Origin of the sequence: Azospirillum sp. TSH100 (assembly GCF_004923295.1) — a bacterium.
In the GTDB taxonomy this organism is placed as follows: Bacteria; Pseudomonadota; Alphaproteobacteria; order Azospirillales; family Azospirillaceae; genus Azospirillum.
The window spans coordinates 228,896-286,566 of record NZ_CP039639.1 but is presented as its reverse complement, the minus strand read 5'-3'; the positions used below and the strand labels follow the sequence as shown (position 1 = coordinate 286,566).

Annotated in this window: 48 protein-coding genes (1 of these 48 cut by a window edge); 22 read left to right on the top strand and 26 right to left on the bottom strand. The window is 66.9% G+C overall.

The annotated features are described in order from the left end of the window. Positions 1-189: 189 nt before the first annotated feature. From E6C72_RS29255 to E6C72_RS31915, 4 genes are all read left to right on the top strand, one after another. Complete coding sequence (locus tag E6C72_RS29255; protein ID WP_109865074.1) at positions 190-615, top strand: YqaA family protein; 426 nt, start codon at positions 190-192, stop codon at positions 613-615. A gap of 241 nt (positions 616-856) precedes the next feature. Further along, on the top strand, positions 857-2,332 hold the full coding sequence (gene ccoG, locus E6C72_RS29250) for a cytochrome c oxidase accessory protein CcoG (protein WP_247876118.1): 1,476 nt from the start codon (positions 857-859) through the stop codon (positions 2,330-2,332). A 195-nt stretch (positions 2,333-2,527) separates the two neighbouring features. Beyond that, on the top strand, positions 2,528-3,085 hold the full coding sequence (locus E6C72_RS29245) for a hypothetical protein (protein ID WP_109865072.1): 558 nt from the start codon (positions 2,528-2,530) through the stop codon (positions 3,083-3,085). 185 nt (positions 3,086-3,270) lie between these two features. Continuing rightward, positions 3,271-3,441 (top strand): hypothetical protein, encoded by a 171-nt coding sequence (locus E6C72_RS31915; protein ID WP_169055323.1) that lies wholly within the window; start codon positions 3,271-3,273, stop codon positions 3,439-3,441. A gap of 54 nt (positions 3,442-3,495) precedes the next feature. On the opposite strand, the gene E6C72_RS29240 is transcribed toward E6C72_RS31915, so the two are convergent. Both E6C72_RS29240 and E6C72_RS29235 read right to left on the bottom strand, forming a co-directional pair. Further along, positions 3,496-4,341 (bottom strand): uroporphyrinogen-III synthase, encoded by an 846-nt coding sequence (locus E6C72_RS29240; protein ID WP_109865071.1) that lies wholly within the window; start codon positions 4,339-4,341, stop codon positions 3,496-3,498. 84 nt (positions 4,342-4,425) lie between these two features. Further along, positions 4,426-5,046 carry a class I SAM-dependent methyltransferase gene (locus tag E6C72_RS29235; RefSeq protein ID WP_109865070.1) on the bottom strand — a complete coding sequence of 207 codons (621 nt, stop codon included), beginning with the start codon at positions 5,044-5,046 and terminating at the stop codon, positions 4,426-4,428. A gap of 304 nt (positions 5,047-5,350) precedes the next feature. On the opposite strand from E6C72_RS29235, the gene E6C72_RS29230 reads away from it, so the two are divergent. After that, on the top strand, positions 5,351-7,138 hold the full coding sequence (locus E6C72_RS29230) for an ATP-binding protein (protein ID WP_109865069.1): 1,788 nt from the start codon (positions 5,351-5,353) through the stop codon (positions 7,136-7,138). Positions 7,139-7,151: 13 nt separating this feature from the next. Continuing rightward, a complete protein-coding gene (locus E6C72_RS29225; protein ID WP_109865068.1) occupies positions 7,152-8,546 on the top strand; it encodes a sigma-54 dependent transcriptional regulator in 1,395 nt (464 codons plus the stop codon). 7 nt (positions 8,547-8,553) lie between these two features. On the opposite strand, the gene E6C72_RS29220 is transcribed toward E6C72_RS29225, so the two are convergent. Further along, positions 8,554-10,254: a glycosyltransferase family 39 protein gene (locus E6C72_RS29220; protein ID WP_158280246.1), complete on the bottom strand. Its 1,701-nt coding sequence runs from the start codon at positions 10,252-10,254 to the stop codon at positions 8,554-8,556. 356 nt (positions 10,255-10,610) lie between these two features. Between E6C72_RS29220 and E6C72_RS29215 the strand changes: the two genes are divergently transcribed. The 3 genes from E6C72_RS29215 (at position 10,611) to E6C72_RS29205 (ending at position 14,436) form a co-directional block, all read left to right on the top strand. Then, the gene (locus E6C72_RS29215; protein ID WP_247876117.1) at positions 10,611-12,260 is read left to right on the top strand and encodes a methyl-accepting chemotaxis protein; all 1,650 of its coding nucleotides are present in this window, start codon (positions 10,611-10,613) and stop codon (positions 12,258-12,260) included. Positions 12,261-12,349: 89 nt separating this feature from the next. Further along, complete coding sequence (locus E6C72_RS29210; RefSeq protein WP_109865065.1) at positions 12,350-12,826, top strand: MerR family DNA-binding transcriptional regulator; 477 nt, start codon at positions 12,350-12,352, stop codon at positions 12,824-12,826. Next, a complete protein-coding gene (locus tag E6C72_RS29205) occupies positions 12,811-14,436 on the top strand; it encodes a 3-(methylthio)propionyl-CoA ligase (protein WP_109865064.1) in 1,626 nt (541 codons plus the stop codon). Before E6C72_RS29210 ends, E6C72_RS29205 begins: the two co-directional genes overlap by 16 nt. Before the next feature lie 176 nt (positions 14,437-14,612). Here the strand turns inward: E6C72_RS29205 and glpK are convergent, their stop codons facing one another. The 10 genes from glpK to E6C72_RS29155 all read right to left on the bottom strand — a co-directional run bounded on the left by glpK (position 14,613) and on the right by E6C72_RS29155 (position 28,529). Next, positions 14,613-16,106: a glycerol kinase GlpK gene (gene glpK / locus E6C72_RS29200; protein WP_109865063.1), complete on the bottom strand. Its 1,494-nt coding sequence runs from the start codon at positions 16,104-16,106 to the stop codon at positions 14,613-14,615. Positions 16,107-16,382: 276 nt separating this feature from the next. Next, on the bottom strand, positions 16,383-18,146 hold the full coding sequence (locus E6C72_RS29195) for an ABC transporter substrate-binding protein (protein WP_199228987.1): 1,764 nt from the start codon (positions 18,144-18,146) through the stop codon (positions 16,383-16,385). 128 nt (positions 18,147-18,274) lie between these two features. Next, the gene (locus E6C72_RS29190; protein WP_247876116.1) at positions 18,275-18,553 is read right to left on the bottom strand and encodes a DUF2160 domain-containing protein; all 279 of its coding nucleotides are present in this window, start codon (positions 18,551-18,553) and stop codon (positions 18,275-18,277) included. Between the two features lie 13 nt (positions 18,554-18,566). After that, entirely contained in the window at positions 18,567-19,319 is a 753-nt protein-coding gene (locus tag E6C72_RS29185; RefSeq protein ID WP_109865089.1) for a carbohydrate ABC transporter permease, read from the bottom strand. A 113-nt stretch (positions 19,320-19,432) separates the two neighbouring features. Next, on the bottom strand, positions 19,433-20,308 hold the full coding sequence (locus tag E6C72_RS29180; protein WP_109865061.1) for a carbohydrate ABC transporter permease: 876 nt from the start codon (positions 20,306-20,308) through the stop codon (positions 19,433-19,435). Between the two features lie 13 nt (positions 20,309-20,321). After that, the gene (locus E6C72_RS29175; RefSeq protein WP_109865060.1) at positions 20,322-21,398 is read right to left on the bottom strand and encodes an ABC transporter ATP-binding protein; all 1,077 of its coding nucleotides are present in this window, start codon (positions 21,396-21,398) and stop codon (positions 20,322-20,324) included. Positions 21,399-21,411: 13 nt separating this feature from the next. Next, positions 21,412-22,515 (bottom strand): ABC transporter ATP-binding protein, encoded by a 1,104-nt coding sequence (locus E6C72_RS29170; RefSeq protein WP_109865059.1) that lies wholly within the window; start codon positions 22,513-22,515, stop codon positions 21,412-21,414. After that, entirely contained in the window at positions 22,512-24,122 is a 1,611-nt protein-coding gene (glpD, locus tag E6C72_RS29165; RefSeq protein ID WP_109865058.1) for a glycerol-3-phosphate dehydrogenase, read from the bottom strand. Before glpD ends, E6C72_RS29170 begins: the two co-directional genes overlap by 4 nt. A gap of 352 nt (positions 24,123-24,474) precedes the next feature. After that, positions 24,475-26,220, bottom strand: coding sequence for a glycosyltransferase family 61 protein (locus tag E6C72_RS29160; protein WP_158280245.1), 1,746 nt, complete (start codon positions 26,218-26,220; stop codon positions 24,475-24,477). Between the two features lie 131 nt (positions 26,221-26,351). After that, positions 26,352-28,529, bottom strand: a complete 2,178-nt coding sequence (locus E6C72_RS29155; RefSeq protein WP_109865056.1) for a methyl-accepting chemotaxis protein — start codon at positions 28,527-28,529, stop codon at positions 26,352-26,354. Between the two features lie 375 nt (positions 28,530-28,904). Here E6C72_RS29155 and E6C72_RS29150 point away from each other — a divergent pair, with 375 nt between their 5' ends. The 4 genes from E6C72_RS29150 to E6C72_RS29135 all read left to right on the top strand — a co-directional run bounded on the left by E6C72_RS29150 (position 28,905) and on the right by E6C72_RS29135 (position 34,888). Beyond that, positions 28,905-29,720: a DeoR family transcriptional regulator gene (locus E6C72_RS29150; RefSeq protein ID WP_109865055.1), complete on the top strand. Its 816-nt coding sequence runs from the start codon at positions 28,905-28,907 to the stop codon at positions 29,718-29,720. 154 nt (positions 29,721-29,874) lie between these two features. Beyond that, positions 29,875-30,930, top strand: a complete 1,056-nt coding sequence (locus E6C72_RS29145; RefSeq protein WP_109865054.1) for a GMP reductase — start codon at positions 29,875-29,877, stop codon at positions 30,928-30,930. Between the two features lie 124 nt (positions 30,931-31,054). Beyond that, positions 31,055-32,929 (top strand): excinuclease ABC subunit UvrC, encoded by a 1,875-nt coding sequence (gene uvrC, locus E6C72_RS29140; RefSeq protein WP_109865053.1) that lies wholly within the window; start codon positions 31,055-31,057, stop codon positions 32,927-32,929. 267 nt (positions 32,930-33,196) lie between these two features. Beyond that, the gene (locus tag E6C72_RS29135) at positions 33,197-34,888 is read left to right on the top strand and encodes a methyl-accepting chemotaxis protein (RefSeq protein ID WP_109865052.1); all 1,692 of its coding nucleotides are present in this window, start codon (positions 33,197-33,199) and stop codon (positions 34,886-34,888) included. Positions 34,889-34,910: 22 nt separating this feature from the next. On the opposite strand, the gene E6C72_RS29130 is transcribed toward E6C72_RS29135, so the two are convergent. The 5 genes from E6C72_RS29130 to E6C72_RS29110 form a co-directional block, all read right to left on the bottom strand. Then, the gene (locus tag E6C72_RS29130; protein ID WP_247882182.1) at positions 34,911-36,101 is read right to left on the bottom strand and encodes a hypothetical protein; all 1,191 of its coding nucleotides are present in this window, start codon (positions 36,099-36,101) and stop codon (positions 34,911-34,913) included. 187 nt (positions 36,102-36,288) lie between these two features. Beyond that, positions 36,289-36,759 (bottom strand): hemerythrin domain-containing protein, encoded by a 471-nt coding sequence (locus tag E6C72_RS29125; protein ID WP_109865051.1) that lies wholly within the window; start codon positions 36,757-36,759, stop codon positions 36,289-36,291. A 107-nt stretch (positions 36,760-36,866) separates the two neighbouring features. Then, positions 36,867-37,127, bottom strand: a complete 261-nt coding sequence (locus E6C72_RS29120) for a hypothetical protein (protein ID WP_109865050.1) — start codon at positions 37,125-37,127, stop codon at positions 36,867-36,869. Positions 37,128-37,278: 151 nt separating this feature from the next. Beyond that, positions 37,279-38,145, bottom strand: a complete 867-nt coding sequence (locus E6C72_RS29115; RefSeq protein WP_109865087.1) for a universal stress protein — start codon at positions 38,143-38,145, stop codon at positions 37,279-37,281. A 175-nt stretch (positions 38,146-38,320) separates the two neighbouring features. Then, positions 38,321-39,898, bottom strand: coding sequence for an AAA family ATPase (locus E6C72_RS29110; protein WP_348981195.1), 1,578 nt, complete (start codon positions 39,896-39,898; stop codon positions 38,321-38,323). A gap of 169 nt (positions 39,899-40,067) precedes the next feature. On the opposite strand from E6C72_RS29110, the gene E6C72_RS29105 reads away from it, so the two are divergent. From E6C72_RS29105 to E6C72_RS29085, 5 genes are all read left to right on the top strand, one after another. Next, positions 40,068-40,679, top strand: coding sequence for a hypothetical protein (locus E6C72_RS29105; protein ID WP_109865048.1), 612 nt, complete (start codon positions 40,068-40,070; stop codon positions 40,677-40,679). 135 nt (positions 40,680-40,814) lie between these two features. Further along, complete coding sequence (locus E6C72_RS29100) at positions 40,815-41,366, top strand: DUF2934 domain-containing protein (protein WP_109865047.1); 552 nt, start codon at positions 40,815-40,817, stop codon at positions 41,364-41,366. A gap of 144 nt (positions 41,367-41,510) precedes the next feature. Next, complete coding sequence (locus tag E6C72_RS29095) at positions 41,511-42,419, top strand: DMT family transporter (protein WP_109865046.1); 909 nt, start codon at positions 41,511-41,513, stop codon at positions 42,417-42,419. Between the two features lie 270 nt (positions 42,420-42,689). Beyond that, entirely contained in the window at positions 42,690-45,338 is a 2,649-nt protein-coding gene (locus tag E6C72_RS29090; protein WP_247876115.1) for a TIGR02302 family protein, read from the top strand. 108 nt (positions 45,339-45,446) lie between these two features. Beyond that, positions 45,447-45,782, top strand: a complete 336-nt coding sequence (locus tag E6C72_RS29085; protein WP_136700869.1) for a hypothetical protein — start codon at positions 45,447-45,449, stop codon at positions 45,780-45,782. 57 nt (positions 45,783-45,839) lie between these two features. Here E6C72_RS29085 and E6C72_RS29080 read toward each other — a convergent pair whose 3' ends face one another. Then, on the bottom strand, positions 45,840-46,058 hold the full coding sequence (locus E6C72_RS29080) for a hypothetical protein (protein WP_109865043.1): 219 nt from the start codon (positions 46,056-46,058) through the stop codon (positions 45,840-45,842). Between the two features lie 84 nt (positions 46,059-46,142). Beyond that, positions 46,143-47,138 carry a DUF4142 domain-containing protein gene (locus E6C72_RS29075; RefSeq protein ID WP_109865042.1) on the bottom strand — a complete coding sequence of 332 codons (996 nt, stop codon included), beginning with the start codon at positions 47,136-47,138 and terminating at the stop codon, positions 46,143-46,145. A gap of 294 nt (positions 47,139-47,432) precedes the next feature. Here E6C72_RS29075 and E6C72_RS29070 point away from each other — a divergent pair, with 294 nt between their 5' ends. Continuing rightward, positions 47,433-49,154: a GMC oxidoreductase gene (locus tag E6C72_RS29070; RefSeq protein ID WP_109865041.1), complete on the top strand. Its 1,722-nt coding sequence runs from the start codon at positions 47,433-47,435 to the stop codon at positions 49,152-49,154. 53 nt (positions 49,155-49,207) lie between these two features. Then, positions 49,208-49,774: a mismatch-specific DNA-glycosylase gene (locus E6C72_RS29065; RefSeq protein WP_109865040.1), complete on the top strand. Its 567-nt coding sequence runs from the start codon at positions 49,208-49,210 to the stop codon at positions 49,772-49,774. A gap of 47 nt (positions 49,775-49,821) precedes the next feature. Here E6C72_RS29065 and E6C72_RS29060 read toward each other — a convergent pair whose 3' ends face one another. Next, positions 49,822-52,086 (bottom strand): xanthine dehydrogenase family protein molybdopterin-binding subunit, encoded by a 2,265-nt coding sequence (locus E6C72_RS29060; protein ID WP_109865039.1) that lies wholly within the window; start codon positions 52,084-52,086, stop codon positions 49,822-49,824. Positions 52,087-52,089: 3 nt separating this feature from the next. Further along, entirely contained in the window at positions 52,090-52,551 is a 462-nt protein-coding gene (locus E6C72_RS29055) for a (2Fe-2S)-binding protein (protein WP_109865038.1), read from the bottom strand. A gap of 187 nt (positions 52,552-52,738) precedes the next feature. On the opposite strand from E6C72_RS29055, the gene E6C72_RS29050 reads away from it, so the two are divergent. Further along, positions 52,739-53,653 (top strand): LysR family transcriptional regulator, encoded by a 915-nt coding sequence (locus E6C72_RS29050; protein ID WP_109865086.1) that lies wholly within the window; start codon positions 52,739-52,741, stop codon positions 53,651-53,653. A 58-nt stretch (positions 53,654-53,711) separates the two neighbouring features. Here the strand turns inward: E6C72_RS29050 and E6C72_RS29045 are convergent, their stop codons facing one another. From E6C72_RS29045 to E6C72_RS29035, 3 genes are read right to left on the bottom strand one after another with little or no spacing between them, the layout of a single operon-like run. After that, positions 53,712-54,548, bottom strand: a complete 837-nt coding sequence (locus E6C72_RS29045) for an ABC transporter ATP-binding protein (protein WP_109865085.1) — start codon at positions 54,546-54,548, stop codon at positions 53,712-53,714. A 25-nt stretch (positions 54,549-54,573) separates the two neighbouring features. Then, complete coding sequence (locus E6C72_RS29040; protein WP_109865037.1) at positions 54,574-55,407, bottom strand: ABC transporter permease; 834 nt, start codon at positions 55,405-55,407, stop codon at positions 54,574-54,576. Between the two features lie 28 nt (positions 55,408-55,435). Next, positions 55,436-56,446 carry an ABC transporter substrate-binding protein gene (locus E6C72_RS29035; RefSeq protein WP_109865036.1) on the bottom strand — a complete coding sequence of 337 codons (1,011 nt, stop codon included), beginning with the start codon at positions 56,444-56,446 and terminating at the stop codon, positions 55,436-55,438. Between the two features lie 328 nt (positions 56,447-56,774). Between E6C72_RS29035 and E6C72_RS29030 the strand changes: the two genes are divergently transcribed. Then, positions 56,775-57,641: a 3-hydroxybutyryl-CoA dehydrogenase gene (locus E6C72_RS29030; RefSeq protein ID WP_199228984.1), complete on the top strand. Its 867-nt coding sequence runs from the start codon at positions 56,775-56,777 to the stop codon at positions 57,639-57,641. 19 nt (positions 57,642-57,660) lie between these two features. Here the strand turns inward: E6C72_RS29030 and E6C72_RS29025 are convergent, their stop codons facing one another. Next, positions 57,661-57,671, bottom strand: the 3' end of a protein-coding gene (locus tag E6C72_RS29025) for a glycosyltransferase (RefSeq protein WP_109865035.1). 1,066 nt of this gene lie beyond the right edge of the window; 11 of the gene's 1,077 nt are visible here — the last part of the coding sequence; the start codon falls outside the window, past its right edge — the gene reads right to left on this strand; its stop codon occupies positions 57,661-57,663.

Here is a 57,671-nt window from a genome sequence, read left to right as displayed (position 1 = left end):
AGATCAGCGCGCCACTTGCGGCAATGCCCGCATTCTTGTCTCTCCTCAGTTGCCCGGCAAGTGGCATTCCGCAACATGTCCCGGGAAACGCGGTGGGGCGGCCTCTTGATTTTATACGCCGACGAAGCCTAATCCAGCGCCTGTCGAAGGGGCTGGCGGTCAAGCCGTTGCGGGGAAAGGATTTGCACAATGGCGGATATCGCGGCCTATGGCAGCCTGTTCCTGGTGGCGCTGGTGGCCGCAACGATTTTTCCCGCCCAGTCCGAGCTTCTGCTCGCCGGGTTGCATGCGTCCGGCAACTATCATGACGGGCTGCTGATTCTGGTGGCGACCATCGGCAATGTCGCAGGATCCACGATCAATTGGGCGCTCGGCCGTTATCTGATGCATTTCCAGGATCGGCGCTGGTTCCCGGTTTCCCGCCCGCTGGTGGAACGGGCAACCGGATGGTACCAGCGTTTCGGTGTCTGGTCGCTGTTGCTGGCCTGGGTGCCGGTGATAGGCGACCCGCTGACGCTCGTCGCCGGCATCCTGCGCGTCGACCTGCGGCTGTTCCTGCTGCTGGTGACCATCGGCAAGCTTGGACGGTACGTGGCGCTGATTGTTGCGCTATGACACAGAATAGTATCAGTATTGTGAGCAATACTGTCAAATACGGGCAACAATGAGCTTGTGGATAGGCCTGCCGTCACAGTATTAACGGACCCCGAAACGCGGATCCCTCGAACCGGTGAAGAGCCTCAGGTCTCAAGGGGCTTTTCGGATTATCGACGTTGTTTGACAGAGGTCAAACGCGCCGCATCGGCGGTCGACTATGCTCCGCGCCAACGTGGAACCGGATATCAGGCGCATCGACATGCCAGACGGAAGCATCGTTCAGCAGGGCTCAGCCCAACCCGCCAAGGTCCCGCTGTACGAAAGCCATAAGACGATTCATCCGAAGGCGGTCAAGGGCCTCTATCGCCGCCTGAAGACGGTCACCTTCTCCGTTCTTCTGGCGCTGTTCTTCATCGCCCCCTGGATCCGGTGGGAGCGCGGTCCCGAGGCACCGGCCCAGGCGGTGCTGTTCGATCTGACGACACCGCGCTTCTTCCTGTTCTGGATCGAGATCTGGCCGCAGGAGATCTATTACCTCACCGGCATTCTGATCGTCGCGGCGCTGGGCCTGTTCCTGGCGACGGCGCTGGCGGGACGTGTCTGGTGCGGTTTCGCCTGCCCGCACACGGTGTGGACCGACCTGTTCGTCTGGATCGAGCGAGTCTTTGAAGGTGACCGGGCGGAGCGCATCCGCATGGAAAAGCAGCCCTGGACCATGCGCAAGTTCCTGCGCAAGACCGGCAAGCATGCCGGTTGGCTGGCGCTGAGCCTCGTCACCGGTTTCGGTTTCCTCGCTTATTTCACCGACGCCCCCGCCCTGCTGCACGATCTGGCCACCTTCCAGGCCAGCTACGAGGCGACATCCTTCTTCGGCATCTTCGTCGGCATGACCTATGTGATGGCCGGCTGGACCCGCGAGCAGATGTGCATGTACATGTGCCCGTGGCCGCGCATCCAGTCCGCCATGCTGGATGAACATTCGCTGGTCGTCACCTATCAGGCCGACCGCGGCGACAACCGCGGCCCGAAGCGCAAGTCGCAGAGTTGGGACGAACGGCGCGCCCAGGGCTTCGGCGACTGCATCGACTGCGGCCAGTGCGTGCAGGTCTGCCCGATGGGCATCGACGTCCGCACCGGCGAGCAATCGGACTGCATCAATTGCGGCCTGTGCGTCGACGCCTGCGACAGCATCATGATCCAGCAGGGGCTGCCCACCCGCCTGATCGCGTTCGACAGCCTTGCCGCCCAGGACACCCGGGCGTCCGGCAAGTCCTATCAGTGGCGTCTGGTCCGTCCGCGCGTCATCGTTTATGCCCTGCTGATGCTGGTCATCGGCGGCGCGATGGCCTGGAGCTTCGCCCTGCGCCCCAGCCTGAACATCACCGTCCTGCGTGATCGCGCCCCGCTGTTCGTCACGTTGTCGGACGGGTCGATCCGCAACGCCTACACCTTCAAGGTCGCCAACAAGACCCGGCAGAACCGCTCCTACACCCTCAGCGTCGCCGGCCTGCCCACCGCCGACATCAAGGTGATCGGCGAGGCCGAGGAGGAGACCGCAGCCCACACCGCCACCATTTCGGCGGAACCGGACAGCGTCGCCACCTACCGCGTCTATGTGACGGCGCCGCGCAGTGCGGTAACCGCCGCCTCGCTGCCGCTGACCTTCCAGCTGTCCGACACCGGCACGGCCGAGAAGAACAGCCGTGACAGCGTGTTCCTGGGGCCGGCGAACTGACGGTCTGGCCCACCTTGGCACCAGCGCGAAAGGCGGTAGCCGGCGGATCGGCCTACCGCCTTTCGTTTTTCTGCGCAAAGGAGGGGCACCCGCATGGGCAGTTTGCGCAAGTCCCCAAACCACTCACCTGACTCGGGCGAACGACGGCTGGGCAACGGAAGTTGCGGGCCGGCCGGCTGACGAGGTGAAGACCCCATGCTTTTCGATTTTGAACCATCGGGCATCAACGATACCTACCTGCGCCTGACGCGGAGCGGTTTGTCCTGCATCGTCGCGCCGGCAGGGGGATGGAACGGGCTTCTGCGGGTGAACTACATTGTCGCCGGCGCCCCCGGCAGCAGCGAACCGCACATGGTCTTCCGCAGCCTGGACGTCGGCTGGGATGATGGCCGTTTCTGCTGGAAGGGCCGCGCGGCACCGGTGCTGACCAACTCCGCCATGGTCGACGTCCTGCTGGACCGCGGCATGGTGACCGAAACGGAGGCCGAACGGCTGTTGTTCGGCATCAACACCCCGGCGGCCGGCGCCAGTTCGGACGAGTCGCTGATGATCCGCGGGCTGCTCGCCGGCTGCAGCTTCACGCCCATCTACGACCAGCAGCCGCTCAGCACCGAACCGCCGGTGGTTGCCGGATTCGCCATGCGCACGCTGTCCGATCCCGGCGCCTATATGCTGGAGGCCCGCAACGGCCTGCCTGTCCTGGATTCCGAAGCGCGCGACGCCCTGCGCCGGCTGGTCGGCATGGTGACGTGACGGCCTTGCCCTCCTTCTTTGGTCGCAGACGGTGCCGGACCGGACCGAATCCCTGCCCTATGGCGTAGCGATTAGACCTTCGGGCGATAGAAACTGTCACAGTGCCAGGACATTCTTATTGCAACTGCTCACGGGAGCCACGCTTGCCGCCGACCTGATCCTCTTGCGAGAGAGCCCGACCAGCCATGAATGCCAGACTGTCCCACCGCTGCACCGCCCTGTTCGACCGCGCCCGCACCGCATGGCTCAGCCAGCCGCTGGCCCGCAAGTTGGCCTCCCGCAAATCCGCCGGACGTCCCCGGATGTCGATGGAGCTGCTGGACCTGGAACTCTTCCGCATCGACATCGGTCATTGAGGGCAGGCACTGCCGGTGGTCGCTGAAGGCGCCCACCGATCACGGCCCGCATATTCACAGCGAAGTCCGCTCCTCCCCCTCCGTCAGCAGGCGGCGGATGGCGTTGACCAGCGGCTTCATGTGAAAGGTCGATTCCGGCGCGACGGCCACCGTCCCTCCAGCCGCTTCCACCGCTTCCGCCACCACCGGCCCGACGGCGGCGATGCGCGTCCTGGCGAAACCCTGGCGGAAGGCGTCGCCAAGGCCGCAGGCCTCCGCCACCTCATGCAGGCGGCGCACCTGGGGCGAGGCGGTGAAGGCCACGAAGTCGATGCGGCCGTCCGCCATGTCGCGGATAGCCTCCTGCACCGCACCGGTCTCGGAATCGTTGGCGTAGCGGTACGGGGTCACCGCCACCGGATCGCCGCCGCGCGCCCGTACCGCTTCCAGCAACGGCTCGTTCGGATTGTCGGGGTAGAGCTGGATGCCGACGCGGCGGCCGGTCAAATCCTCCTCACCCAGCATGGCGATGACGCCGTCGGTTGTCGGGGCGGGAGCGGATTTGTATGGGGTACAGCCGATCTCGCGCAGCGCCTTCACCGGCTTCGGGCCGCGCACGAAGACGCGTGCGCGACCGATGGCGGCAACCACATCGGCATCGCGGTCCATGGCCCGGGCGACGGTCATCAGGCGCCGCAGCCCCTCGCCGGTCAGCAGAACGATGTCGTCGAACCCCTCGGTCAGGAGCCGCTCCAGCCACGCCCGTGCCGGCGCCGGATCGTCGAGATCGAGGATCTTCACCATCGGGCAACGGATCGTTTCGGCCCCATGCTGCTCCATCATCCCGGCGAACAGGTCGAGGTCCCGGCTTTCCGGCACCAGAATCCGCTTTCCCGCCAGATCGCCGCTCAGTCCGGCCATGGTCCCGCTCCCGTGTGTCGCGTATGGTGATGGCCAGACTAGCAGGCAGATGCGCGTGCGGTCACGCGGGATGGGCGAGGCACCCTACCCGCGCCGGCAATGCAACAGACTGAACAGGCCGAAGGGCGGCAGGGTGCGGATGCTCTCCACCGCCAGCCGCGACCCGGTCATCATCGCGGCGAGCGTGAAGTCCGGCCGCCAGCCGAGCTTCTTCGACAAGGGCGACAACCAGCCCTCCACCGCGCGGCGGACGCCGGGTTCGGGTGCCGCGAAGTGGTTGACGATCACGATGTCGCCGCCGGGTTTGCAGACGCGCTCCAGCTCCGCCATCGTACCCTGGGGATCGGGGACGACGGTCATCACATACATGGCGACCACCACGTCGAAGCTGCCGTCGGCGAAGGCCAGCTTGCCGGCATCCATCTCCAGCAGCCCTTCGACATGGTCGAGCTTCTCGCGCTCCACCCGCTCCTGCGCCACCTTCAGCATGTCGGTGGACAGGTCGATGCCGACGACGCGGTTGTCCTTGCGGTAGTCGGACAGCGACAGGCCGGTGCCGACACCGACCTCCAGGATGCGCAGGCCGCCGCGGCGGTTCAGCCACTCGACCGCCGCATGCCGTCCGGAGGCCAGAAGCACCCCGAACACCCGGTCGTAGAATCCGGCATAGCGGCGATATGCGGCGCGAATGGATTCGGCGTCCATGTTCCTGTCTCCCCCGTTTCGATCCCGTTGCCGGCTGGTGCCGAAAGGTCAAGGTCAAGCCGGCCACGGCGCACCATAGCCGGCTTCGGCATGACATGAAAGTCAAGCAAACAACAAACCCCTCTCAATGTCACGCCATGACCCTTCATTCATTTTATTCTGCGCCCGATTGGATTTTCAGAGCCATTTCCCTTAATCTTTTTTGATTGAACGTTCATTCAAATCATCGCAGCGCTTTACCACATGGCCATTCCGGCGGAAATGGCGCTGGACAGTGCCGCCCCGGCGGTTCCATAGACAGGCGATGGCCGACACCGTTTCCCCCCGTCCGCTACGCCGCCGCCGGTTGGCGCTCCTCGTCGCGGCACTGGCCGCGATGACGGCGCTGTGCTGCTGGGGTGCCTATCGCTGGGCGGAGGCGGAGGCGCGGACGGCGCTGACGTTGAACGGCGATCAGCGGCTGGGGCTCTATGCCAGCAGCATCCGCAACGCGGTCGGCCGCTACGACTATCTCCCCTTCCTGGTCGCCCGCGATCACGAGGTGCTGGATCTGCTGGACGATCCTTCGCCACTGCGGCGCGACGCCGTGAACCGCAGGCTGGAGACGGCGAACGCGGCGGCCGGGTCCGCGGCGCTCTATGTGGTGGACCGCGGCGGCCTTGCGCTGGCAGCCAGCAACTGGGCCGACCCGGCGCAGAGCTTCGTCGGCCAGACCTATGATTTCCGCCCCTATTTCCGTCAGGCGGTGGAGGCCGGCAGCGGACGCTATTTCGGCATCGGCGTCACCACCGGCCTGCCCGGCTATTTCCTGTCGCATGTGGTGCGCCGGGGTGAGGCGCTGACCGGCGTCGCCGTGGTCAAGATCGACCTGGAGCCGGTGCAGCGCGACTGGGCCGCCGGCGGCGAACGGGTGCTGGTGACCGACGAGAACGGCATCGTCTTCCTGTCCAGCCATGCCGATTGGAAATATCGCGCCCTGCGCCCGCTGCCCGATGCGGTGACGGCCCGGCTGGCCCGGACCCGGCAATATGACCGCAGCGATCTGGCCCCGCTCGGCCTGCATGACGGCCCTCTGATGGAGAACGGCGCCCGGCTGGTCAGCCTGCCCGATCCCCTCGCCCAGGGTGCCCGCCGCGCCTATCTGATGCAGGAACTCGCCCTGCCGGAATTCGGCTGGACCATCCGCTTCCTGTCCGATCTGGAGCCGGTGAAGGCGCAGGCGGCCGGCGCCGCCGTGCTGACCGCCATGGGCATCCTGCTGCTGGCGGCGGCGGCGGCGCTGGGCTGGCAGCGGCGTCAGACCCTGCGGCTCCAGCGCGAGGCGCGGGTGACGCTGGAGCGCCGGGTGGAGGAACGCACGGCCGAGTTGTTGACCGCCAACCGTATCCTGCGCGAGGCGCAGGAGGAGCTGGTCCAGGCCGGCAAGCTGGCCGCACTCGGTCAGATGTCGGCGGCGCTGGCGCACGAGATCAACCAGCCGCTGGCCGCCATCCGCACCTTCGTCGCCTCCACCCGGCTGCTGGCGGAGCGGGGAGAGACGGCGATGGTCCGCGACAATCTCGCCATGATCGGCGATCTGGCGGAACGGATGGCGCTGCTGTCAGGCCATCTGAAGGAATTCGCCCGCAAGGGTCCGGCCAGGGTGGAGGCGGTTCCGGTCGCCCGAACCATGGACCGCGCTCTGGCCCTGCTCGCCTCCCGCCTGCGCGAGGAGGAGGTGCAGGTGGAGCAGTCGATCCCGCCCGATGCCCGCGTGCGCGGCGACGCGGTGCGGCTCGAGCAGGTCTTCGTCAACCTGCTGCGCAACGCCGCCGACGCCATGGCCGGCAGCGGGGACCGACGCCTGACCCTGACCGCCGCCCACACCACCGAGGGCTGGGAAATCCGCATCCGCGACAGCGGGACCGGCATCGCCGAGGCGCACCAGTTCCAGCTGTTCGACCCCTTCTTTACCACGAAGGAGGTTGGTCAGGGACTTGGCCTGGGGCTGTCGCTGTCCTATGGCATCGTGCGGGACTTCGGCGGCACCCTGCGGGCGGAGAACAATCCCGACGGCGGCGCCTGCTTCGTCGTCCAGCTGCCGGAAGCATGATGAGGTTCGCGAGATGAAGACCGATCCGTCCGCCACCCCCGTCCTGTTCATCGACGACGAGCTGGCGATGCGCCTGTCGGTGACGCAGTGGCTGCAATTGGCCGGTTTCGCCGCGCAGGGGTTCGAGACGCCGCAGCCGGCGCTCGACCTGCTGTCGCCCGACTTCCCCGGCGTTCTGGTCACCGACGTGCGGATGCCGCGGATGGACGGCATGGCGGTGCTGGAACGGGCGCTGGAGCGCGACGCCGACCTGCCGGTGATTCTGGTGACCGGCCATGGCGACGTGGCGCTGGCGGTGGAGGCGATGCGGCGCGGCGCCTACGACTTCATCGAGAAGCCTTTCGAACCTGACCATCTGGTCGCCGTCCTCCGCCGCGCGGCCGAGAAGCGGCGTCTGGTGCTGGAGAATCGCGGTCTGCGCCGCCGCACCGCCGGCGGTGGGATCGAGACGCGGCTGATCGGCACCTCCCCCGCCATCGCCGAGCTGCGGCGCGACCTGATCGACCTCGCCGCCACCAGCGCCAGCGTGCTGATCCATGGCGAGACCGGCACGGGGAAGGAGCTGGTCGCCCGCTGCCTGCATGATTTCGGCCCCAGAGGCTCAAGGGGCGGGGAAAAGGGTGCCTTCGTCGCGGTGAATTGCGGTGCCATCCCCGACAGCATGGCGGAGAGCGAGCTGTTCGGGCACGAGCCCGGCGCCTTCACCGGCGCCACCCAGCGCCGCGCCGGCAAGCTGGAGCATTCCAGCGGCGGCACCCTGTTCCTGGACGAGATCGAGAGCATGCCGCTCGCCATCCAGGTCAAGCTGCTGCGCGCGCTCCAGGAACGCACCATCGAACGGCTGGGATCCAACAAGCAGGTGGCGGTCGACTTGCGGCTGGTGGCGGCGACCAAGATCGACCTGCTCGACCTCAGCGAGGAGGGGCGGTTCCGCAGCGACCTCTATTACCGCCTGAACGTCGCGGAACTGCACATCCCGCCTCTGCGGGCGCGGACGGAGGATATTCCGCTGCTGTTCGACTATTTCGCCGCCGAGTTCGCCGCCCGCCACGGCCGGGAACCGCGTCCGCTGGAGGCGGCCGACCTCGACGCCCTGCTGGCCCATGACTGGCCCGGCAATGTGCGTGAACTGCGCAATCTGGCCGAACGCCATGTCCTGTCGGTCGGCCGCAGCGGCGTTGCCGGCCTTCTGCGCCGTCGCCCGGTCGGCGGAGAGGGTGCGACGGCGCCACGCGCCCTGGCCGATCAGGTCGACGCTTTCGAGAAACGGGCGATCGAACAGGCGCTGGAGCGCTGCAAGGGCGACATCAAGGCGGTGATGGACCTGCTGGACATCCCCCGCCGCACCCTGAACGAGAAGATGGCCCGCCACGGCCTGGACCGTACCCGTTACCTGCCGCGGGGGTGAGCGGCAGTTACCACCAATGCCGCTGCTGGCGACCGGTGCGCAGGCGGGCCACCTCGACCATTTCGGCGGGATCCTGCGGCTTGCGCAGATCCTTCACCACCGCCAGCAAAGCACCAGCACGCTCAACCTCCGCCACCGTCGGGCCGGTCATCAGCGTGTCGCAATCCTCCTGCGTCGGCGCGATGAAGAAGTCCGCCTTGCGCCAGTCGGTGACCCAATGCAGGTTGGCCGGCGCAAGCTTTTCGAAGGCCAGCGGTTCAGCACAGACGGCGACGCTGTAGCTGCGGTGATGGTGGGTGCGGGCCTCCTCCGCGGCGATCACTTCCGACAGATCCTCCACCGCTTCCGGCAGGCTGTTGGCCCAGTAATCGACATCGTATTTGCGCACGGCACCGGCGACACCGCCGACCAACTCGTTGAAATAGACGTACTCGTTGGGGTGCAGCGCCTCCAGGACCATCGCCTCGCGCGCCAGAGCAAGCGCCAGCGCGAGGCCTGCCAGAACGGCGGCCGACACCCCGCGCCCGGTGCGCTGCGACACGCCGAACCTCCAGGCGCCGGCCCAAACGATCAGCCGGTCGAGCCCGATGCCGCCCAGCACCGCCAGCGGCGGAAGCACGAACAGGAAATGGCGGATCGCCGTATAACCGGGCCCATGGGTGACGGTGAACCAGAGCACCGGGAACAGCACCGCCAGCGCGACCAGCCCACAGCCGACCGCCCGGGTCACCCCCTCCCCACCGGCCTGCCGGTTCCGATGCATGGTCCCCGGCAGGATCAGCAACCCCAGCGTCGCCCCGCCCAACATCACCAGCGGCAGCTTGATCCCGAGATACCAGACCAGATAGCTGCGCGGCACCTCGTACATCCAATATTCGGTGCCGCCCAGCAGGGTGCGGATCGGGTAGTGGAAATGCGAGAAATCGGCCAGCGCCCGCAACGGGTTCAGCGGCTCCAGCACCGCCCAGGGCCAGAAGACCGCCATCAGTCCGTAAGCAACAGGAAGCGCCGGCAGCAGGCGCAGCGTTCCCCGCCCGGCCTCGCGCAGCCGGGGCACGGAAACGCTCCCCGCCAGCAGCCACCCCACAAGCGCCGCCCCCGCGTAGCCGGCCAGCAGCAGCGCCCCGACCCGGATGCCCAGTGCCAGCCCAATGACGGCGCCGAAACCCAATACGGTGCACACGCGCAGCCGCGGCATCTGCCCGATCAGCCGGATCAGCAGCGCCACCGCCGCCATCATCAGCACGGCAAAGGGGACGTCCTTGGTGTGGTTGAACAGCCCGCCATACCAGGGACCGCACAGCGCCAGCAATGCCCCGGCGAGGAACCCCGCCCGCGGCCCGGCCAGCCGGCGCCCCACGGCCCAGACCACCGCAATCCCCGCCACCCCGATCAGGGCGCAGAGCAGGTGCCGCGTCTCGTAGGGGTCGAAAGGCAGCAGTGGTGCCAATGCCACCGCCGCCATGTCGAACAGCCCGCCATAGAGATACAGATTCTTGTAGGTGAAGGCTGAATCGTCGGTGAAGCCGCTGCGATACCAGTCGATCAGCTTGGCGCCATAGACATGCTGCACCTCCTCGTCGTTGGAGATGCCATAATGACGGAAGGTGACGGCGACCAGCACAAGCAGGGCCAGAAATCCCAACGCCGCGGCAAGATCCCACGACCTGCCGATCAGCCGACGCAAAAGGCTGGTCCTCCCGGTCAAGCGACACTCCTCCACAATCCGCCGGCAGAAAGAGCACCGGCAGCGGCAGCTTGTCATGTGAAATCTCTGCCATCAGCCTGGGGCTGCGTCCCAACGGCTTGAAGGCAAAATCTGATGAAAGCCGGCACAGATACAAACACCAGACTTCGCTAAATTATCTCAAATATTCAATTCGCCGAACGGCGGTAACCTCATATCCCCATGCGACACCGTATCGCGGCCTCCCTTCAGGAAATCCGTTCAATACTCATAGGATAACTTCCAGCAGAACATGCTGCACGACAAGGCGCCCGCAATGCGCCGAAAGGTGGTGGTCAATGACCGGAACTTCTTTTTCAATCCGCGCGAAACTGCTCATGCTGGTGGCGACCGCCAGCCTTGCCTGCATGGCGATCGCGGGTGCCGGGCTCTATCTCAGCTACAATCGCATGTATCAGGACCGCGTCGATGCGCTGCGCTTCATGGTCGAGGCCGGACACAGCATGGCAGCCCGATTCGAAAGCCAGGTCGCGGCCGGGCAGTTGAGCCGTGACGAGGCCCAGGCACGCTTCAAGGAGGCCTTCCTCGCCATCCGCTACAGCGGGGAGGAGTATCTCTTCGCCCACACCTACGACAATGTCGGATTCGCGCATATCAACAAGGCGCTGATGGGAAAGGACGTCTCCGGAATCAAGGACGCGGCGGGCGTCCCGGTCATCCCGGCGCTGATCGACATCGTGAAGAGCAAGGGAGAGGGGACTTACGCCTATGACTGGCCCCGCACCGTCGGCGGCACCGAAACCGCGGTCAAGCTGGCCTATGTGAAGGGATTCGAGCCATGGCGGATCTTCATCGGCACCGGCATCTTCATCGACGATCTGTGGGCCGCCTTTCTGTCGCAACTCTGGACCCTGCTTGGCGTCATCGTGGCTCTGGCCTTGCCGGCGGTCATCCTGCTGGCGCTGGTCGGGCACAACATCAGCTCCACCATCCGCTCGCTGGCCGGGCGCATGCGGGCAATGGCCGATGGCGACATGACCGTCACCTTCCCGGAAGCCAGCCGCGGCGACGAGCTTGGTGACATGAGCCGGGCCACCCAGGTGTTCAAGGAGAACGCGCTGGCCAAGCAGCGGCTCGAAGCCGGGCAGATTGAACAGGCCCGCCGCGCCGAAGCGGAAAAGCACCGCGCCATCGCCGATCTGGCGGACCGGTTCGAGCAGGCGGTGGGCGGCGTCATCCATGCCGTGGTCAAGGAAGCCGCCGGGATGGAAAGCCGGGTTGCCGCCGTGACCCAGGCGGCGGACCAGGCCGGCAGGCTGGCCAGCGACGTCGCCGTGACGACGGAACAGACATCGTCCAACGTCCAGACCGTCGCGGCCGCCACGGAGGAGCTGAGCAGTTCGATCGGCGAGATCAGCCGGCAGGTCGGCCAATCTTCGGACATCGCCCGTGAAGCCGCCGGGATCGCCGAGCGCGCCAACACCAAGGTGGATGGATTGGCCCAGGCGGTGCAGCGGATCGGCGCAGTGGTCGAGCTGATCAATTCGATCGCCAGCCAGACCAATCTCCTGGCTTTGAACGCCACCATCGAGGCCGCCCGCGCCGGCGACGCCGGAAAGGGATTCGCCGTGGTTGCTTCGGAGGTGAAGGCGCTCGCCACCCAGACGGCGAAGGCGACCGACGACATCGCCCTCCAGGTCGCCGACATCCAGTCGATGACAGGCGAAACTGTCGGCGAGTTGCAGGAGGTGGTCCGGGTCATCGGCCACATCAACGAGGTCGCCACCTCCATCGCCTCGGCGGTCGAGGAACAGGGGGCCGCCACCCGGGAGATCAGCCGCAACATCCAGCAGGCCGCCCAGGGCACCCAGACCGTCTCCGACAGCATCGGCAGCGTCAACGAAGCCGCCAGCCAGAGCGGCAAGGTGGCTTACGAAGTCCTGACCTCGGTCCGCGAGCTGTCCAGCCACACCGATACGCTGAGCAACGAGGTGGACCGCTTCCTGACCCAGGTCCGCGCGGGATGATCGATTATCCTATCTAAAGTGCGCTTTAGCTCATTGACGTTGACTTCCCCCTGCGCCCATGGCGAAATCGCTGGCGCAGGGGATTGTCCATGGCCGAACGGAATCGGGTCTACGGCGTGACGGAACTGGCGGCGGAGTTCGACCTTACGCCGCAGGCGTTGCGCTATTACGAGGAAAAGGGGCTGCTGACGCCCCAGCGTGCCGGGGGACGGCGGGTGTTCACCTACCGCGACCGCGCGCGGCTGATTCTGATCCTGAAATTCCGCCGGGTCGGCTTTTCGCTGGAGCAGATCGCCGAATATCTCGCCCATTACCGTTCCGGCCGGCCCAGCGCCAGACAATACCGCGACGGGCTGCGCAAGATCCGCGCCCGCCTTGATGAACTTGAACGACTGCAGGCCGAGATCACCGACGTGATCGGCGAACTGAAGGCGATGGAAGCCGACGCGGAACGGCGGCTCGCCACCTGCACGCATGACGACGGCATAGGACCAGAGGGCCCGAAACCGGATGGCCCAAAACCAGAAGCGACCGAACAGGGAGTGAGACGATGCTGCGCGGAATGATGATGAATGGCCCCCTGCTGGTGACGTCGATCCTGCGTCACGCGGCGCTCTACCATGCCGACACCGAAATCGTGTCGCGCACCACCGAGGGGCCGATCCACCGCTACACCTACGCCGACGCCTGGGTCCGCGCCCAGAAGCTGGCGAACGCGCTGGCCGCACTCGGCATGCAGCCGGGCGACCGCATCGGCACGCTGGCCTGGAATGGCTACCGCCATCTGGAATGCTATTACGGCATCGGTGGCTCGGGCATGGTCTGCCACACCATCAACCCGCGCCTGTTCCCGGAGCAGATCGCCTACATCGTCAACCATGCCGAAGACCGGCTGCTGTTCACCGACCTGACCTTCGTGCCGCTGCTGGAGGGCATCGCCCACGAACTGACCGGGTTGAAGGGCATCGTCGTGATGACCGACCGCGCCAACATGCCGGCCTCCAGCCTGCCCAACCTGCTCTGCTACGAGGACCTGCTGGCCGAGCAGCCGGACGGCTTCGACTGGCCGGATCTCGACGAGAATGCCGCCTGCGGCATGTGCTACACCTCCGGCACCACCGGCAACCCGAAGGGCGTTCTGTACAGCCACCGCTCCGCCTATCTGCACGCCATGGCCGCCTGCATGCCGGATGTCTTCGGCCTGTCGGCGTCGGACGTGGTGCTGCCGGTGGTGCCGATGTTCCACGTCAATGCCTGGGGCGTGCCCTATGCCGCCCCGATGGTCGGCGCCAAGCTGGTCTTCCCCGGCGGCAAGCTGGACGGCGCCAGCCTGTATGAACTGTTTGAGACCGAGAAGGTCACCAACAGCGCCGGCGTGCCCACCGTCTGGCTGGCGCTGCTGAACTGGCTGGACGCCAACAGGAAGAAGCTGACGACGATGCGCCGCATCGCCATCGGCGGTTCGGCCTGTCCGCCGGTGATGATCCAGCGCTTCGCCGAGATGGGGGTTGAGGTCCTGCACGCCTGGGGCATGACGGAAACCAGCCCGCTGGCCCTTGCCAACCGGCCCAAGGGCAAGCATCGTGGGCTGGATGCCGAGGCATCGGTGGCGCTGGCCGCAAAGCAGGGCCGGCCGATCTGCGGCGTCGAATTCCGCGTCGTCGACGGCTCCGGCAACGAGGTGCCGCGCGACGGCCTCAGCTTCGGCCGGCTGCTGGTGCGCGGTGCCACCGTCTGTTCCGGCTATTTCGGCGTGGTGGACAGCCCATCCCACCAGATGATTCCCGGCTGGTTCGAGACCGGCGACGTGGTGACGATGGACGCCGACGGCTATGTCCAGATCGTCGACCGCACCAAGGACGTCATCAAGTCGGGCGGCGAGTGGATCAGCTCCATCGATCTGGAGAACATCGCCGTCGGCCATCCCGGTGTCCAGGAAGCCGCCGCCGTCGCCGTGCCCGACGAGAAGTGGGGCGAACGCCCGGTGCTGGTCGTCGTCCGCAAAGCGGACTCCTCCGTCACCCGTGAGGAACTGCTGGCGGTCTTCGACGGCAAGGTGGCGAAATGGTGCATCCCCGACGATGTCCGTTTCGTCGACGCCCTGCCCCACACCGCCACCGGCAAGCTGCTGAAGAGCGAGATCCGTCACATGCTGACCGACCGCCAAGGAGTGTGACCGGAAAAGAAACGGGCCGGACGGAATGAACCGTCCGGCCCAGTGTCCTCGCTGGCAGAGCAAGGACGACGCACCCGAGGGAGGAGCGCGCAACCGAAGTCAGAGTACCGGCGGGTGACTGGGACGACTTGCCCGTCTGCGCCAGAAACTCTGCGAATTCACGCCAACAGGCCTGTCTATCGCTCCGACCGCACCCGCGCCACGGCGTCGCGCCAGCCGCCGTAAAGGCGGTCGCGCTTGCCCTGTTCCATGCGCGGCTCGAATCGGCGCTCGCTACGCCAGGCGTCGGACACCGACTCCAGCCCGTCGAACACGCCGACCTTCAGCGCCGCGAGGCAGGCGGCACCCAGCGCCGTCGTCTCGATCACCTTGGGGCGTTCGACCGGCATATTCAGCAGATCCGCGAGGAACTGGCAGAGCCAGTCGTTGGCGGCCATGCCGCCGTCGATGCGCAGCGCGTTGATGGTGCCGCCCCAATCGCCGGCCATCGCCTCCATCAGGTCGCGGGTCTGGAAGGCCACCGCCTCCAGCGCCGCGCGGGCGATATGGGCGGGGCCGACGTCCAGCGTCATGCCGAAGATCGCGGCGCGGGCCTCCGGATCCCAGTGCGGAGCGCCCAGCCCGACGAAGGCCGGGACGAAATAAACGCCGTGGCTGTCGGGAACGCGGGTCGCCATGTCGTCGGTCTGGCTGGCATGGGTGATGATGCCGATGCCGTCGCGCAGCCACTTGATGGCGGCACCGGCCACGAAGATCGAGCCTTCCTGCGCGTAAGCGGTCTTGCCGTTCAGCCGGTAGGCGACGGTGGTCAGCAGCCGGTTCTTCGATACCACCGGCGTCTCGCCGGTGTTGATCAGTGCGAAGCAGCCGGTGCCGTAGGTCGACTTCGCCATGCCCGGTGTCAGGCAGGCCTGCCCGAAGGCGGCGGCCTGCTGGTCGCCTGCCACGCCAGCGATCGGAATCGGCCGGCCGAGCAACTCCGGCTCGGTCGCGCCGAAATCGTCGGAGCTGTCGAGCACCCGTGGCAGCATGGCGCGCGGCACGCGGAACAGCGCCAGCAACTCGTCGTCCCAATCCTGGGCGTGGATGTCGAACAGCATGGTGCGCGAGGCGTTGGTCGCGTCGGTCGCATGTACCTGCCGACCAGTCAGGTGATAGATCAGGAAGCTGTCGATGGTGCCGAAGCACAGCTCGCCCCGCTCGGCCCGCGCGCGGGCACCCGGCACATGGTCGAGGATCCAGGCGATCTTGGTGGCTGAGAAATAGGCGTCGATCAGCAGGCCGGTCTTGGATCGCACCAGTTCTGAATGGCCGGCAGTGACCAGATCGTGGCAGAGGGAGGCGGTGCGGCGATCCTGCCAGACGATGGCGCGGTGGATCGGCTCGCCGGTGGCGCGGTCCCACACCACGGAGGTCTCGCGCTGGTTGGTGATGCCGATAGCGGCGATGGCGGACGCATCGATTCCGGCCTTCTCAACCGCCTCGCGTGCCACGGTGCGGACGTCTCGCAGGATGTCGGCCGGATCATGCTCCACCCAGCCGTCGCCGGGATAATGCTGGGGGAATTCCCGCCGCGCTTCGGCCAGCGGCGTCCCCCGGCCGTCGAACAGGATCGCCCGCGACGAGGTGGTGCCCTGGTCGATGGCGAGGATGTGGCCGGCCTTGGTCATGCTGCGTGTCCCCCAATTATCGCGCGTCTCCCCCTCGCCCCCCCGGGGAGAGGGTCGGGGTGAGGGGGACGCATGGCGTGATTTTTCAAGGAATGCAAAGCGGTTTCAATAAACGAAACCCACGCAGTGCATCCCCCTCACCCTAACCCTCTCCCCAGGGGGAGAGGGAATCTTCAGGGAAATAAAAACGGGGCGACGGCTTCCCGCCGCCCCGAGGTTCACCCCCGGCCCAACCAGGACGAAGTGCCGGGAGGAAGAACCGTCATGCCGTCGCCGTTACTGGGCGCGGCCTTCCTTCCACGCCTTCAGCAGGTCGTCATAGGCGATGGTCTGACCCTTCGGCTTCTCGTTGTCGAGCTTGGGCTTCGGGGCGCCGGGGGCGGCGAACCACTCCTTCGGATCCTTCTTCGGGTTCAGCTTGGGGGCGCAGTCGCCGCCGATGTTGGCACGCTCCATGCGGGCCAGCACCTGCTCCATCTGCTCCGCCAGATTGTCCATCGCCTGCTGCGAGGTGCGCTCACCCGTCACGGCTTCGGCGATGTTCTGCCACCACAGCGGGGCCAGCTTCGGATAGTCCGGCACGTTGGTGCCGGTCGGCGTCCAGGCGACGCGGGCCGGGCTGCGGTAGAACTCGACCAGACCGCCGAGCTTCGGCGCCGCCTGGGTCATCGCGTCGGACTTGATGTCGCTTTCGCGGATCGGCGTCAGGCCGACCAGCGTCTTCTTCAGCGACGCGGTCTTCGACACGGTGAACTGGGCGTAGAGCCAGGCCGCCTTGCGGCGTTCCAGCGGCGTGGACTTCAGCAGCGTCCAGGAACCGACGTCCTGATAACCCAGCTTCATGCCCTGTTCCCAGTACGGGCCGTGCGGCGAGGGGGCCATGCGCCACTTCGGCGTGCCGTCGGCGTTCACAACCGGCAGGCCCGGCTTGGTCATGTCGGCGGTGAAGGCGGTGTACCAGAAGATCTGCTGGGCGACGGCACCCTGCGCCGGCACCGGACCGGCTTCGGAGAAGGTCATGCCGGCCGCCTCGGGCGGAGCGTACCTCTTCAGCCAGTCGATGTACTTGTTCAGCGAATAGACGGCCGCCGGGCCGTTGGTGTCGCCGCCGCGGGCGACCGAGGCGCCGGCCGGGCGGCAGCCCTCGACGCGGATGCCCCACTCGTCCACCGGCTTGCCGTTCGGCAGGCCCTTGTCGCCGGCGCCGGCCATCGACAGCCAAGCGTCGGTGAAGCGCCAGCCGAGCGACGGATCCTTCTTGCCGTAATCCATGTGGCCGTAGACGCGGACGCCGTCGATTTCCTTCACGTCGTTGGTGAAGAAGTCGGCGATGTCCTCATAGGCTGACCAATCGAGCGGGACGCCCAGGTCATAGCCGTACTTGGCCTTGAACTTCTCCTTCAGGTCGGGACGGGCGAACCAGTCAGCGCGGAACCAGTAGAGGTTGGCGAACTGCTGGTCGGGCAGCTGGTAGAGCTTGCCGTCCGGACCGGTGGTGAAGCTGGTGCCGATGAAGTCCTTGACGTCCAGCGTCGGCAGGGTGACGTCCTTGCCCTCGCCCGACATGAAGTCGGACAGCGGGATGGCGTGGCCATAGCGGAAATGGGTGCCGATCAGGTCGCTGTCGTTGATGTAGGCGTCATAGACGTTGCGGCCCGACTGCATCTGGGTCTGCAACTTCTCGATGACGTCGCCTTCCTGGATCAGATCATGCTTGATCTTGACCCCGGTCAGCTCGCTGAACAGCTTGGCGAGCGTCTTCGATTCGAATTCGTGCGTCGTCAGCGTTTCGGAGACGACGTTGATGTCCATGCCCTTGAAAGGCTCGGCCGCCTTCACGAACCATTCCAGCTCCTTCATCTGCTCGTCCTTGGAGAGCGTGGAGGGCTGGAGTTCCTCGATGATCCGCTTGGCGACGGCTTCCTGCTCCGGCGTCATGGCGGCGGACGGGGCCGCCGAGGCCATCGCCAGCAGAACGCCGATGCCACCGGCCATCACGGCCCCGGTCAGACGACGCCGAAGAGTCTGTTGCTGAAGCATGGTTCCTCCCACTTGATCGACTTGGTGTCGGGTTGACGTTTCGTATTGCTCTTACCGGCGGAACAGCCGCTCACCTCGTCATCGGCCGCCTGGACGGCGACGACGAATTCCTTTGAAATCCGGCCCCCTCACCCGAAGCGGATGACCAGGGCGATCCAGACCAGCGAGACCGCGAAGGCGCCCCACAGCGACGCCTCGGTCGCCGCGAGCCAGCCCAGATGGATGAAGGCGCTGCCGAGCAGGCCGATGAACAGGCGGTCGCCGCGGGTGGTGCGCATCGGCAGGAAGCCCTTGGCCTCCACCGTCGGCGACACCACCTCCCAAACCGTCATGCCGGCCAGCATCAGGGCGATGCACAGGAAGAAGACCGCGGTCGGCGTGGTCCACGCCATCCATTCCATATCCATGACGCGATCTCCCTCAGACGCGGCCCAGGGCGAAGCCCTTGGCGATGTAGTTGCGGACGAACCAGATCACGAGCGCGCCCGGCAGGATGGTCAGCACGCCGGCGGCGGCCAGCAGGCCCCAGTCCATGCCCGACGCGCTGACGGTGCGGGTCATGGTGGCGGCGATCGGCTTGGCGTCGACCGAGGTCAGCGTGCGGGCCAGCAGCAGCTCGACCCAGCTGAACATGAAGCAGAAGAAGGCGGTGACGCCGACGCCGGCCCGGATCATCGGCAGGAACACCGTGCCGAAGAAGCGCGGGAAGCTGTAACCGTCGATGTAGGCCATCTCGTCGATCTCGCGCGGCACACCGGACATGAAGCCTTCCAGAATCCAGACCGCGAGCGGCACGTTGAACAGGCAGTGGGCGAGTGCCACGGCGATGTGCGTGTCGAACAGCCCGACCGTCTGGTACAGCTGGAAGAAGGGCAGCAGGAACACCGCCGGCGGCGCCATCTTGTTGGTCAGCAGCCAGAAGAAGACATGCTTGTCGCCGATGAAGCGGTAGCGCGAGAAGGCGTAGGCCGCCGGCAAAGCCACCGTCAGCGAGATGATGGTGTTCAGCGTCACATAATAGATCGAGTTGATGTAGCCGCTGTACCAGCTGGGATCGGTGAAGATGATGGTGTAGTTGCGCAGCGTCGGGTTGTGCGGATACAGCGTCAGGCCCGCCAGGATCTCCTCGTTCGTCTTGAAGGACATGTTGACCATCCAGTAGATGGGCAGCATGAGGAAGATGATGTAGCAGACCAGGACGATGGTCCTGTTGGAGACCCGCGCCGAGGAGCGGCGGACGTTTGCCGGGGCCGCCAGCGAACCGGGAGCGAGAACCGCAGCCTTGCTCATTTCTTCTCTCCCGATCCGGAGTTGGTGATGATCGTGTAGAAGATGAAGCTGAACAGCAGCACGATCAGGAAATAGACGATGGAGAAGGCCGCCGCCTTGCCGATGTCGAACTGGCCCACCGCCATCTGCGTCAGATACTGGCTGAGGAAGGTGGTGGAGTTGCCGGGGCCGCCGCCGGTCAGCACGAACGGCTCGGTGTAGATCATGAAGCTGTCCATGAAGCGCAGCAGCACCGCGATGATCAGGACGCCGCGCATCTTCGGCAGCTGGATATAGCGGAACACCGCCCATTTCGACGCGCCGTCGATCTTGGCCGCCTGGTAGAAGGCCGGCGGGATCGACTGGAGGCCGGCATAGCAGAGCAGCGCCACCAGGCTGGTCCAGTGCCAGACATCCATGACCAGCACGGTCAGCCAGGCGTCCAGCGAATTGTTGGTGTAGTTGTAGTCGATGCCGATGGCGCGGAAGGTGGCGCCCAGCAGGCCGATGTCGCCGCGGCCGAAGATCTGCCAGATGGTTCCGACCACGTTGAACGGGATCAGCAGCGGCAGTGCCAGCAGCACCAGCGTCAGCGACGTCTTAGCGCTGCGACCGCCGGGCATGCCGAGAGCGATCAGGATGCCCAAGGGGATCTCGATGGCAAGCACGGCCAGAGAATAGATGATCTGGCGGACCAGCGCATCGTGCAGCCGGTCGTCCTTCAACACCGCCGTGAACCATTCGGTGCCGACGAAGAAGGTCTGGCCGGGGCCGAAGATCTCCTGCACCGAATAATTGACCACCGTCATCAGCGGCACCACGGCACTGAAGGCGACGATCAGAAAGACCGGGATGATGAGGAACCAAGCCCGGTTGTCCTGGACCTTATCCATGGCTTGTGCCTCCTTAACCGACCAGATGGCTGTCGCGGTAGAGCTTGGTCCACCGGCTGGGGAAACGGATGGCGGCGTCGAGCGCCGGGATTTCCTGCTCCTCGCTCAGCCGCACCTTCAAGGTGTGGCTGTTCAGCCGCACCGTCGCCAGCTTGGAGGTGCCGAGATCGTCGACGCCGGTGACCTGCACCGGGATGGCTCCGGCGCTGCCGCTGCGGGTCAGCTCCAGGAATTCCGGACGGATGCCCAGCTCGAACTTGCCGCCCACGGTCGGAACGGCGCGGTCGGGCAGCGGGATGGCGATGCCGTCGACCAGCGCATGGTCGTTGCCCAGCGTGCAGGGCATCAGGTTGATGCCAGGGCTGCCGATGAAATAGCCGACGAAGGTGTGCTGCGGATTCTCGAACAGCTCCTGCGGGGTGCCGAGCTGGACCATGGCGCCTTCATACATCACCGCGACCTTGTCGGCGAAGGTCAGCGCCTCCACCTGGTCGTGGGTCACGTAGATCATGGTCAGGCGGTATTCCTCGTGGATCTGGCGCAGCTTGCGGCGCAGGATCCACTTGGTGTGCGGGTCGATGACGGTCAGCGGCTCGTCGAACAGGATGGCCGCCACGTCGGAACGCACGAGGCCGCGGCCCATCGAGATCTTCTGCTTGGCGTCCGGCGTCAGCCGCTGGGCGCGCTTCTTCAGGTCGGCGGTCAGGTCGAGCGCCTCGGCAACCTGCCTCACCCGACGGTCGACATCCGCCTCCGGAACCTTGCGGTTGCGCAGCGGGAAGGCGAGGTTCTCGTACACCGTCATGGTGTCGTAGATGACCGGGAACTGGAACACCTGGGCGATGTTGCGCTCTTCCGGCGTGCAGCGGGTCACGTCCAGCCCGTCGAACAGCACCCGTCCCTCGCTGGGCACCAGCAGGCCGGAGATGATGTTCAGCAGCGTGGACTTGCCGCAGCCCGACGGCCCCAGCAGCGCATAGGCCTTGCCGTCCTCCCACTCCTGCGACAGGCGGCGGAGCGCGTAGTCCTCAGGCCGGGTGGGATGCGGGTGATAGGAATGGCCGAGATTGTCGAATTGGATGGTCGCCATCGCTCCCGCCCCCTTAAGCGATGTTGCGCAGCGCACCGCGCCGCCAATTGGGTGCCGCCACCAGCTGGCCGGCTGCGGAGAAGACGAAGATGCGGTCCGGATCGGCATAGACCTGGATGTCGCTGCCGATCGGGTGGCTGTGCACCCCCTCCTCGCGCGCGATCAGCGTGGTGTCGCCGTGGCGCAGATGGACGAAGGTCTCCGACCCGCTGATCTCAGACAGGGCAACCTTGCCCTTGACCGGCACCAGCCGCTCGCTGCGCCTCAGCACCGTCAGGTGGTTGGCCCGGATGCCGACCTTGCAGGGGCCGGCCGGCAGGTTGCGGTCATGGGCCGACAGCGGCAGGCTGGTGCCGTCCGACAGTGCAACCCGGTCGTTGGTCAGGATCGCGTCCATCACGTTCATAGGCGGATCGCTGAACACCTGCGCGCACTCCAGAGACTTCGGCGTGTGGAACACATCGCCGGTCGCCCCGGTCTGCAGCATCCGCCCCTCGTGCAGGACCGTGACGTTGCCGCCGAGGATCAGCGCCTCCTGCGGTTCGGTGGTGGCATAGACGACGGTGGTCTTGCCATCCGCGAAGATGTCGCGCAGTTCGGCGCGCAGCTCCTCGCGCAACTTGTAGTCGAGATTGACCAGCGGCTCGTCGAGCAGGAGCAGGCCGGCGCCCTTCACCAGGGCGCGGGCGATCGCGCAGCGCTGCTGCTGGCCGCCCGACAATTCGGCCGGCAGCCGGTCCAGATAGGGTTCGATCCGCAGCATGGCGGCGGTCCGGCGCACCTTGGCGTCGATCTCCGCCCGGTCCTTGCCCTGACGGCGCAGCGGCGAGGCGATGTTGTCGTAGACCGTCATCGCCGGATAGTTGATGAACTGCTGATAGACCATCGCCACGTCGCGGTGGCGGACCGACGTGCCGGTCACGTCCTTGCCGGTCTCCAGCACGCGCCCGGCGCTGGGCGCGTCGAGCCCGGCCATCAGCCGCATCAGCGTCGTCTTGCCGGCCAGCGTCCGCCCCAGCAGGACGTTGAAGCTGCCGGGTTGCAGCTCCAGCGATACGGGGTGGAGATGCTGCTCGGCGCCGACGCGCTTCGCCACGCCTTCCAGTGTGAGTGTCACCGCATTCCTCCCATCGACCGCAGAGCGGAGGCGTTTTCGCCCGCGTCCCTGTTGGCCGTCGCTTCGCGGCGGCGGTCGAACCAGCCGCCGATGGCCTCCCGGATCGCAGCGTCCAGGTGCAGCCCAAGTTTGGAACGCCGCCACAGGAAATCGTCGCCGGTCATCGCGAACTCTTCCCGCACGGCATAGTCGAGTTCGGCTTCAAAGACGCCGCCCCCGAAATCGATACCCAGATCGGCCAGTCCTTTGGCGTCGCCCAGCAGCCGTTCGACCCGCGTGCCGTAGGCCCGCGCCAGACGAAGAGCCAGCGCATCGGGCAGCCAGGGTTTCCGCCGCTTCAGGTCGGCCAAGAAGCCGGCGAAATCGGCGTCGGCGATGTCACCGCCGGGCAGCGCCACATCGGCAGTCCAGGTGATGCCGCCCTTGCCCAGCGCCTTGCCCAGCTTCTCCGTCGCCTCCTCCGCCAGCCGGCGGAAGGTGGTGATCTTGCCGCCGAAGATCGACAGCATCGGCGCGTCGCCGGCCGGCTCGTCCATCTCCAGCACATAGTCGCGGGTGACGGCCGAGGCGTTGCCGCTGGCGTCGTCGAACAGCGGCCGGACGCCGCTGTAGGTCCACACCACGTCGCTCTCGCGCACCGGCTTGGCGAAGTAGCGCGAGACCGCCCGGCACATGTAGGCGATTTCGTCCTGGCTGATCGCCACGGCGCCGGGATCGCCCGAGTAATCGAGGTCGGTGGTGCCGATCAGGGTGAAATCACGCTCGTACGGAATGGCGAAGACGATGCGGCGGTCGTCGTTCTGGAAGATGTAGGCGTGATCGCCCTCATACATCTTCGGCACGACGATGTGGCTGCCCTTGACCAGACGAACCGACTTGTCGACGGTGACACCGGTTCGCTTGGCGATCATTTCGCGGACCCAGGGACCGGCGGCATTCACCAGCGCGCGGGCGCGGACGGCGCGGGTGGCGCCGGTGTTCACGTCCACCAGCGTCGCTTCCCACAGGCCATTGCGCCGCTCCGCCTTCTCGCAGCGGGTGCGGGTCAGGATCTCCGCCCCACGGGCCCGCGCGTCCATCGCGTTCAGCACGACAAGCCGGCTGTCCTCCACCCAGCAGTCCGAATACTCGAACGCCTTGGTGAAGCCGCCCGACAGCGGCTTTCCGGCCGGCGCGCTGGTCAGGTCGACGCCGTGCGACCCCGGCAGCAGCTTGCGCTTTCCCAGATGATCGTAAAGGAACAGGCCGATGCGCACCATCCAGGCCGGGCGCATGCTGCTGTCGTGCGGCAGGACGAAGCGCAGCGGCCAGATGATGTGCGGAGCGGCGCGCAGCAGAACCTCGCGCTCCTGCAACGCCTCGCGCACCAGACGGAATTCGTAATATTCGAGATAGCGCAGGCCGCCGTGGATCAGCTTGGTGCTGGCCGACGAGGTGGCGCCCGCAAGGTCGCCCTGTTCGCACAGCACCACCGACATCCCGCGCCCGACCGCATCGCGGGCGATGCCCGCCCCGTTCACGCCGCCGCCGACGATCAGCAGGTCGGTCACCGCCGCATCGGTCCCGCCGAGCCGGCCGTCCGTTCCTGCAGGGCTCGCGTTTACCATGGGTTCCTCTCCGTACCGCGCCGGTTCCTTGCGAACCCGGCCGCTTTCGTTTCGGAACATAGAATGTTCGTTCGCGTTTGAAAAGGAAAATGTTTGTTCAGCTGACCATATTTTAGAGGCTACGCCGGATCCGGCATCTTTCCTATCGGAAATCGAGTTGCGAAGCCGGGCACTGCAAGGATTCCGACGGTTCTTCAGACACCAAGGGACTACCCCGACAGGCAGGGAAGCGGCCTGTGCGCGCGGCGCATCAGGCTTGCCAAAACCCGTGCCGGAGCTTTCCCGTCAGCCGCAACATCGCTCCAGCGGCAGTTTCCAGACGTTGTCTAGCGAACAGAAGACGTTCGATCCTTTACAGGCGGGCGATCGCTTCCTCGACAAGACGGGCCAGAGCGGCAAGATCGATATCGACCGGCACATCGAGCCGATCGACCAGACGGTCCGAATAGTCAACGGAGTCGCCGGTAAAGCTGCCGGTCAGTTGGCTGAAATGCCCGATCAGCGTGGCCTGCGTTCCCATCTGGATGTTCCAGGAGGACTCTGGATGGAAGAAGTCGGGGTTGTTCAGATGAATCCAGGTGGCGTTGGGCGGCAGGTAGACGTGATTGGAGGTACCGGCACCGATGGGGGAGACCACGATCTCCGCCTGCGCAACAAGCTCGATCGTTTCCAAAACGTTCAGCGACTCCGGCGGGACCACCTCGAAACCGTAAGCGGCCAGCAGGTCGCCCACTGCCGCGTCGTTGGCGATGCGATGTTTTGGATACGAGTTCCGGCGCGACAGGAACACGCGCCTGGGCAACGGACCGCGCCCGGGTCGGACCCGTCCCAGCATCGCCTCGCGCAGCCAGCGATACGCGACGGGATATGAGACCGGCGACGGCACGACCGCCCGATCGAAGCGGTAGAGCGAGAACGTGCCTTCCTGGCCAAGGGTGTGGCGCATATCGACGATGCGTTCGCGCCGGATGCCGATCAGTTCGAGCATCTCATACTGATATTCACGCACGTCGAACAGAATGACCGGCAGATCCTGCGCCTCCGGAATCCGGGTACAGGCGATCAGCATGGGCAGCACGTCGACCATGAAATGCCAGTAATTGGGAGTCGAGCGCACGAAGATCGCGGGTTCCGGAATGTCGACCACACGGTACAGCGGACGCGGCAGGCGGATCGCTCCACTCACCAGCCCGGGCGTCACCCCGACCAGCGGCACGGTGGCGCCGTTCACCACACTGTCCTGGCTCTCGCGAAGCATGTGCCGGCGATCGGCAAGGATGAAGCTCTCGAAGTTGTCCTTGACGTAAAATCCCTGGATCACCTCGATTCTGGCGTCGAACGCAACCCCGACCGGAGCCGCGCCAAGAGCCGGCAGCCCGTCCAGATGGCAGTGCAGGTAAGCGGGATACTCGTCGTAGGCCGTCTGCGGCACGGGTTGGGCATCGGCCTGCCAGATGCGGGCAGGCAGTCCGGCGGCGGCGCACCAATCCGGAAATTCGTGAATATCGACCGTGAAAATGTCGATGTCGCTTTCCGCCACGGCGCGAAAATCATAGCGGTTCTTTACCCGGACGCAGGCTTCGGCCAGTTCGCGATGCTCCGTCAGCAAAGCGATCCGAATGTGCCGCTCGAACAGGTCGTAGAGAAACTGATTCATGGTCGGTGCACCGGCGAGCCCGAGAAGAGCGGTGCGAAGCCAGGCTCCGGCAGAGTCCACGTCGTTCCGATGATGAGCCGCAAGAGCGAAGTCGAGCGCCTGGGCACAATAGAGTTCGCGCAAGGGCACGGAGCCGGGATTGGCCGCGACGCCACGCTCATAGAACCCGGCCGCCGTTTCCGGCTGGCCCAGGCTGCGGTACAGATTGCCCAGATTGATGAAAGGCGCGTCGAAGAACGGGTTGACGGCAACCGCACGCTGCATCAGCGCAGCACCAGCCTGCGGATCCCCGGATCGCCAGCGCACCAGCCCCAGGCAATGCAGAGCATTGAAATCGAAAGGCGAAAGGCACAATGCGGTTTCGTAGAGCCGCTCGGCCTCGCCCAACTGCCCGGCTTGATGGTGTGCGATGGCGCGAGTCACGAGATCGGTCGGGTTCAAGATCATTTCCGATGATACAAAGGCTTGCTTCTGCCCCGCACCTTACCCCGATTGTCGAGCGCTATGGAATATGGCTCGACCGGTGCCCCGATCATGGATACGGGGCACCGGTCGGCAGAATCTTGCGCCGCTCACGCCGCGCGGATGCGGCCCAGCAGGCGGTCAATATCGTCGCTCAGGCTTTCGGACCGTTGCGAAAGCGCGCGGGTGGCGTCCACCACCTGGGCCGCGGCGCTGCCGGTGCGGTTCACCGCGTCGTCCACCGACACCACCGTGTCGGCGATGCTCTGCACCGCATCGGAGGCGTGGTTGATGCTGCGCGCGATCTCGTCGGTGGCGGCGGACTGCTCCTCCACCGCCGCGGCGACCATGGCGGTGATCTCGTCGATGCGGCTGATGGTGCGGCCGATGTCGTCGATGGCCGACACCGCCCCCTGCGCCGTCGTGCGCACCGCCTGGACCTGCTGGGCGATCTCCTCCGTCGCCTTGGCCGTCTGGCCGGCAAGGCTGCGCACCTCCTCGGCCACCACGGCGAAGCCGCGTCCGGCCTCCCCCGCCCGTGCCGCCTCGATGGTGGCGTTCAAGGCCAGAAGGTTGGTCTGGCCGGCGATGGCGTTGATCATGCCGACCACGTCGCCGATCTTCTGCGCGGCGGCGGCCAGCGCCACCATCAGTTCGTTGGTGCTGCGCGCCTCTTGCACCGCGCCACGGGCGATCTGGCTGGAATCGCCGACCCGCCGAGTGATCTCGCCGATCGACGCGGACAGCTGGCTGGCGGTCGCGGCCACCGTCTGAACATTGGTCGCGGTATCGGCGACCGCCGACCGCACGTCGGTCATCCGGCGGCAGGTCTGCTCGGCGGTGGCCGACATCCCTTCCGATGCCTCGCGCATGTCGGCCGACGCGGCGGCGATGTGACGCGACGCCTCCTTCACGCTGGCCTCGATGCTGGCGGTGATGGATTGGATCGTGCGCGACCGCTCGGCATCGGCGGCCTGCTTCATCGCATCCTGTTCCTCCTGCAAACGGGCGATCTCGGCGCTCTTGTCACGGAAGACGCCGACGATCCCCGCCATCTCGGCGATCTCGTCACGCCCGCCGACCGTGGCGTCGACCGCCAGATCGCCGCTGGCGACCGCGCGCATGGCGTCGATCACCCGCAGCAGCCGGCGGGTCAGCCGGTTGCGCACATAGAACCACGCGATCAGCAGGCTCGACACCACCACCACCGCCGCGGCCCCGCCCTGAATGGCGACCGCCCCGGAGATCGCCGTCTCGGTGCGCGTCACATCGGCGTCGGTGCGCTCCTGCTGATGGGCGACCACCGTATCGATGGTTCCGTTCAACTCCGTGGTCAGCCGCACCGTTTCGGCCAGCGCGCTTTCGATGTCGGCGGTGATGCGCGCCTGATCGTCGCGCAGGCGGAAGACGCTGCCGGCGCCGCCGCCGAAGGCAGCCAGCCCGTCGCGCGCCTTGACCAGCGACGGCCGGTCGGGACTGTCCTTCGGCAGGGCGCCGATGGCGTTGTCGACACGCAGCAGAGCCCAGTTGTACTTCGAGCGGATGTTGTTCAGCGTCGCCCCGTAAGGCACGCTGGACGCGGCGGCGATCATGCCGAAGGCGAGGTTGCCGTTGGCCTGCACGTTCATCAGCTGGGTGATGACCGGCAGTTCCTCCTGCGCCAGACGGCGGCCCAGTCCGGTGGCCGTATCGACCGCCTGCGCCGCGGCCAGATCACCCACCACATTGTTGACCGACAGGGTCGAAACCTCCAGCAGCGGCGCCACCAGTTCGGTGAAGTCCTCGTGCGCCATCACCGCGTCGGCGACCAGCGTGTTGAGCTTGTCCTCCAGCGCCAGACGTTCGGCGGTGCGCTTGCCCAGCGTGTCCAGTGCCGCGCCCATACGCTCCGCCAGCCCGGCGACCGCGTCGGCATCGGCCGACATGCTTCCGGCACCCCCACCCGCCTGAACCCGCATCGCCGAAATCCGATCGCGCAGCTCCGCCAGCCTCTTGGTCAGGCCGTCCATCCGCTCCGTCAGCTCCGCCGCATCGCGCGATGCCGCCACCGCCGGCGCGTCGGCGGCGATCGCCGTGCTGTCCTTCGCCAGATTGAGCGAACGGACGATGGCCGGCACGCTGCTGCGGCCGATCTGGCCCATCGACCGCCCGGTCTCGGTCAGCGACCACCACGCCATCACGCTGGCGAAGGCAGCCAGCAATGCCACCCCGCCGAAGGCCAGGAACAGCCGCCCCTGAATGCCGAGCCGAATGCCGAGCCGCTCCCCGGCTGGCGTCAGTCGCGTCATGTTCCTCTCCTAAAGGTAATCTTTTGTCGGCAAGCCGGACCGTTAAGCGTCACGACGAGTTTGAAGGATGGCGGTGACAACCGTCAGTCGCGGCAAACCCTGATTGGACTGGGTGCCCGCTGGTGGATGTCGTAACCGCTCAGGTCATCTCATATCATGCGCGTTTATTTTCGTAAAGAAACATGCTTGTGTCGCCAACAATATCCAGCGTACATATCAGCCCACGGGATTGCAGGTCCGCCGGACGGCCGAAACCTTCGTTCCGCCTGATCCGTTCCCGCAGGAACGGCCCATTTTCGCATTGACCCATTCCGCGCATCTGATCCACTGACACCCCTTCCCAAACGTCCTTGAAAGACCGGAGACAGTCCCCCGATGGATGCGCGCCTGGACGCCGAACGCCGCCAGCAGGAAATCGTGGCTCTCGTGCATGCCAAGGGCATGGTGCAGATCCTGTGGCTGGCCGAGCATTTCGACGTCACGCCGCAGACCATCCGCCGCGACATCGAACATCTGGCCGGCCAATCCGCTGTGCGACGCTTCCGCGGCGGCGTTACCGTGCCGTCGAGCGTCGAGAACATCGCCTACTCCACCCGGCAGACCCTGATGGCGGAGGAAAAGCGCCGCATCGCCGAACTGGTCGCCCGCCATGTGCCGGAGGACGCCTCCCTCTTCCTCAACATCGGCACGACGACGGAGGCGGTGGCCCAGGCCCTGCTCGGCCACAAGAGGCTGCGGGTGCTGACCAACAACCTGAACGTCGCCACCATCCTGCACAAGAACACGAATTTCGCGCTGTCCATCGCCGGCGGCCTGGTCCGCGAACGCGACGGCGGCATCATCGGCGAGGCGACCGTTGAGTTCATCCGCCGCTACAAGGTCGACATCGGCATCATCGGCATCAGCGGCATCGACTCCGAGGGCGACCTGCTGGATTACGACGAACAGGAGGTCCGTGTCGCCCGCGCCATCATCGAAAGCTCGCGCCGGGTCTTTCTGGTCACCGACCACACCAAATTCGGCCGCAACGCCATGATCCGTATGGCCGACGTCAGCGTGCTGGACGCGCTGTTCACCGACCGCCTGCCGCCGGCCGAGCTGATGGAGGTGCTGAGCAACGCCGACTGCCAGGTCCATGTCGCCGACGGCAGCGACGCGGCGAACGGCGACGGCGAGGACACGGAGGACTGACGGGATCCCCCCGGTTTCGGCGAAACAGCTTCAAACGCGGCCCCCGCCTCCACGGCCCCGATGTCGCTTGCCGAAGCCGGGTCTCACCTCCACTCTGTGATGTTGGGCCTTGTGCAACAGGTTGGCCCGGCCAACAGATATGAGCAGGTGTGCGGTGATCATCGAAAGCGACCTCAAGCTCGACTTCAAGGACGTGCTGATCCGGCCGAAGCGCAGCACGCTGCAAAGCCGCAACGACGTGGATGTCAACCGGACCTTCACCTTCCTGCACACCCAGCGCGACTGGACCGGCTTCCCGCTGATCGCCGCCAACATGGACGTCACCGGCAGCATGGGCATGGCGCGCGCCCTGTCGCGCTTCGGCGCGATGACCGCCCTGCACAAGCATTACAAGGCCGACGAACTGGCCGCCTTCTTCCGGGCGGAAGCGGAGTCGGCCATCCTGTCCAACGTCTTCTATTCGATGGGCATCGCCGACGCCGACCATGACAAGTTCCAGGCGGTGAAGGCCAAGGCGCCGGTGGGGAAGATCTGCCTGGACGTCGCCAACGGCTATACCGAGCGCTTCGTCGAGGTGATCGCCCGCCTGCGCGAGGAGAACCCGGACACCGTCATCATGGCCGGCAACGTCGTCACCGGCGACATGACGGAGGCGCTGCTGCTGGCCGGCGCCGACATCGTCAAGGTCGGCATCGGGCCGGGATCGGTCTGCACCACCCGCAAGATGACCGGCGTCGGTTACCCACAGCTGTCGGCCATCATCGAATGCGCCGACGCCGCCCACGGGCTGAAGGGCCAGGTCTGCGGCGACGGCGGCTGCACCGTGCCGGGCGACATCTCCAAGGCCTATGGCGCCGGCGCCGACTTCGTCATGCTCGGCGGCATGCTGGCCGGCCATGACGAGTGCGAGGGCGAGATCCGTTACGAGGACCGCGACGGCAACCGCGTACCGGTCGCCATGACCTTCTACGGCATGTCGTCCGACACCGCGATGCACAAGTATTCCGGCGGCGTCGCCTCCTACCGCGCCTCGGAAGGGAAGACGGTCGAGGTTCCCTACCGCGGCCCGGTGGAGAACACGATGCAGGAGATCATGGGCGGCGTGCGCAGCATGATGACCTACATCGGGGCCACCCGGCTGAAGGAGGTGCCGAAACGCACCACCTTCGTCCGCGTCGGCGCGCAGCTGAACACCGTGTTCGGGGGCTGACCGGTCTCCCGGCCGCATGGCTGGTCCCTGCCGGGAAGCTCGCCCGATTCTTGTCTCTTGGTCCCGTTCCGTTCTACTGCTTGGGTAAGCGGCGAATCGGATCTTTGCGGGAACGAGAGAGCTTATGGACGGGGTGCCCGGCAGCGGAGCGGATGTCATCCGCGCCCAGTTGCCGACCCTGCCGGACACGCCCGGCGTCTATCGGATGCTGGCGGCCGACGGGTCGGTCCTTTATGTCGGCAAGGCGAAGAACCTGAAACGGCGGGTGGCCAGCTACACCCGGACCGACGGGCTGCCCAACCGTACCCGGCGGATGGTGTCGCTGACCCGTGCCATGGAGTTCGTCACCACCCATACCGAGGCCGAGGCGCTGCTGCTGGAAGCCAACCTGATCCGCAGCCTGCTGCCGCCCTTCAACATCCTGGTGAAGGATGACCGATCCTTTTCCTACATCGTGATCGGGAAGGGACACGACTTCCCGCGCCTGATGCAGCACCGCGGCAGCGCCGAGCGCCGCGGAACGTCAGGGAAAGGCAATCGCCGCGATTCCGACCTGTTCGGCCCCTATGCCTCGCCGCATCTTGTCGGCATGACCATCGCCGCCCTGCAACGCGCCTTCCTGCTGCGCAGCTGCGACGACGGGGTGTTCGCCTCGCGCACCCGGCCCTGTCTGCAACACCAGATCAAGCGCTGCTCCGCCCCCTGCGTCGGCCGTGTCGACGAAGAGGAGTATGCCGCCCAGGTCCAGGGCGTGCGCGACGTGCTGTCCGGCCGCAGCGCCGAGGTGCAGGCGGAATTCGCCCGCCACATGACCGATTGTTCCGACAGGCTGGAGTATGAGGACGCCGCCCGCTGGCGCGACCGCATCCGCGCCCTGACCGCGCTGCAGAGCCGTCAGGACATCAATCTGGAGGACACGCTGGGCGATGCCGACGTGCTCGCCCTGCATCGCGAGGGCGGTGCCGCCTGTGTCCAGGCCTTCTTCTTCCGCGGCGGCCGCAACCAGGGTACCCGCGCCTTCTTCCCCCGCATCGACGCGGAGGAGGAGCCCGGCGACATCCTCGCCGCCTTCGCCGCCCAGCTCTATGCCGACACCCCGCCGCCGGCCCTGGTGCTGTTGAGCGATCCGCTGGAAGCTCCGGAGTTGCTGGAGGAGGCGCTGAGCCTGTCCGCCGGCCGCCATGTCATCGTGGAATGCCCGAAACGCGGCCCCAAGCGCCGCGCCGTCGACCATGCGCAGACCAACGCCCGTGACGCGCTCGGCCGCCGGCTGGCCGAACGCTCCACCCAGGCGGCGCTGCTGGACGGGGTGGCGCGTGTCTTTGGCCTGCGCGCCGCCCCGCGCCGCATCGAGATCTACGACACCTCACATATCCAGGGGGCTTTCCCTGTCGGCGCCATGGTGGTGGCCGGCCCGGACGGGTTCCAGCGCAATGCCTACCGCCGCTTCTACATCCGCGATCCCGAGGCGGCCGGTGACGATTACGCCATGCTGCGCGAGACCTTCACCCGCCGCTTCCACCGCAGCAGCGGGTCCGGCCGGGATTCCGGCCAATGGCCCGACCTCGTGCTGATCGACGGCGGCCTCGGCCAGTTGAACGCGGTGAAGGACGAACTGGCGATGCTGCAGATCACCGACATCCCGCTGGTCGCCATCGCCAAGGGTCCGGATCGCAACGCCGGGCGCGAGCGCTTCTTCCGCCCCGGCCAACCGCCGCTGACACTGACGCCCAACGATCCGGTGCTGCATTTCCTGCAACGGCTGCGGGACGAGGCCCACCGCACCGCCATCGACAGCCACCGGGCCCGCCGCATGAAGGCGATGTCGCACAGCCGCATCGACGGCATTCCCGGCATTGGCCCGGCCCGCAGGAAGGCACTGCTGCATCATTTCGGCAGCGCCACCGCCGTCGCATCGGCCGGGCTGAAGGATCTGGAGGCCACTCCCGGCATCAGCGAAGCCATTGCGCGAAGACTTTACGAACATTTCCATGGATAGGCATTAGGGTGCCGGACCGGCACAAATTTGAATTGTTCAAATATTGAGCGGGCAGTAGTCAAGAGCGCGCTTCATGGATTTGTAATGTGCCGTTACAAAGTCATGGCCCAGGTAAACATCCGTCCGCGCATTTAAGAAAAATAAATAATGCTGTGATTGGATAATGTTCCGGTGGGTTTTCAGGATTACTGCCCCCCTACCCGATCTGCCCCCATTCGTCCCTTGCGCAAACAGCCCCCGTTCAGCCCCCAATCGAGGTGAGGAACCATGCTGGCCGACTGGCACATTCAAACCAAGACGGCCACTGCCGCCGCCGTCGTCGGGCTCTTTTCCGTCATTACGGCCGCAGCCGGCTTCTACGCGCTCGACCGCACCGAAAAGGCTGTCAACGATCTGGTCCGCACCCAGAAGGAACAGCTCGACGCCTTCGACATGCGCATCGACATCATCGCGCTCAGTCGGATGGAATATGAGCTGGGCAACGATCCCGCCCAGGCCGGCAGCTTCGCCGGACAGGCGGACAAACGCATCGCCGAGATGAAGGACCGCCTGACCGCGTTGGGCAAACGCTCCGACTCCGACCAGATGGCGAAGATTGATGCCATTCGGTCGGGCTTCGGCGGGTACGAAAAGAATGTCCGGGCCATGCTCGACACCGCCAAGGCAGCGGCGGTCAAGGGCGGCGACGAGGGGCGCAGGCTGGTGCTGGATGGGCTGAAGGCCAGCCGCACCGGCCAGATGGCATTGACCGACGCGGTGAAGGTCTACAACACCGACGTGTCGAAGCGCACCGACGCCGCGGTCACGGACGCGATGGAACTGGCGCAGACGATGAAGGTCACCCTGGCGGTGGCCGCGGCGCTGGCGCTCGCCGTCGGTCTGCTGATCTCCATCCTGATCTCCCGCGCCGGGCTGGTACTGCCGCTCCGCGCCCTGATCGAGGAGGTGCGGCGGATGGCGGGCGGCGCGCTCGACAAGAGTGTGGAGGGCATCGGCCGCAAGGACGAGATCGGCGAACTGGCCCGCTCGGTCGAGGGGTTCCGCCAGGATCTGGTCAAGGGCCGCGAGGTCCAGGCGGAAGTCGACCGCCAGCGTGAGCAGGCACTTGCCATCGCCAACCGGCGCGAGGGTCTGCTCCGCGCTTTCGACAGCGCCATTTCCGGCATCCTGCGCGGGGTGGCGGCCGCCGCGACCGAACTGGAAAGCACCGCCCGCAGCATGAGCGGCATCGCCCAGAAATCCATGCATCAGGCCACCAGTTCCGCCGCCGCGTCGGAACAGACCTCCTCCAACGTCCAGGCGGTCGCCGCCGCGACGGAGGAGATGAACGCCTCCATCGCCGAGATCGCCCGTCAGGTGAACCAGAGCACCGACGTGGCGGGTGCGGCGATGCGCGAGGCCGAACAGACCAACGCCGTCGTCGGCGACCTCGCCCAGACCGCCCAGCGCATCGGCGAAGTGGTGCAGTTGATCAACGACATCGCCAGCCAGACCAACCTGCTGGCACTGAATGCCACCATCGAGGCGGCGCGGGCAGGTGAAGCCGGCAAGGGGTTCGCCGTGGTGGCGAGCGAGGTGAAAAGCCTCGCCAGCCAGACCGCCCGCGCAACCGAGGAGATCTCCGCCCAAATCCAGGCGATGCAGACGGTGACCGACACGGCGGTGACGGCGATCCGCGGCATCGGCATCACCATCGCCCGCATGAACGAGATCGCCACCGCCATCTCCAGCGCGATCACCCAGCAGAACGCGACAACGGAGGAGATCAGCCGCGCCATCCAGCAGGCGTCCCACGCCACCGCCAGCGTGTCGGCCAGCCTGTCCGAACTGACGGAGGTCGCGGCACAGACCGGGGATGCCGGCAATCAGGTGCTGTCGGCCGCCCGCGACCTGTCCCAGCAGTCCGAAGCGATGCACCAGGAGGTGGAAGGCTTCCTGTCGCAGATCCGCGCGGGCTGAGGCTGCCGGGGAAGACGGTCGCCTACGGCACCGTCTTCCCGGTGAACGGATTCCAGCCCACCGCCGCCAGTGCCGCCCAGGCGGTGGCGCCCAGATGGGGGCGCCGGTAATAGAGGAAGTCGTCGGTCTTGCTGTCAGGTCCGATCGCGAGCCCGGTGGTCAGAACCTGCGGCCGGGTGGCGTAGAGATAGCCACCGGGGCTGATTTCCTTCAGCAGTTCGCCGAACAGCCGGTCCGCATCGCCGCGACGGCCGACGGCGCGATAGGCGAGTGCGGCCTGCGCCGTTCCCTCCACCCACATGCCGTCGCGGTCGTCGTTGAAGTCAAAGCCGCCGTCGGCTCCGTGCGCCCGCTCCGCGTAGCTCAGGGCGACCCGCCACGCCTCCGGCGCCTGCGGCAGCAGCAGCGGCCAGAGCTGCGCATCGAGGCCGGAGGTGGAGGTGCTGGTGGTCACCCCGTCCGGAGTGGTGCCGATCGGGAAATGGTCGCCACCCGCCGTCCACATCCTGTCGAGAAAATCGCGGGCTTCGCGCTCCGGCCCGGCAAAATCGCCGCCGAGCCAGCCGAACAGCGCCACCAGATCGGTATTGTGCTCCGTCGATTTCCAGGTCAGCGGCTGCGGCGCGTCGTCGAAGCCCTGGATGCCACCGTTGAATCCACCGGGACCGCGCGGGTCACGGGTATGCTCCACCACCCAGCGCGCCAGTTCGGCCGCCCCATCGCGGAAGCGCCTTTCGCCGGTGGTCTCGGCCAGCGTCAGCAGGGCCAGCCCGGCCCAGGCGACGTTGCCGGTGGCGGTGCCGACCTGATAGGGATCCTCGCCCCAGTGGTTGCCGACGGCATCCCACCAGCCGTTGGGCGGGATCGGCCGCTGTTTCTGCGCGCCCGCCCGATAGGTGTTGCGCAACCGTCCCTTCCAGCCGGCACGGTCGAGCGAGACGGCATCGAGCAGCGCCTCGCCGATGCGCAAGGCCTTGTCGCGCTGGCCACATGCGGTCAAAGCCATGATCGCCAGCGCGTTGTCGTAGGTAAAGGCGGCGTTGGACAGCGCCGGCTCGGAGGTCGGGCCGGGCGCGTAGGAATTGTCGTAGCTGCGCAGGAACAGCGGGCCGCGCCCGGACACCTCGTCGACGCGCGCCGTGAGCGTGCCGCAGGTCTTCTGCGCCAGATCCTTCGCCGGCGGCACGGATGCGGCCGAAGCCGGGACCGCCATCAGGACGGAAGCTCCAAATGCGAGCGCCGCCAGCGCGGCGCGGCCGAACCGCCCGCCCCGCCGCGGGAACATTCGCTTGACGCTGACACGCTTGGACATCGACACCGCCGGCCAGTTCAGGAAGCCCCACATATGGCCCCTTTGACAGCCGGCGGCAACCGAACGGGAGAGGGAGCTGCAAAGCCCCTTACAGCGGCGCCAACCCCGCCATGATGTGGGTCTTGCGCTCACCATAGGCGCTGCCCAGTTCGGCGGCGCGGTCGTCGTCCAGAACCTCCCTGGCCTCCTCGAACAGCTCCTCCTCCTCTTCGTCGAGGTGGTGGCGGACCAGTTCGCCCAGCACCTGGAGCTTTTCCTTCCAGCCGCTGTCGGTGGTCTTCATCGCGTTCAGCTCGTCCAGCAGGCCATTGATGAGGTGGTGCTCGTTCAGCCCCTCGACGGTTTCCGACTTCGCTTCCTTCGCCTTCTTCAGCGAGGCGTAGAAGACGCCCTCCTCCACCTTCGAATGGGCCCACAGCTCGCGCTGCAACTCCTCGAACACGGCGCGGCCGCTGCCGTTGGCCTTCTCGGTCTTGTCGAGAAGGCCGCGGATGGTGTCGTGGTCGGTCTTGATGCGGGCGAAGATGTCGGCCTTGGTGCCGGTGGTCTTGCTGGCCATCGTCGGGGTCCTTGGCAATTGTTGTGGGATGAGGTCAACCCGTTGCCAATAGAACCCCGCCGCGGCCGGACTGTTCCCGGTCACGTCTCAAGCCAAGCCCTGCACCCTCAACCCCGCGGATGCGTTTCCACGAACTCGCGCAGGGTGTGCATCAGCTCCACCGCATGGACGACCTGGCCATGGGCGCAGGCCTCCGCGATGTCGTCGGCGATGATGTGGGCGATGCGGTCGGCTCCACCGGGGCAGTGGGCAAGGCAATGACCCATCTCCACAGCCACCATTTCCGGAACATGTTCGTGTTCGGCGATCGCGTCGATCTCCGCTTCGGTGAGATCGCTCAGCGCGATGCAGTCCTTGATCGTCAACATGGCGCGTTCCTCCCGGGAACGGCCGGACTGCCCTGTGGTATCAGGGTCGAAAAACGGTCCCGCTGACCGGCACCCCTGCAAATGCCGGCGCCGCACGGCACCCCGCCAAATCAGGCGGCGGGGATACCGCGCGGCCGAAAACCGGCAAAAGTCAGTGAGCCATCAGAACCGGCAGCCCGGCGTGGTTCAGCACGTAGCGCGTGACACCGCCCAGGATCATTTCCCGCATCCGGCTGTGGCCATAGCCGCCCATGACAAGCAGGTCGGCGCCCAGCTCCACGGCTTTCTTGGTGACCGTCTCCCCAACGGGTTCCGATCCCGGATGCAATATAGTTAACTCAGGGTTAACCCCCTGCCAAGCGAGATATTGGGCGATGCGGCGTCCTGTCGCGCCTTCCGTCACCGACGTTTCGGCGGTCAGGACATGGGTGCGGTCGGCACTGCGCAGGAAGGGCAGCGCCGCGGCGACGGCACGGGTGGCCTCCGTCTTGCCGTTCCAGGCGACGGCGACGGTGTGGCCGATCTCGGCCGGCAAATTCTTCGGCACCAGCAGCACCGGCCGGGCCGAGCCCAGCAGCGCCGTTTCCATGGTGGTGTAGCCCTGCGTATCGGCCTCGATCGAGGTGTGCGCGCAGACGATCAGGTCGGACAGGCGGCCCTCCGCCGGCACCACGTCCTCGATCCGGCCGATCACCTCGCGCCAGGAGGCGGACGGCGCCTCGACCCCGCCGGGGACGTCCCGGATCTCGAACCCGGCCTCGGCGACCGCGGCGTCGAAATGGCGGCGGGCGGCGGCGCGATGGTTGTTCGACTCGGTCTCCGCCGCACGCATGATCTCGTCCACCATGGCGCCCGACATGCCTTCGCCCAGCATCGGGACGGCATCGCGCGGGTCAAGGCGGACGAACAGGCCGACGAGGTGGGCGTCGAAGTCCCGCGCCACCGCCACCGCGCCCTTCAGGGCCACCGGATCATTGTCACTGCCGCACAGCGGCACAAGGATGGTCTTGTAGGTCATGGACTCCTCCCGGACCGGTTCGAGCGGCCCTTCCCGGACGGCGGCGGTCCGCCCGCCGGCGCGGCGGACGCTTCCCAACATGCCGTCATTCGCCCCGTCATCGCTGCGGTCCGCGGCCCGGGGCGGGGCCGCCAACCTTTCGGATATGGCCCTTAACGCGTTGTCTCATCTGGAATTAGGCCAAGGTTGCACGGGCGTCGTCCAGCACATCCGACGCAACCCTGCCAGAATCCAGGCGCGTCCAACCGATAGTCCCCAGATCGTAGGATTCCTGCCGTTCCGCCACCTCGGCGGTGGCGTCGGAGGCATCGTTGCGACGATTGGTCACACGCGCCACCCGATCCGCCAAGGGCGCCTCCATCCAGATGCCGTCGAACCGCACGGCGGCCTCCGCCGCGATGGTCTCGATCCGGCGGCGCTCGTCCGGCCGGGCGCTGACCGCATCGACCACCACGGCATGACCGGCGGCGAGCACGGCGGCCGCCCGCCGGTAAAGCTCGGCATAGACCCGCTCCGTCACCGCCGGGTCATAACCTTCATCCGGCAGCCGGTCGGTGTCGGCGACTCCGCACAGACGTTTGCGCAGAACGTCGCTGCGCAGAACCACCGCACCGGGCGCCGGGCCAAGCTCCGGCGCGATCCGCTGGGCAAGCCGCGTCTTGCCGCTGCCGGACAGCCCGCCGACCGCGACCAAGCGCCCCGGCACCGGGTCCAATGCCGCGATCGCGTGGTTGAGGTAGCACCGCGCCTCCTCGGCCAGCCCATTGGCCTTGCCGCCCAGCCGCAGCGCCGCCGCCGACACCTTGGCCCGCACCGCCGCGCGCAGCGACAGGAACAGCGGCAGCGCCGCCAGTCCGCTGCAATCGCCGGTCTCCTCCAGGTAACGATTCAGCACCGCGTTGGCCAACGGCCGCAACCCGCGATGCTCCAGATCCATCAGCAGGAAGGCGAGGTCATAGAAGACATCGGCCACCGCCAGCGCTTCGTCGAACTCGATGGCGTCGAACAGGGTCGGCTCGCCATCCAGCAGAACGATGTTGCGCAGATGCAGGTCGCCATGGCCATGGCGGACGAAGCCAGCCCGCCGCCGTTCCTCCAGCAACGGCGCCAGCAGGTCGAGCGCGGCACCCGTGCGCTCCGCCAGCCGCTCCACCGCGGCGGCAGGGAACAGGTCCGGCGCGGCGCGCAACTCGGCGACATTGCCGTCGGCAACCACCCGCATTGCCTCCGCCCCTCCCCCCTCCAGGCGGGGAGCGGCCTCGCGATGGAAAGCGGCGATCCGCTCGGCAAGCCGGCGCATCAGGGCAGGAGTCAGCGCCTGCCGCTCCGCCATGCGGTCGAACAGCGACTCGTCGGGGAAACGCGCCATCGACACCACCCAGTCGACCGCGTCCCCGTCTTCCCCGCCTTCCTCATCCAGCCGCAGCAGGCCGTCGGCCCCACGACGGATGGCAGCCACGCCGCGGTAGAGCGTCGGCGCGGTGCGGCGGTTGATCGCCAGCTCCGCCATGCAGGAGGCGTGGCGCTTCTCCACCGTCGAAAAGTCCAGATAGGGATAGCGCACCGCACGCTTCAGCTTCAGGGCCCGGTCACCGGCCAGGAACACCAGCGCCGCGTGGGTGTCGAGTCGCTCCACCGCCTGTCCGCCATGGGTACGCGGATCGCCGAGGAAGGCGATCACCTCCCCTTGCGATCCGGAGCCAGCACAGGGTTCGGCGGGATGCGCGGTCATGCCGTTAGAATAACAGAGCATGATCCCGCCCCGCTCCTGCTTTCATGGTTGAAACGCAGATGGCAATGACGACATCCTAGGGGTAGTGCCGATACACCATGGGTCAGTCGCCACGCCCCTTCGTTATAGTGGCTGGACCGCATGGTCCGACCCGATATGCCATGAAGAGGGCCATGGGGAGGGGGTGCCCGTGAAACGCCTGTTCAGCCATCAGCGGAACCGCCTGCCGGCCGTCCTGGCCGGCTGCCTGATGGGATTTGCCCTTACCGGCAGCAGTGCTGTGCGGGCTGAGTCCATCGACGCCGACGGCCGGTTCGGGACCTGGGCGCTGGGCGGCCTCGCCTACAGCCTTCAGCCGCCACCGGAAAGCAACCTGAGCGTCCTGAACAGCAAGGTCCGGATCGGGTCTTCGCTGATTCCGCAGATCGAACCCTATGTCAACATCCAGCCCTGGATCGGTCCCGGCAGCGGCGGCGGCAGTCTGACCCCGCGTGGCGGCGTGACCGGTCTTTCCCGCGGGCTTTCCGGGGGGTTGAGCGGCGGCGTGCTGGTCGACGTGCCGCTCGGCTCCTTCGTCTTCACCCCCAGCGTCGGCGCCGGCACCCTGCCCACCGCCCGGCGAGAAGGCGCGCCGACCACCGAGTTCCGCTCGCAGCTGGAATTGGGATACGAGTTCGACAACAAGTCCCGCTTCAGCCTGGGCTACAGCCGCATCGTCAACGACGCCGCGGCGGGCGATCCGGCGGCCGGCACCAACAACGTCTTCGGTTTTTACTACCGCTTGCCTTTCGGCGGCCCGTGACCGGCCGTCACGGCGGGGACATCGTGTCGCGGCGTCTGCCGAGGGGAAAGCGCGCGCAACGGTAGCGTCTTAACCGCATCTTAAACATGGTTGGATCAATTGGACGCGGACCGAACGCTCCCTGGGGAACCCACCATGGCCACCAAGCGCAAGACCGCCTCCTCCGCCGCTCCCGCCACCGCTCCCGCCGCTGCCGCGAATGCGCCGGTGTTCGAGGCTCCGGTGGAAAGCTGGGCAGACATCATCCTGCGCACCAACTTCGCGTCGGTGGAGCAGGACAGCATCGTCCTGCTGCAGGCGGCCAGCGCCCTTCTGGAGTCGGATTCGCCGGACAAGGTGTCCATCACCCTGGACCAGAATCTGAAGCTGTGGATCGCCATCAAGACGGTCCTGCTGAACGACGACTGTCCGGTGGAGCCGGAGGTGAAGGCCAACCTGCGCAATCTGGCGCAGTATGTCGTCTCCACCACCATGCTGGCGACCCAGGGCGCCATCGAGACGAGCAAGCTGGTTTCGCTCGCCCGCCTGAACATGAACATCGCCGAGGGTCTGCTGAGCGGCCACCGCAATCGCATGATCCAGGAGCGCGCCTATGAAATCTGGCAGGAGGAAGGCTGCCCCGAAGGCCGCGAGCAGGAGCACTGGCTGCGGGCCGAGGCCGAAGTCTCCGGCCTCTTCAAGGTCTAAGCTTTCTTCCGGTACTCGGACGGGTTTTCGCAACACCGCCATACCGCCCCGGCATGACCGCCCGCGTCGCGACACCGTGACGCGGGCGGCGTCGCTTGGTACGCTCGGCGCACTGTGACAGTCCCGCCTGAAACCACCCCCCTTATGCACAAGCGCGTCGACAACACCCCACGCGGCATCGCCTCGATGCTGATGTCGGTGCTGTTCTTCTCGCTGATGAATGTCCTGGCGAAGCTCCTGATGGATCGCTTCCCGGTGACCGAGGTGATGTTCTTCCGCAGCCTGTTCGCGCTGATCCCGGTCTGCCTGTCGATCCATCTCGGCACCGGCTTCGCCACCACGCTCCGCACCCGCTATCCCTGGGGCCATATGGGGCGGTCGCTGATCGGTCTGACCACCATGGTCGCCATGTTCTGGTCCTTCCACCTGCTGCCGCTGGGCGACGCGATCGCGCTGAACTTTGCCGCCCCGCTGTTCCTGACGGCCCTGTCGGTACCGCTGCTGGGCGAGAAGGTCGGCATCCACCGCTGGAGCGCCGTTCTGGTCGGCTTCGCCGGCGTGCTGATCATCGTGCGGCCGAGCGGCGACGTGCTGAACCTGGGCGCCATCATCGCGCTGTGCGGCGCGCTGACCAACGCGCTGGCGATGATCGCCATCCGCCAGCTCAGCCGGACGGAGCGGCCCGACACCATCGTCTTCTACTTCACCCTGCTGACCACCGTCCTGCTGGGGCTGTCGCTGCCCTTCTCCTGGGTTACACCGGACCCGGTGGACTGGCTTCTGCTGCTGGTGACCGGGCTGTTCGGCGGCTGCGGCCAACTGATGCTGACCCGTGCCTATTCGCTGGCTCCGGCGGCGGTGGTGGCGCCGCTGAACTACACCTCGCTGCTGCTGGCGGTGATCTTCGGCTGGTTCATGTGGGGAGAGGTGCCGACCGTGGCCATGGCCGCCGGCGCTGCCGTGGTGATGGCGAGCGGCCTCTATATCCTGCACCGCGAAACCCGGCGCCGCGTCACCGTGACCAAGCCGCTGCCGGCCGGCGACGGCGACTGATCACCCGAGCAGCTCCGAAATTCGAGCTTGGCCCGAAATTTCAGCGGGTTGTCTCGCGTCATAGTTTCGCCATCCCGCGATGATGCGCTGTACCATTGTCGTGAGGCGAACGAACCGGCGGGCAAAACCGCAGGCGGCGCCTATATGATTTGTTCGCGAGAAGCGGCACCGGTCCAGGGCGGGCGAACCGCCGGACCGGCTGACTTTCGGCGCGGAGGGGGCGGCATGAAGCAGAACGAGCGACGCGGAGACGCCCGAGGCGAGGGGGGCTTGAACCACGATCCCGCTGACGGCCTGACGGAACCCCGCTTCCGCCTCGCCCAGGCGCGCGTGGCGCTGTTGTGGGAACGGCTGGGGCCGGCTCTGTGGGCGCCGCTGTCGGTGCTGGGCGCCTTCCTGGCACTGGCCCTGCTGAACCTGCTGATCCTGTTGCCGGGCTGGCTGCACGGGCTGGCCCTGCTGGTGCTGGCCGCCGCCTTCCTGCTGTCGCTCGTTGTCGGTATCCGTCGCTTCCGCGCCCCGGCGGAGGACGAGGCCCGCCGCCGGCTGGAGCGGGACAGCGGCCTTTCCCACCGCCCGCTGCACACCCTGCGCGATCGCCCCGCCGGCAACGACCCCACCGCCCAGGCGCTGTGGCGCCTGCATCAGGAGCGCACGCGCGCCGCCATGCGTGGGCTGCGCGTCGCCTGGCCGGGGACCGAGGTGCCCGCGCACGACCGTTATGCGCTACGCGCCCTGGTGATCCTGACCCTGGTGGTCGCCGGTGCCGCCGCCTGGGGCGACTGGCGCCCGCGGATCGCCGCGGCCCTCACCCCGCAGTTCACCAGCGGCACCGCCACCGCGGCGGCGACGCTGGATCTCTGGATCAACCCGCCCGACTACACCGGGCTGCCGCCGGTCTTCCTGAAATCCGGATCCGCCACCAAGCCCACCGCCCAGCAGACGGCGGGAGCCTCCGCCGACCATCCCGCCGGCAATCAAACTGCCGACCAGCCGGTCACCATCCCGCAGGGCAGCCTCGTGCTGGCCCGCGTCACCGGAGGCAACGGCACCCCCAGCCTGGAGGCCGGCGACCAGACCGGCCCGTTCGAGGCGGTGGATTCCACCAATTTCCAGGTGCAGAAGCCGGTGACCGGCGGCACCCGCATCGCCGTCACCCAGGGCGGGCGGACGCTGGGCTCCTGGCCGATCCAGGTGGTGCCCGACCGCGCCCCGATCATCGCCCACGCCACCCCGCCCGCAGCCGGCGAGCGCGGCGCGCTGAAACTCGACTATGCCGCCCGCGACGATTACGGCCTGACCGAGGTGAAGGCGCAGATCCGCCTCGCGCCGGACGTCCCGGCCCCCGGCGCGGCCAATGGCGGAGCGGCGAAAACCGACACGCCGCCGAAGGACATGCCGAAGGCAGATGCCGAGCAGGTTCTGGAATTCCCGCTGTCGCTTCCCGGCGTCCGGCCGAAGGACGCGCACGGCACCGCCTTCCAGGATTTGACCGCTCATCCCTGGGCCGGAATGCCGGTGACGGTGCGGTTGACCGCCACCGACGGAGCCGGCCAGACCGGCCGGTCGGAGGACGCGGCGATCATCCTGCCGGAACGGACCTTCAACCACCCGGTCGCCCGCGCCATCGTCAACCAGCGCAAGATCCTGACCCGCAACCCGCAGCAGTCCCGCGTCCAGGTAGCCCGCGCCCTGGCGGAGATCTCCGCGCGTCCCGACAGTTACGGCAATGACATCGTCGCCTTCCTGTCCCTGCGCACCGCCATGGCCCGCCTGATGCTGGACCAGAGCGCCGAGGCGGTTCCCTCCCTCCAGCAGCTTCTGTGGGAAACCGCACTGCGCATCGAGGATGGCGGCCTGTCGCTGGCTGAAAAAGACCTGCGCGACGCCGAGAAGCGCCTGTCCGAAGCGTTGGACAAGAACGCTTCCGACGAGGAGCTGAACCGTCTGATGGACGAGTTGCAGGCCGCTCTCGACAAGTTCATGGATGCCATGGAACAGCGGATGCTGGAGGCCATGCAGCGCGGCGAGCAGATCCCGATGGTGCCGCCGGAACTGGCCGACAAGATGACCGACCGCGGCGACCTTCAGCAGATGCTGGACCGCATGCGCGAGATGGCGCAGACCGGATCGCGCGACGCTGCCCGCCAGATGCTCTCGCAGCTTCAGCAGATGCTGGAGAACATGCGCTCCGGCGCCATGGCGCAGATGAACCAGCAGAACGGCCAGCAGCAGCAGAACCAGTCCTGGGAGATGATGCAGCAGTTGCAGAAGCTGGCGCAGCAGCAGCAGCAGCTTCTCGACCAGAGCTTCCGCCAGTCGCAGGAATCGATGGACCAGCAGGGCGACCAACCCCGCGGCCGCCAGCAGAACCAGCGCCGGAACCAGCAGGGGCAGCAGCAGCAGAATTCCGGCAGCCCGACCATGCAGAAGCAGGCCGAACAGCAGGAGGCGCTGCGCCGCCAGTTGGGCGAGCTGATGCGCCGCATGGGCGAACAGCAGGGTGGCGAGATCCCGCAGCCGCTGGGCCGTGCAGAACGCGCCATGCGCGATGCCGCCCAGGCTCTGCAGCAGGGTGCTCCCGGCGCCGCGGTGCCGTCGCAGACCGAAGCGATGGAGCAACTCCAGCAGGGCATGCAGGGCATGGCCGAACAGATGGCCCAGCAGATGATGGGCCAGAGTGGTCCGGCCATGATGGGCCAGCAGGGCCAGATGCCGCGCCAGGGCCGGGGCCGCGACCCACTCGGCCGCCGTCCGTCCGGTTACGGCATGCAGGATTCCAACGACGTGAAGATTCCGGAACAGTCGGAACTCCAGCGCGCTCGCGAAATCCTCGACGAACTCCGCCGCCGCTCCGGCCAATACGGCCGTCCGCAGGAGGAACGCAACTACATCGACCGGCTGCTGAAGCAGTTCTGATCGGCTGCGGCCTCTGCCGGGCAGCCTCAACCGTGACGGGCCTGAAAATGCCCCATTCTCCTTTCACTCTGCCTTGCCGCAATGGAAGGGGAGGCACAGTTGAGGAGATTGGCGGTTGCGCTCTGCGCTTTATCAATGATGCCGGTTTTGTCCGGCTGCTCGTCCCCGGAACGGCGTACGCAGAGCTTCGGTGACGGCATCGGCAGTGAGCAGGGCAATTACGCCGCGCAGATCGACGGCGAGACGCGCGACGAGGCCGGCATGCGCTGCGTCATCGTGAATTGGGATCGTCCCCTCACCAGGGACCTTGTCGTTCGCCTGCGGTCGGCGTCCTGCGAGTCGAAACAGCATCCCTTCTGGATGGAAAGCAGAGAGATTTCACGGTCCGTCATCCCACGCGGGAACAGCGTGCTGAAGGATGTGCCGGATCCATTGGGCCAGTAAGGCCAGGCGCAAGATCGGGAAAGGCGGCGGGGCCGAAAACGGCCCCGCTGCTCGCAGTCATTCATCCGGATTGTGGTTGGCGGCGTGGTCCTGCATCTGTTCGGTCTGAACGGCCTTGCTGTCCAGGCCGCGGGCATCGGAATGGCGGGACTTGTCGCGGTTCGACAGCACCGCATTGTCGCCGATGGAGCCGGCCGGCAGGTCGGTTGTGGCCCCGGTGCCGGTGCCTTTGCCCTGCCCACTCGGGCTCATATGCTTCTTGCTGGCATTCGCCATCGCGTGTTCTCCGTCGGTTGACCATCGCCGCCGCCGGGAAACGGACTCCTGGCGGCGGACTGGGTGCAGGAAATCGCAGCTGGATCATTGCTGGTTCGGCTGCGGGTTGCGCGGCTGGGTGCTGTCCAGGCTGTTGGCGGTGCCGTGGGCCGCATCACCACCGGCCGCACCCGTGTTGTGGCCGGTCGCGTCGTGATCGGTGCTGCTGCCGCTGCTATTGCCGCCGTGGCGCTTGCCGAGCGAGACGGTGGTGTCGTCGTACTTGAACTCCGCCATCTGCTTGACCTGATCCTCGGTCACCTGACGGGCGACGACGCGGTCGCCGTCACTGCGCAACAGGTTGTAATCGAGCGCCACATGCTTGGCGCCGATGCCCAACACGCCACCGCGGTTCAGGATCACCTGGGTGGCCTTGCCGGTCTGGGCGTCGAGGATGATGTCGGCGACGTCGCCCAGCTTCTTGCCGTTCTCGCCATAGACGTCCTTGCCCATCATCTTCTCGAAGCTGGTGCTCTGCCCGGCGGCGCCGCTGCTGGAGGCGACATTCGGGCGGAGGTCGCGGACTTGGCGCAGATGCTGTTCCAGCGTCGGCAGTGTCTGTTCGGCGAAGCGCTTCAGGTCGGCATCCTTGCCATTCTCCGCCTGCTGGCGAAACAGGGTAACGGCGGTCTGGTGGGCGTCCATCTGGCCCTGGAGATAGGCGGCATCGAACTGATCGCCCTTCAGGCCGCGCAGCTTGTCCAGCTTCTGCTGGTGTTCGGAATCAAGCTTGGCCGGCAGGGTCATCGCCTTCTGCTGGGCCATGGTCTTCATGGCGTCGGACGTTTTGGTGTGGTCGGCCACCATGTGGCTGCCGAACTGCTTGACGCCCTGGTCCTTCGCCTGATCCTGCGCGAGCTTGCCCGCCTGGATTTCAAAAATGTCGCTGATCGCCGCCTTTTCGGCGAAGGTCATGTCCTGCTGAGCCGTCTGGCCCTTCTCGGTCACCGTCTTGGACGGGGCCGGCGTCTGGGCCAGCGACAGCGCGGGGGTGGTGAACAGGATCATCGCAGCGGTCGCGAGAAGATGGTGGCGTTTCATGGCGGCGGCTCCTCGAACTGCAAGGAAATTGCAAGGTTTCCGGTGCCAAGCGGCCAAGCCTGCGGCCGTACCGAGGCACCGTTCTTCACCTCCTCAACCGTTGGGCGCGGCGGTCGTTCCCTCCCCTGGGCGGACGATCGGGTTCCTGCGGGGTGCCGCGCTTTCGCAGCCTGCCGACCAAAGGGGACGCGCCGGGGGTATAGCCGAATGAGTGCTCGGCCTAGGCCACGCGTCCGGGGCAAGAAAGGGGGCTTATGACCCCGGTATGCATTTGACCCCGGTAGGGAGGCCCGCTTGCTTCGTGACGCCCGCCATGTCCTGAACGGCACGCACATCGACTGCGATCTGTGCGTGATCGGCGGCGGTGCCGCCGGCCTGACCATCGCGCGCGAGCTGGCGGGCGGCAGCTTAAGCGTCGTCCTGCTGGAAGGCGGCGGGCTGGAAGTCGACGGCATCTCCCAGGCACTCTATGCCGGCCGCAACGTCGGCCTGCCTTATGAACGGCTGACCACCGCGCGCAGCCGCTATCTGGGCGGCAGCACCAATTGCTGGGGCGGCTTCTCCCGCCCGCTGGAACGGACGGACTTCGCCGAGCGCCCCTGGATTCCGGGCAGCGGCTGGCCGATCCCACGCGACACGATGATGCCCTATTACGAGCGCTCGCACAGCGTGCTCGGCCTCGGCCCCTTCGAGTACGACAGCGACTACTGGATGGAACGGGTCGGCGGGCCGAAGACCCAACTGATCCCGGTGGAGAAGCCGGTCGGGAATGATGGCGACGGCAGTGCCAGCCGGTTCGAGAACCGCGTCGCCCAGCTCAGCCCGCCGATCCGCATGGGCGAGGCCTACCGCGCCGAGATCGGGCGCGCCGCCAACATCACCGCCTTCCTGAACGCCAACGTCACCGGGCTGGAGACCAACCAGTCCGCCACGGCGGTGGAGCGGGTGCAGGTGCGCACGCTGGACGGCCCCGGCTTCACCGTCGGCGCCCGGCTGTTCGTTCTGGGCTGCGGCGGCATCGAGAACGCCCGCATCCTGCTGCTGTCCAACAAGGTGCAGGCGGCAGGGCTGGGCAACGGCAACGACCTCGTCGGCCGCTATTTCGCCGACCACCCTCGCTTCAAGACCTCGCCGATCCGCCTGACCCGGCAGGGGCATCACCGCACGCTCTACGACGTCAGCCTGTGCCTCGCCCGGCGGCGGCTTCGGCGGCCGCACCCGTCGATCGCGCTGGCGCTCTCTCCGACCGAGGAACTCCAGGAACGGCACGCGCTGCCCAACTCGCGCACCTATCTGGTCGCCTCCTACCATTCGGGGGCGCTGGACGCCTTCAAAGCGATGCGCGACCTGCGGCTCCTGCCATCGCGCCACCGCTGCCGCCGCTTCGGCGTGTCGGAGGACGAGGCGGCGAGCCTGCTGCGCAACGCCGGTCCGCGCATCCTGCGCAGCATGCCGCAACTGGCGCACGCGCTGTTCGACAGCACCATCGATCCCGGCTGGCTTCCCCGCCGCTTCACCCTGGAAACGGTGCTGGAGCCGGTGCCCAACCCGGAAAGCCGGGTGACGCTGGACCACGCCACCGACCCGTTCGGCCGTAACCTGCCGAAAGTGGACTGGCGCCTGACCGCGCAGGACCGCTGGGGCGCCACCGAGACCCAGCGCCTGCTGCGCGAGGATCTGCTGCGTCGCGGCCTGATCACGGTGGCGGACGGGGAAAGCGGGGCAGAAGAAAACGTGGGCGAGGCGACGATGGCCGATGTCGGCTGGTGCTGGCACCATATGGGCACCACCCGCATGCATGACTCGCCGCGCCACGGCGTGGTCGATCCGGATGGCCGCGTCCATGGCGTGGGCAACCTTTACATCGCCGGCAGCTCCGTCTTCCCGACCATGGGGGCGGACCATCCGACCATGACCATCGTGGCGCTGGCGCTGCGGATGACCGACCGCATTCTCGCCCTGCTGCAGGACGAACGCAGCAGCCCGCCCGCTCCCGCGGTGGCCGCCTCGCTTTGAGCGGGCCGGCGATGTCCTATATTCCTCTCCCTTGCCGAGAGGATGCGATCACCATGGACCTGTTCGACGATGTTCCGGCCCCTCTGCCGGACGGTTTGCCGCCGCCCGCCGGACCGCTGCCGGACATCGTGGCGCCGGGGCTGGACTGCCTGTTCGTCGGCTTCAATCCCGGCCTGCGCTCGGGTGCGCTCGGCCATCACTATGCCGGGCGCGGCAACCAGTTCTGGCGCCTGCTGCACGAGGCCGGCCTGACGCCGCGGCTTTACCGGCCGGAGGAGGACGTCACCCTGCCGGCCATCGGGCTCGGCTCCACCAACCTCGTCGCCCGCGCCACCGCCAGTGCCGCCGAGCTGTCACGGGCCGAACTGCGCGGCGGGGTGCCGCGGCTGGCGCGGGTCGTCGGTTTCGTCCGGCCGCGGGTGCTGGCCTATACCGGCAAGGGCGTCTATCTGGCGGCGACCGGCCTGCCCGACGCCCGCTGGGGCGTGCAGGCGCGCGGCCTGTTCGACGGGGTCGCCGATGTGGTCGTGCCCTCCCCCAGCGGTCTCGCCCGCCTGCCCTTCGAGGAGAAACTGCACTGGTTCCGCGAGGTGCGGGCGGAGATCGACCGGCGGCGCTGATGCGAACGTCCCGGCCGCCACAGGGGCGGCCGGGATCGTTGCCTGCCTCAGCTGACGATTCCGCCCCGGCTGAAGGGCAGCGTCTGCAACGGCTGTCCGGTCACCGAGAAGACGGCGTTCGCCACCGCCGGCGCCACGGTCGGGACGCCCGGCTCGCCGGCGCCGGTCGGCCGCTCGTGCGACGGCACGATGTGGACCTCCACCACCGGCATGTCGGATATCCGCAGCGGCAGATAGCCGTCGAAGTTGGCCTGATCCACCACGCCGTCGGTCATGGTGATCTCGCCGCGCAGCGCATGGCCGATGCCCCAGCCGGCGCCGCCCTCCATCTGCGCCTTGACGACGTCCGGGTTGACGACCTCGCCACAATCGACGGCGACGACGACCCGGTCCACCTTGATCTGCCCCTTGGCGTCGACCGTCACGTCGGCGACATGGGCGACATAGGTGTTGAAGCTCTCATGCACGGCGACGCCGCGGCCCTTGCCCTGCGCCAGCGGCTGGCCCCAGCCGGCCTTCTCCGCCGCCAGCTTCAGCACGCCAGCCAGACGCGGATGGTCCTTCAGCATCGCCATGCGGAAGGCCACCGGGTCCTTGCCGGCCGCCTTGGCGAGGCGGTCGATCATCACCTCCTTGGCGTAAGCCGTGTGGGTGTGCCCGACCGAGCGCCACCACAGGGTGGTGACCGGCGAGGCGAGGGTGTGGGCATCCACCGCGAGATTCGCCACCGGATAGGCCATGTCCGAGGCGCCCTCGACCATCGTCTCGTCGACGCCGTTCTTGACCATCACCGCCTCGAACGGCGTGCCGGCCATGAAGCTCTGGCCGACGATGCGCTGCTTCCAGCCGACCAGGGCACCCTTGGCGTCGACCGCCGCGGTGATCCGGTGCAGGAACAGCGGGCGGTAACGGCCGCCCTTGATGTCGTCCTCGCGCGTCCAGACCAGATGCACCGGGGCCTTGGGATAGGCCTTGGCGATCATCACCGCCTCGGCGATGTAGTCGGCGTTGGTGGTGGCGCGCCGACCGAAGCTGCCCCCGGCCCACTGGGTCTCGATCTTCACCTGCTCCGGCTTGCAGCCCAGGATTTGGGCGGCGACCATCTGCTCGACCGTCTGGAACTGCGACCCCGCCCAGATGGTGCAGCCACCCTCCGGGTTCAGCGCCACCACGGCGTTCAGCGGCTCCATCGGCGCATGGGCGAGGTAGGGGAAGACGAACTCGCCGTCCACCACATGGCCGCCCTTGGCCTTGGCATCGGCGATCGCCTTGTCGGCATCGCCCTTGTTCGCCGCGACCGCGCCCGGCCTTTCCGCCGCCTTGCGATAGTCGGCCAGCATGGCGTCGGTGCCGCGGGTCTCGGCCTTCGCATCGTCCCAGGTGACCGTCAGCGCCTCGCGGCCCTTGATGGCGGCCCAGGTATTCCTGGCGATCACCGCGACGCCGACCGGCAGGCTGATCACGTCGATGACGCCCGGCACCTTGCGGGCGGCGGCATCGTCGACGCTCTTGACCGTGCCGCCGAAGCGCGGGCTGCGGGCCAGCACTGCCGTCACCTGACCGGGGCGGCGGATGTCCATCGAGAAGATGGCGGTGCCGTTGGTCTTGCTGATGTGGTCCAGCCGGTGCAGGTCCGGCTTGCCGATCAGCACATAATCCTTCGGGTCCTTCAGCTTGACCTGCTGCGGCACCGGCAGCTTGGCCGCCTCCTCCGCCAGCTCGCCGAAGGTCAGGCTGCGGTTGCTGGCGGCATGGCGGACCACGCCCTTCGACACCGTCACCTCGCCGGCCGGAACCTTCCAGCGGGCAGCCGCGGCGGCGACCAGCATGGCGCGGGCGGCGGCGCCGGCCATGCGCAGCTCGTCCCAGCTGTTGGCGACGGCGGTCGAGCCGCCGGTGCCCTGTATGCCGAAGAAGTGGTTGGCGTACAGCTTGGCGTCGGCCGGGGCGAAGGCGCCGCGCACCTGGGCCCAGTCGGCGTCCAGCTCTTCCGCCGCGATGGTGGCGATGCCGGTGACGATGCCCTGGCCCTTGTCCAGATGCTTGGCCAGCACGGTAACGGTGTTGTCAGGCGCCACAATGATGAAGGCGTGCGGACGCGGGTCGGCAGGACCGACGATCTTCGGAGCGGCCTCCGCCGCCAGCGCCGGCATCGGCAGATGCGCGCCGACGACCAGCACGCCGGCCCCGGCGCCGATGGCCTTCAGGAAACCGCGGCGCGACGGCGCAGGCAGGGGGGCCGGCAGCGGTGCAAGCGACAGTCCGTCGCCGAACCCGTGTTCGGCGGCCTGACGGATCAGATGATGCAGCATGGATCAGGCCCTCATCGTCTGGGCGGCATCCTTGATCGCCGCGCGGATGCGGACATAGGTGGCGCAGCGGCAGACATTGCCGTCCATCGCCGCATCGATGTCCTGGTCGGTCGGGTTCTGGTTGTCGGTCAGCAGCGCGACGGCGCTCATGATCTGGCCCGACTGGCAATAGCCGCACTGGACGACGTCCAGCTTCTGCCATGCCGCCTGGACGGCCTGGGCCGCCTTGCCCTTCACGCCTTCGATGGTGGTGATCTTGCTGTCCGGCGTCAGCATGCCGACCGGGGTCTGGCAGGCGCGGGTCGGCGCGCCGTCGACATGGACGGTACAGGCGCCGCACTGGGCGATGCCGCAGCCGAACTTGGTGCCGGTCATGTTCAGCTCGTCCCGCAGAACCCACAGGAGCGGCATGTCTTCCGGAACGTCGACCTGACGCTCCTCGCCGTTGACGTTGATGCGAACCATGGCTCTTGCCTCTTTCTCCCTGAACGGAACCGCCGGAACATGCTGTCGACGACAGGTCCGCTGCCCGGTTGCGGGCGTTGGCTTGGACTCGGAAGTTTTTTTGATTGTCGGCTGTTGGGTCAGCTCTGGCTCGACAGAATACACCGTCTAGTGCACAATGAAGTAGATGGCTTTGGTTCATATCGTCATGAAAGCAATTCATAATCCTGCACTCGACCTCAACCTGATCAAGGTGTTCGACGCGCTGCTGGAAACCCGCAATGTTTCCCGCGCGGCCGAGGCGCTGGGCGTCAGCCAGTCGGCGGTCAGCCACGCGCTGGGCCGGCTGCGCACCCTGGTCGGCGATCCGCTGTTCGTGCGGACCGGCAACCGGATGGAGCCGACGCCGCGCGCCCAGCGCCTGGCCGAACCGCTGCGCGACCTGCTGGTCGGCGCCGCCCGCGCCCTGTCGGCGGAGGAGGATTTCGACCCCCAGCGGGAGGAGCGGAATTTCACCATCTCCACCTCCGATTCGATGCAGGCGGTGCTGCTGACCGGAATCCTGCGCGACGCGGCGGAGGGCGACCTGCGCGTGTCGGTCTCGCTGCTCAATCTCGACCCCGACGCCACGCTGAACGGGCTGGACGACGGCACGCTCGACCTCGCCATCGGCTATCAGCCGGAGGTGCGTCGCTGGCACGACCGGCAGGTGCTGTACCGGGAAACCCATGTCTGTCTGTTCAATCCGGATCTCGTCCCGATCACCCCGCCGATCGGGCTGGAGGATTACACCCGCTATCCGCATTTGATGCCGTCGCTGCGCGGCGGGCTGACCAGCTTCATCGATGACGAACTGGCGGCGCTCGGCACGAGGCGGCGGGTCGCCGCCTCCACCACCCAGTTCCTGGCGATCCCGATGATCCTGACCCGGGCGCCGATGCTGACCTCGCTGCCGGCCCGGCTGGCCCGGCTCTGTGCCGACGCGCTCGGCCTCGCCACCAGCCCGCTGCCCTTCGACATCGGCGATTACGAGGTGTCGATGATCTGGCACCGCCGCAACAGCGGCTCCCCCTCCCATGGCTGGCTGCGCCAGCGCATGAGCGAAGAAGCGGCGAAGCTCTGATGCAGAAAAGGGCGCCCACATCGGGGCGCCCCTCCTTTGCCGTCCTGTCTGTCGCCCGTCAATCCGCGGTCACGGACCGGATTTCGTCCTGGCTGAAGCGCTGCTGCTCCTCCATCACCATCTGCGACAGCTCGCGCTTCAGGCGGTTGAACTCCGGGGCGGAGCCGTCGCGCGGGCGCGGCATGTCGACCGCGACGTCGCGCTTGATGGTGCCCGGCCGGTAGGTCATCACGATGATGCGGTCGGCCAGATAGATGCTCTCCTCGATGGAGTGGGTGACGAACAGGATGGTCTTGCCGACCTCCTCCCAGATGCGCAGCAGCTCGTCCTGGAGCGTGCGGCGGGTCAGGGCGTCGAGCGCGCCGAACGGCTCGTCCATCAGCAGGATCGGGCTGTCGAGCGCGAGCACGCGGGCGATGGCGACGCGCTGGCGCATGCCGCCCGACAAATCCTTCGGAAAGCGGTTGCGGAAGTCCTGCAGATGCAGCTTCTGCAGCAACCACTCCACCCGTTCTGCGATCTCGGCCTTCGACATCCCCTTGATCTCCAGACCGAAGGCGACGTTCTGCGCCACCGTCATCCAGGGGAACAGGGCATATTCCTGGAACACCATGCCGCGGTCGGGACCGGGCTCCGTGATGATACGGCCATCGACGGTGACGGTCCCCTTGGTCGGCGGCTGGAACCCGGCGACCGCGTTCAGCAGCGTGGACTTGCCGCAGCCCGACGGACCGAGCAGGCAGACGAACTCGCCCTTCCGGATGTCGAGGTCGATGTTCTGCAAGGCGACGATCTTCTGCGCGCCGACGGCGAAGGTCTTCTCCACCCCGCGCACCTGGATCTGCACAGGCGCCGCGTCGGCAATGGGAGCGGTGTCGGCAACGGTCTTCAGCATGGGTGTCATCTCCATCCCCTCCCCATCAATTCTCAAGCCCGCGGTGCCAGCGCAGCAGGTGGTTGTTCAGGCGGTTCATGCCGATGTCGATGGCGAGGCCCAGCAGGCCGATGGTGAACATCCCGGCGATGATCTTGTCGGACCACATGAACTCGCGCGCCTCCAGGATGCGGAAGCCGAGGCCGGAATTGACGGCGATCATCTCCGACACGATGACGACGATGAAGGCGGTGCCGATGCCGATCCGGGCGCCGGCCAGGATGTAGGGGGTGGCGGCCGGCAGGATGACGCGGACGAACATGGTCAGCTTGCCGGCCCCCAGGTTGCGGGCGGCGCGCAGGTAGATGCCGTCGACATGGCGCACCCCGGCGATGGTGTTCATCAGCACCGGGAAGAAGGCGCCGATGGCGATCAGGAACACGGCCGGCGCGTTGCCCAGCCCGAACCAAAGGATCGCCAGCGGGATGTAGGCGATCGGCGGGATCGGCCGCAGCACCTGCATCAGGGGGTCGAACAACGCGTAGATGCGCGGGTTGCCGCCCATGGCGAGGCCCAGCGGAAGCGCCAGCCCGGCACCGACGGCGAAGCCCAGCACCACGCGGTACAGGCTGGACCAGGCGTCGAACAGCATCTCGCCCGACAGCGCCCACAGGATCCAGCTGGACTGCGCCGGATCATAGGCTTCGGTCGGCAGCAGATAGGCCCACCAGCGCACGACCACCTGCACCGGCGACGGCAGCACCACCGGGTTGATCAGCCCGGATGTGGACAGGATCTGCCACAGCGCGATCACCAGCACCGGCACCAGGGAGCCGCGCAACACCGCGGCGGGGGAGAAACTGGACTTGGCTTGGGACATGGGGCGTCCTCCTTCCGCTGGGTGTCGCTCAGTTGGCCTTCACGGTGCCGGCACCGGCGTCGTTTGCGGCGGCCTTAGTGGCCTTCGCCTTTTCCAGCAGGTCCAGCTTCACCCAGTCGGCGGCCTTCGGCGGATTGTCCATGCGGCCGACGCCGAACTTCTGCATCATGTCGGTCGTGATCTGCACATGCTCGACCGAGATGTCGTAGCTATAGGGGGAATTGCCGATCGCGTCCTTGAAGTCCTGGCTGGTGATCTGGCCCTTGAACATCTGTTCGCGGACATACTTCTCGGCCAGATCGGGATTGGCGATGAAGGTCGCCGTCGCCTCGACGAAGCAGCGGACCAGCCGCTGAGCAATATCGGGCTTCTTGTTGTAGAAGTCCTCGGTGACCACCAGCGAGCGCACCGGCTCGCCCAGCTCGGTGTCGTAGGGCTTCACCACCTCGACGCCGAAGCCCTTGTTGATGGCTTGGCTCGACTGGGGTTCGGACTGCGACATCGCGTCGATGCTGCCGGCCAGCAGGGCCTGATTCATGTCGGCGTAGGCCATGTAGACGATCTGCACGTCCTTGCCCGGACGATCCGACCAGCTCAGCCCATGCTTGGCCAGTTCGGCCAGCAGGATCAGTTCCTGGGCGCCACCGCGCGGGGTGGCGACCTTCTTGCCCTTCAGGTCGGCAACGCTCTTGATGCCGGCATTCGGCTTGGCGACGATGCGGGCGCCGCCCTTGGCGAAGCCGGCGACCGCATAGATCGGCACGCCGGACGCGCGGCCGGCGATGGCGGCGTCCACCGCGCTGGCGGCCACATCGATCTCGCCCGCCACGATGGCCGGCAGGATGTCGATGCCCTTTGGGAAGACCCGCTCCTCGATCTTCAGGTCATACTTGCCGGCGATCTCCTTCATGTAGGAAACAGCACCGTAATGGGCGAATTTCAGGTTGCCGAGTCGGACCAGATCGGCAGCCGAGGCGGCCTGGGTGGCGAGTGCTGCGGCGGCGAAAGCGGTGGCGGCAAGCAGGCTCTTCCGGAGCATCTGTTCTCTCCCCTGGGGCTTGGTCCGCGACCCGTCGCCGCGGTTGTCCTGAAGGAGAGCAAGGGACGTGCCATAATCCGTTCGCCGCGCAAACAGTTGAAAAGCCTGGACCCGGCCGTTCGCGTGAGGCTGCACATCGGCGGAATTCCGCCGATGGCGCGGCGGAGGCCGGCGGATTTCCGCCGATGACGGGGCTGCGGCAGGTCGCCGCGCCGGCCGAAAGCCGCTCTTGCCCCATACGACAAGTCATCGCAGCGCAACGAAAATGCGTGTAGAACATGCTGCATCTGCGAACCAACGCATGCGCGCAACGATAGGGACAAGAAACATGGCCGAGAGCATGGGAATCGAGACCATCGGCGTCATCGGCGCCGGACAGATGGGCAACGGCATCGCCCAGGTGTGTGCCGTCGCCGGCCTGACCGTGGTGATGACCGACATCTCCGAGGAAGCGGTGCAGCGCGGCCTGTCGACCGTCGGCGGCAGCCTCGACCGTCTGGTCAAGAAGGAGAAGATGACCGCCGCCGACCGCGAGGCGGCCCTGGCGCGCATCACCGCCACCACCGACAAGTCGAAGCTGGCTGCCTGCGATCTGGTGATCGAGGCCGCGACCGAGAACGAGGATTTGAAGGTCAGGATCCTGAAGGATCTCTGCGCGACCCTGAAGCCGGAGGCGCTGGTCGCCACCAACACCTCGTCGATCTCCATCACCAAACTGGCGACGGCGACCGACCGCCCAGACCGCTTCATCGGCCTGCATTTCTTCAACCCGGTGCCGCTGATGGCGCTGCTGGAGATCATCCGCGGCATCCAGACCAGCGACGACACCCATGCCAAGGCGATGGCGTTCGCCAAGCGCGTCGGCAAGTCGCCGATCACCGCCAAGAACAGCCCCGGCTTCGCCGTCAACCGCATCCTCTGCCCGATGATCAACGAGGCGATCTTCGCGCTGCAGGAAGGCATCGCCACGGCCGAGGACATCGACGCCGGCATGAAGGCAGGCTGCAACCACCCGATCGGCCCGCTGGCGCTCGCCGACCTGATCGGCCTCGACACCATGCTGTCGGTGATGGAGGTCTTCTATGAAGGCTTCAACGATCCGAAATACCGACCGGCCCCGCTGCTGAAGGAAATGGTCGACGCCGGCTATCTCGGCCGCAAGACCGGCCGCGGTTTCTACGACTACAGCAAGTGAGTGCCACGGTGAGGGGGCGCTAAGCCCCCT

What these genes read in the sequence shown, in the direction of transcription:
- E6C72_RS29255 (WP_109865074.1), top strand. Translation starts at nt 190, where the DNA reads ATGGCGGATATCGCGGCCTATGGCAGCCTGTTCCTGGTGGCGCTGGTG.
- ccoG (WP_247876118.1), top strand. Translation starts at nt 857, where the DNA reads ATGCCAGACGGAAGCATCGTTCAGCAGGGCTCAGCCCAACCCGCCAAG.
- E6C72_RS29245 (WP_109865072.1), top strand. Translation starts at nt 2,528, where the DNA reads ATGCTTTTCGATTTTGAACCATCGGGCATCAACGATACCTACCTGCGC.
- E6C72_RS31915 (WP_169055323.1), top strand. Translation starts at nt 3,271, where the DNA reads ATGAATGCCAGACTGTCCCACCGCTGCACCGCCCTGTTCGACCGCGCC.
- E6C72_RS29240 (WP_109865071.1), bottom strand. Translation starts at nt 4,341, where the DNA reads ATGGCCGGACTGAGCGGCGATCTGGCGGGAAAGCGGATTCTGGTGCCG.
- E6C72_RS29235 (WP_109865070.1), bottom strand. Translation starts at nt 5,046, where the DNA reads ATGGACGCCGAATCCATTCGCGCCGCATATCGCCGCTATGCCGGATTC.
- E6C72_RS29230 (WP_109865069.1), top strand. Translation starts at nt 5,351, where the DNA reads ATGGCCGACACCGTTTCCCCCCGTCCGCTACGCCGCCGCCGGTTGGCG.
- E6C72_RS29225 (WP_109865068.1), top strand. Translation starts at nt 7,152, where the DNA reads ATGAAGACCGATCCGTCCGCCACCCCCGTCCTGTTCATCGACGACGAG.
- E6C72_RS29215 (WP_247876117.1), top strand. Translation starts at nt 10,611, where the DNA reads ATGCTGGTGGCGACCGCCAGCCTTGCCTGCATGGCGATCGCGGGTGCC.
- E6C72_RS29210 (WP_109865065.1), top strand. Translation starts at nt 12,350, where the DNA reads ATGGCCGAACGGAATCGGGTCTACGGCGTGACGGAACTGGCGGCGGAG.
- E6C72_RS29205 (WP_109865064.1), top strand. Translation starts at nt 12,811, where the DNA reads ATGCTGCGCGGAATGATGATGAATGGCCCCCTGCTGGTGACGTCGATC.
- glpK (WP_109865063.1), bottom strand. Translation starts at nt 16,106, where the DNA reads ATGACCAAGGCCGGCCACATCCTCGCCATCGACCAGGGCACCACCTCG.
- E6C72_RS29195 (WP_199228987.1), bottom strand. Translation starts at nt 18,146, where the DNA reads ATGCTTCAGCAACAGACTCTTCGGCGTCGTCTGACCGGGGCCGTGATG.
- E6C72_RS29190 (WP_247876116.1), bottom strand. Translation starts at nt 18,553, where the DNA reads ATGGATATGGAATGGATGGCGTGGACCACGCCGACCGCGGTCTTCTTC.
- E6C72_RS29185 (WP_109865089.1), bottom strand. Translation starts at nt 19,319, where the DNA reads ATGCTGCCCATCTACTGGATGGTCAACATGTCCTTCAAGACGAACGAG.
- E6C72_RS29180 (WP_109865061.1), bottom strand. Translation starts at nt 20,308, where the DNA reads ATGGATAAGGTCCAGGACAACCGGGCTTGGTTCCTCATCATCCCGGTC.
- E6C72_RS29175 (WP_109865060.1), bottom strand. Translation starts at nt 21,398, where the DNA reads ATGGCGACCATCCAATTCGACAATCTCGGCCATTCCTATCACCCGCAT.
- glpD (WP_109865058.1), bottom strand. Translation starts at nt 24,122, where the DNA reads ATGGTAAACGCGAGCCCTGCAGGAACGGACGGCCGGCTCGGCGGGACC.
- E6C72_RS29155 (WP_109865056.1), bottom strand. Translation starts at nt 28,529, where the DNA reads ATGACGCGACTGACGCCAGCCGGGGAGCGGCTCGGCATTCGGCTCGGC.
- E6C72_RS29150 (WP_109865055.1), top strand. Translation starts at nt 28,905, where the DNA reads ATGGATGCGCGCCTGGACGCCGAACGCCGCCAGCAGGAAATCGTGGCT.
- uvrC (WP_109865053.1), top strand. Translation starts at nt 31,055, where the DNA reads ATGGACGGGGTGCCCGGCAGCGGAGCGGATGTCATCCGCGCCCAGTTG.
- E6C72_RS29135 (WP_109865052.1), top strand. Translation starts at nt 33,197, where the DNA reads ATGCTGGCCGACTGGCACATTCAAACCAAGACGGCCACTGCCGCCGCC.
- E6C72_RS29130 (WP_247882182.1), bottom strand. Translation starts at nt 36,101, where the DNA reads ATGGCGGTCCCGGCTTCGGCCGCATCCGTGCCGCCGGCGAAGGATCTG.
- E6C72_RS29125 (WP_109865051.1), bottom strand. Translation starts at nt 36,759, where the DNA reads ATGGCCAGCAAGACCACCGGCACCAAGGCCGACATCTTCGCCCGCATC.
- E6C72_RS29120 (WP_109865050.1), bottom strand. Translation starts at nt 37,127, where the DNA reads ATGTTGACGATCAAGGACTGCATCGCGCTGAGCGATCTCACCGAAGCG.
- E6C72_RS29115 (WP_109865087.1), bottom strand. Translation starts at nt 38,145, where the DNA reads ATGACCTACAAGACCATCCTTGTGCCGCTGTGCGGCAGTGACAATGAT.
- E6C72_RS29110 (WP_348981195.1), bottom strand. Translation starts at nt 39,898, where the DNA reads ATGCTCTGTTATTCTAACGGCATGACCGCGCATCCCGCCGAACCCTGT.
- E6C72_RS29100 (WP_109865047.1), top strand. Translation starts at nt 40,815, where the DNA reads ATGGCCACCAAGCGCAAGACCGCCTCCTCCGCCGCTCCCGCCACCGCT.
- E6C72_RS29095 (WP_109865046.1), top strand. Translation starts at nt 41,511, where the DNA reads ATGCACAAGCGCGTCGACAACACCCCACGCGGCATCGCCTCGATGCTG.
- E6C72_RS29080 (WP_109865043.1), bottom strand. Translation starts at nt 46,058, where the DNA reads ATGGCGAATGCCAGCAAGAAGCATATGAGCCCGAGTGGGCAGGGCAAA.
- E6C72_RS29075 (WP_109865042.1), bottom strand. Translation starts at nt 47,138, where the DNA reads ATGAAACGCCACCATCTTCTCGCGACCGCTGCGATGATCCTGTTCACC.
- E6C72_RS29065 (WP_109865040.1), top strand. Translation starts at nt 49,208, where the DNA reads ATGGACCTGTTCGACGATGTTCCGGCCCCTCTGCCGGACGGTTTGCCG.
- E6C72_RS29060 (WP_109865039.1), bottom strand. Translation starts at nt 52,086, where the DNA reads ATGCTGCATCATCTGATCCGTCAGGCCGCCGAACACGGGTTCGGCGAC.
- E6C72_RS29055 (WP_109865038.1), bottom strand. Translation starts at nt 52,551, where the DNA reads ATGGTTCGCATCAACGTCAACGGCGAGGAGCGTCAGGTCGACGTTCCG.
- E6C72_RS29050 (WP_109865086.1), top strand. Translation starts at nt 52,739, where the DNA reads ATGAAAGCAATTCATAATCCTGCACTCGACCTCAACCTGATCAAGGTG.
- E6C72_RS29045 (WP_109865085.1), bottom strand. Translation starts at nt 54,548, where the DNA reads ATGCTGAAGACCGTTGCCGACACCGCTCCCATTGCCGACGCGGCGCCT.
- E6C72_RS29040 (WP_109865037.1), bottom strand. Translation starts at nt 55,407, where the DNA reads ATGTCCCAAGCCAAGTCCAGTTTCTCCCCCGCCGCGGTGTTGCGCGGC.
- E6C72_RS29035 (WP_109865036.1), bottom strand. Translation starts at nt 56,446, where the DNA reads ATGCTCCGGAAGAGCCTGCTTGCCGCCACCGCTTTCGCCGCCGCAGCA.
- E6C72_RS29030 (WP_199228984.1), top strand. Translation starts at nt 56,775, where the DNA reads ATGGCCGAGAGCATGGGAATCGAGACCATCGGCGTCATCGGCGCCGGA.